At 60.3% G+C, this 57,671-nt stretch carries 40 protein-coding genes and 1 pseudogene (1 of these 41 running past the window's edge); 15 read left to right on the plus strand and 26 right to left on the minus strand.

The window, feature by feature from the left end; translation table 11 throughout:
- Positions 1 to 97 precede the first annotated feature (97 nt).
- The 4 genes from AB4O16_RS24055 to AB4O16_RS24070 all read right to left on the minus strand — a co-directional run bounded on the left by AB4O16_RS24055 (position 98) and on the right by AB4O16_RS24070 (position 4,327).
- Entirely contained in the window at positions 98 to 1,930 is a 1,833-nt protein-coding gene (locus tag AB4O16_RS24055) for an ABC transporter ATP-binding protein (protein WP_460156001.1), read from the minus strand.
- Positions 1,931 to 2,024: 94 nt separating this feature from the next.
- Positions 2,025 to 2,582, minus strand: a complete 558-nt coding sequence (locus AB4O16_RS24060) for a peptidylprolyl isomerase (RefSeq protein WP_460156002.1) — start codon at positions 2,580 to 2,582, stop codon at positions 2,025 to 2,027.
- Positions 2,583 to 2,585: 3 nt separating this feature from the next.
- Positions 2,586 to 3,389: an alpha/beta fold hydrolase gene (locus AB4O16_RS24065; protein ID WP_160386416.1), complete on the minus strand. Its 804-nt coding sequence runs from the start codon at positions 3,387 to 3,389 to the stop codon at positions 2,586 to 2,588.
- Positions 3,390 to 3,403: 14 nt separating this feature from the next.
- Complete coding sequence (locus AB4O16_RS24070) at positions 3,404 to 4,327, minus strand: LysR family transcriptional regulator (protein WP_460156003.1); 924 nt, start codon at positions 4,325 to 4,327, stop codon at positions 3,404 to 3,406.
- A 49-nt stretch (positions 4,328 to 4,376) separates the two neighbouring features.
- On the opposite strand from AB4O16_RS24070, the gene AB4O16_RS24075 reads away from it, so the two are divergent.
- From AB4O16_RS24075 to AB4O16_RS24085, 3 genes are all read left to right on the plus strand, one after another.
- Positions 4,377 to 4,691, plus strand: coding sequence for a 3-phosphoglycerate kinase (locus AB4O16_RS24075; RefSeq protein ID WP_160386412.1), 315 nt, complete (start codon positions 4,377 to 4,379; stop codon positions 4,689 to 4,691).
- A gap of 164 nt (positions 4,692 to 4,855) precedes the next feature.
- A complete protein-coding gene (locus AB4O16_RS24080; RefSeq protein WP_460156004.1) occupies positions 4,856 to 5,455 on the plus strand; it encodes an FMN-dependent NADH-azoreductase in 600 nt (199 codons plus the stop codon).
- 335 nt (positions 5,456 to 5,790) lie between these two features.
- On the plus strand, positions 5,791 to 6,657 hold the full coding sequence (locus AB4O16_RS24085) for a carboxylate/amino acid/amine transporter (RefSeq protein ID WP_460156005.1): 867 nt from the start codon (positions 5,791 to 5,793) through the stop codon (positions 6,655 to 6,657).
- Positions 6,658 to 6,673: 16 nt separating this feature from the next.
- Here AB4O16_RS24085 and AB4O16_RS24090 read toward each other — a convergent pair whose 3' ends face one another.
- The gene (locus AB4O16_RS24090; protein WP_160389644.1) at positions 6,674 to 7,972 is read right to left on the minus strand and encodes a mechanosensitive ion channel family protein; all 1,299 of its coding nucleotides are present in this window, start codon (positions 7,970 to 7,972) and stop codon (positions 6,674 to 6,676) included.
- A gap of 192 nt (positions 7,973 to 8,164) precedes the next feature.
- Here AB4O16_RS24090 and AB4O16_RS24095 point away from each other — a divergent pair, with 192 nt between their 5' ends.
- Positions 8,165 to 9,505 carry a DEAD/DEAH box helicase gene (locus AB4O16_RS24095; protein WP_150717932.1) on the plus strand — a complete coding sequence of 447 codons (1,341 nt, stop codon included), beginning with the start codon at positions 8,165 to 8,167 and terminating at the stop codon, positions 9,503 to 9,505.
- A 63-nt stretch (positions 9,506 to 9,568) separates the two neighbouring features.
- Here AB4O16_RS24095 and AB4O16_RS24100 read toward each other — a convergent pair whose 3' ends face one another.
- Positions 9,569 to 9,847, minus strand: a complete 279-nt coding sequence (locus AB4O16_RS24100; RefSeq protein ID WP_460156006.1) for a hypothetical protein — start codon at positions 9,845 to 9,847, stop codon at positions 9,569 to 9,571.
- 172 nt (positions 9,848 to 10,019) lie between these two features.
- Positions 10,020 to 10,754: a DUF899 domain-containing protein gene (locus tag AB4O16_RS24105; protein ID WP_460156007.1), complete on the minus strand. Its 735-nt coding sequence runs from the start codon at positions 10,752 to 10,754 to the stop codon at positions 10,020 to 10,022.
- 194 nt (positions 10,755 to 10,948) lie between these two features.
- Here AB4O16_RS24105 and AB4O16_RS24110 point away from each other — a divergent pair, with 194 nt between their 5' ends.
- Entirely contained in the window at positions 10,949 to 11,341 is a 393-nt protein-coding gene (locus AB4O16_RS24110; RefSeq protein WP_160389647.1) for a transcriptional regulator, read from the plus strand.
- A 63-nt stretch (positions 11,342 to 11,404) separates the two neighbouring features.
- Here AB4O16_RS24110 and AB4O16_RS24115 read toward each other — a convergent pair whose 3' ends face one another.
- The 3 genes from AB4O16_RS24115 to AB4O16_RS24125 form a co-directional block, all read right to left on the minus strand.
- The gene (locus tag AB4O16_RS24115) at positions 11,405 to 12,274 is read right to left on the minus strand and encodes a DUF6279 family lipoprotein (RefSeq protein WP_460156008.1); all 870 of its coding nucleotides are present in this window, start codon (positions 12,272 to 12,274) and stop codon (positions 11,405 to 11,407) included.
- A gap of 77 nt (positions 12,275 to 12,351) precedes the next feature.
- Positions 12,352 to 13,074 carry a TorF family putative porin gene (locus AB4O16_RS24120; RefSeq protein WP_460156009.1) on the minus strand — a complete coding sequence of 241 codons (723 nt, stop codon included), beginning with the start codon at positions 13,072 to 13,074 and terminating at the stop codon, positions 12,352 to 12,354.
- Positions 13,075 to 13,279: 205 nt separating this feature from the next.
- Entirely contained in the window at positions 13,280 to 13,468 is a 189-nt protein-coding gene (locus AB4O16_RS24125; protein ID WP_015096330.1) for a hypothetical protein, read from the minus strand.
- A gap of 350 nt (positions 13,469 to 13,818) precedes the next feature.
- On the opposite strand from AB4O16_RS24125, the gene AB4O16_RS24130 reads away from it, so the two are divergent.
- Entirely contained in the window at positions 13,819 to 14,655 is an 837-nt protein-coding gene (locus tag AB4O16_RS24130) for a CvfB family protein (RefSeq protein ID WP_160389650.1), read from the plus strand.
- Between the two features lie 197 nt (positions 14,656 to 14,852).
- Entirely contained in the window at positions 14,853 to 15,785 is a 933-nt protein-coding gene (locus AB4O16_RS24135) for a DMT family transporter (RefSeq protein WP_460156010.1), read from the plus strand.
- On the opposite strand, the gene AB4O16_RS24140 is transcribed toward AB4O16_RS24135, so the two are convergent.
- Complete coding sequence (locus AB4O16_RS24140) at positions 15,730 to 16,911, minus strand: MFS transporter (protein WP_160389652.1); 1,182 nt, start codon at positions 16,909 to 16,911, stop codon at positions 15,730 to 15,732. The genes AB4O16_RS24135 and AB4O16_RS24140 overlap by 56 nt on opposite strands.
- A 104-nt stretch (positions 16,912 to 17,015) precedes the next feature.
- Here AB4O16_RS24140 and ptrR point away from each other — a divergent pair, with 104 nt between their 5' ends.
- Entirely contained in the window at positions 17,016 to 17,912 is an 897-nt protein-coding gene (gene ptrR / locus AB4O16_RS24145) for a putrescine utilization regulator PtrR (protein ID WP_460156011.1), read from the plus strand.
- Between the two features lie 124 nt (positions 17,913 to 18,036).
- Complete coding sequence (locus tag AB4O16_RS24150) at positions 18,037 to 18,165, plus strand: PA1414 family protein (RefSeq protein ID WP_256678350.1); 129 nt, start codon at positions 18,037 to 18,039, stop codon at positions 18,163 to 18,165.
- Between the two features lie 86 nt (positions 18,166 to 18,251).
- On the opposite strand, the pseudogene AB4O16_RS24155 reads toward AB4O16_RS24150, so the two are convergent.
- The 6 genes and pseudogenes from AB4O16_RS24155 to speB all read right to left on the minus strand — a co-directional run bounded on the left by AB4O16_RS24155 (position 18,252) and on the right by speB (position 23,800).
- Positions 18,252 to 18,502, minus strand: a pseudogene (locus AB4O16_RS24155) (acyl carrier protein).
- 73 nt (positions 18,503 to 18,575) lie between these two features.
- Complete coding sequence (locus AB4O16_RS24160; protein WP_460156012.1) at positions 18,576 to 19,301, minus strand: MBL fold metallo-hydrolase; 726 nt, start codon at positions 19,299 to 19,301, stop codon at positions 18,576 to 18,578.
- Between the two features lie 85 nt (positions 19,302 to 19,386).
- Positions 19,387 to 20,766 (minus strand): sodium:solute symporter family protein, encoded by a 1,380-nt coding sequence (locus AB4O16_RS24165; RefSeq protein ID WP_160389655.1) that lies wholly within the window; start codon positions 20,764 to 20,766, stop codon positions 19,387 to 19,389.
- A gap of 84 nt (positions 20,767 to 20,850) precedes the next feature.
- A complete protein-coding gene (locus tag AB4O16_RS24170; protein ID WP_460156013.1) occupies positions 20,851 to 22,362 on the minus strand; it encodes a purine-cytosine permease family protein in 1,512 nt (503 codons plus the stop codon).
- A 55-nt stretch (positions 22,363 to 22,417) separates the two neighbouring features.
- A complete protein-coding gene (locus tag AB4O16_RS24175) occupies positions 22,418 to 22,840 on the minus strand; it encodes a YybH family protein (RefSeq protein WP_460156014.1) in 423 nt (140 codons plus the stop codon).
- Between the two features lie 9 nt (positions 22,841 to 22,849).
- Positions 22,850 to 23,800: an agmatinase gene (speB, locus tag AB4O16_RS24180; protein ID WP_047532133.1), complete on the minus strand. Its 951-nt coding sequence runs from the start codon at positions 23,798 to 23,800 to the stop codon at positions 22,850 to 22,852.
- 326 nt (positions 23,801 to 24,126) lie between these two features.
- Between speB and AB4O16_RS24185 the strand changes: the two genes are divergently transcribed.
- Together AB4O16_RS24185 and AB4O16_RS24190 are read left to right on the plus strand one after the other, a co-directional pair.
- On the plus strand, positions 24,127 to 25,020 hold the full coding sequence (locus AB4O16_RS24185; protein ID WP_460156015.1) for a LysR family transcriptional regulator: 894 nt from the start codon (positions 24,127 to 24,129) through the stop codon (positions 25,018 to 25,020).
- Between the two features lie 5 nt (positions 25,021 to 25,025).
- A complete protein-coding gene (locus tag AB4O16_RS24190) occupies positions 25,026 to 25,622 on the plus strand; it encodes a tRNA-uridine aminocarboxypropyltransferase (RefSeq protein ID WP_460156016.1) in 597 nt (198 codons plus the stop codon).
- 144 nt (positions 25,623 to 25,766) lie between these two features.
- On the opposite strand, the gene AB4O16_RS24195 is transcribed toward AB4O16_RS24190, so the two are convergent.
- From AB4O16_RS24195 to AB4O16_RS24205, 3 genes are read right to left on the minus strand one after another with little or no spacing between them, the layout of a single operon-like run.
- Positions 25,767 to 27,122, minus strand: a complete 1,356-nt coding sequence (locus AB4O16_RS24195; RefSeq protein WP_056721436.1) for an HlyD family type I secretion periplasmic adaptor subunit — start codon at positions 27,120 to 27,122, stop codon at positions 25,767 to 25,769.
- 9 nt (positions 27,123 to 27,131) lie between these two features.
- Positions 27,132 to 29,291 (minus strand): type I secretion system permease/ATPase, encoded by a 2,160-nt coding sequence (locus tag AB4O16_RS24200; RefSeq protein ID WP_460156017.1) that lies wholly within the window; start codon positions 29,289 to 29,291, stop codon positions 27,132 to 27,134.
- A gap of 16 nt (positions 29,292 to 29,307) precedes the next feature.
- Positions 29,308 to 30,666, minus strand: a complete 1,359-nt coding sequence (locus tag AB4O16_RS24205) for a TolC family outer membrane protein (protein ID WP_160389661.1) — start codon at positions 30,664 to 30,666, stop codon at positions 29,308 to 29,310.
- Between the two features lie 588 nt (positions 30,667 to 31,254).
- Here AB4O16_RS24205 and AB4O16_RS24210 point away from each other — a divergent pair.
- From AB4O16_RS24210 to AB4O16_RS24220, 3 genes are all read left to right on the plus strand, one after another.
- A complete protein-coding gene (locus AB4O16_RS24210; RefSeq protein ID WP_460156018.1) occupies positions 31,255 to 44,403 on the plus strand; it encodes a retention module-containing protein in 13,149 nt (4,382 codons plus the stop codon).
- Between the two features lie 277 nt (positions 44,404 to 44,680).
- Positions 44,681 to 46,654 carry a hypothetical protein gene (locus AB4O16_RS24215; protein WP_460156019.1) on the plus strand — a complete coding sequence of 658 codons (1,974 nt, stop codon included), beginning with the start codon at positions 44,681 to 44,683 and terminating at the stop codon, positions 46,652 to 46,654.
- Between the two features lie 223 nt (positions 46,655 to 46,877).
- Positions 46,878 to 49,160: an autotransporter outer membrane beta-barrel domain-containing protein gene (locus AB4O16_RS24220; RefSeq protein WP_460156020.1), complete on the plus strand. Its 2,283-nt coding sequence runs from the start codon at positions 46,878 to 46,880 to the stop codon at positions 49,158 to 49,160.
- On the opposite strand, the gene AB4O16_RS24225 is transcribed toward AB4O16_RS24220, so the two are convergent.
- The 6 genes from AB4O16_RS24225 to AB4O16_RS24250 all read right to left on the minus strand — a co-directional run bounded on the left by AB4O16_RS24225 (position 49,099) and on the right by AB4O16_RS24250 (position 56,251).
- Positions 49,099 to 50,721 (minus strand): hypothetical protein, encoded by a 1,623-nt coding sequence (locus AB4O16_RS24225; RefSeq protein ID WP_460156021.1) that lies wholly within the window; start codon positions 50,719 to 50,721, stop codon positions 49,099 to 49,101. The two genes, AB4O16_RS24220 and AB4O16_RS24225, sit on opposite strands and share 62 nt — an antisense overlap.
- Before the next feature lie 259 nt (positions 50,722 to 50,980).
- A complete protein-coding gene (locus AB4O16_RS24230; RefSeq protein WP_460156022.1) occupies positions 50,981 to 52,195 on the minus strand; it encodes a carboxypeptidase-like regulatory domain-containing protein in 1,215 nt (404 codons plus the stop codon).
- A 146-nt stretch (positions 52,196 to 52,341) separates the two neighbouring features.
- Complete coding sequence (gene lapD, locus AB4O16_RS24235) at positions 52,342 to 54,282, minus strand: cyclic di-GMP receptor LapD (RefSeq protein WP_160388194.1); 1,941 nt, start codon at positions 54,280 to 54,282, stop codon at positions 52,342 to 52,344.
- 22 nt (positions 54,283 to 54,304) lie between these two features.
- A complete protein-coding gene (lapG, locus tag AB4O16_RS24240) occupies positions 54,305 to 55,012 on the minus strand; it encodes a cysteine protease LapG (RefSeq protein ID WP_160388195.1) in 708 nt (235 codons plus the stop codon).
- A 245-nt stretch (positions 55,013 to 55,257) separates the two neighbouring features.
- Complete coding sequence (locus AB4O16_RS24245) at positions 55,258 to 55,653, minus strand: YbaN family protein (RefSeq protein ID WP_460156023.1); 396 nt, start codon at positions 55,651 to 55,653, stop codon at positions 55,258 to 55,260.
- Between the two features lie 10 nt (positions 55,654 to 55,663).
- Positions 55,664 to 56,251, minus strand: coding sequence for a UPF0149 family protein (locus tag AB4O16_RS24250; protein ID WP_046816855.1), 588 nt, complete (start codon positions 56,249 to 56,251; stop codon positions 55,664 to 55,666).
- Positions 56,252 to 56,524: 273 nt separating this feature from the next.
- Here AB4O16_RS24250 and recQ point away from each other — a divergent pair, with 273 nt between their 5' ends.
- On the plus strand, positions 56,525 to 57,671 hold the 5' portion of the coding sequence (recQ, locus tag AB4O16_RS24255) for a DNA helicase RecQ (protein WP_160388197.1). The gene runs 980 nt beyond the window's last position; only the first 1,147 of its 2,127 coding nucleotides appear in the window; it begins with the start codon at positions 56,525 to 56,527; its stop codon lies off the right edge, out of view.

Below are 57,671 nucleotides of genomic sequence, written 5' to 3' on the forward strand. Positions count from 1 at the left end.
GTGGACCAGACAACATTGCTATCGACTGACACTCCGTCATCGTCGGAACGCCGCCCGGAGCAAGCTCGCTCCCACAGGTTTTGTGGCCACCGCAAACTCAATCAATCCCGACAAACCCACCAGTCTGGTGTTGCCACAACCGTGCATACAAACCGCCATGGGCGAGCAGTTCTGCATGGGTGCCGGTCTCGGCGATCTTGCCGTTTTCCAGCACTACCAGCCGGTCCATCCGGGCGATGGTCGAGAGCCGGTGAGCGATGGCGATCACGGTTTTGCCCTGCATCAGGGTTTCGAGGCTTTCCTGGATCGCCGCTTCGACTTCCGAATCCAGTGCCGAGGTGGCCTCGTCCATGATCAGGATCGGCGCGTCCTTGAGCAACACTCGGGCAATGGCGATGCGCTGGCGCTGGCCACCGGAGAGTTTCACCCCGCGTTCACCGACGTGGGCATCGAAGCCCGTGCGGCCTTCAGCGTCCGACAGCGAAGGAATGAAACCGTCAGCCCGGGCCTTGTGCACCGCTTCCCAGAGCTGGGCATCGGTGGCATCGGGTTTGCCATACAGCAGGTTGTCACGGATCGAGCGGTGCAGCAGCGACGTGTCCTGGGTGATCATGCCGATGCGTTCGCGCAGGCTTTCCTGGCTGACGTCGGCGATGTTCTGGCCGTCGACCAGGATGCGTCCGCCTTCGACGTCGTACAGGCGCAGCAGCAGGTTCACCAGGGTCGACTTGCCGGCACCGGACGGGCCGATCAGGCCGATTTTTTCGCCGGCCTTGATGGTCAGGTTCAGGTCGCCGATGATCCCGCTCTGCTTGCCGTAGTGGAAGTCCACCTGTTCGAAGCGCACTTCGCCACGGGCCACCGCCAAAGGTTTGGCCTGGTCGCGGTCGGTCACGCTGACCGGTTGCGAGATGGTCTGCAGGCCGTCCTGGACCATGCCGATGTTTTCGAAGATGCCGGTCACCACCCACATGATCCAGCCGGACATGTTGACGATGCGGATCACCAGGCCGGTGGCCAGGGCAATCGCGCCGACGCTGATCAGCGACTGCGTCCACAACCACAGGGCCAGGCCGGTGGTGCAGACGATCAGCAAGCCGTTCATGCTGGTGATGACCACGTCCATGCTGGTGACCACGCGGCCGGCCAGTTGGGCTTTTTCGGTCTGTTCCTTGATCGCTTCGCGGGCGTATTGCTGTTCGAAGTTGGTGTGGGCGAACAGCTTCAGGGTGGTGATGTTGGTGTAGCCGTCGACAATCCGCCCCATGAGTTTGGAGCGCGCATCGGACGCCACCACCGAGCGGTCCTTGACCCGTGGCACGAAGTAGCAGAGGGCGCCGATGAAGGCGAAGATCCACGTCAACAGCGGGATCATCAGGCGCCAGTCGGCTTCGGCGAACAGCACCAGCGAACTGATGGCGTAGATCAACACATGCCACAACGCATCCACGGCTTGCACCGCGGAATCGCGCAGTGAGTTGCCGGTTTGCATGATGCGTTGGGCGATGCGCCCGGCGAAGTCGTTCTGGAAGAAATTCAGGCTCTGCTTGAGCACGTAGCTGTGGTTCTGCCAGCGGATCATGCTGGTCATGCTGGGGCTCAGGGTCTGGTGCACCAGCAGGTCATGCAAGCCCACGAATATCGGGCGCAGCACCAGCGCAACCACCACCATCCAGGTCAGTTCGAGGGCGTGCTCGCGGAACAGATTGACGTTCGGCGTGCCCTGGGCCAGGTCGATGATGCGGCTCAGGTAGCTGAACAACGCCACCTCGATCAATGCACCCGCCAGGCCGACGATCAGCAGAGCGGCGAAACTCGGCCACACCTGCTTGAGGTAATAAGTGTAGAAAGGGAAAACCCGGTCCGGCGGAGACGCCGTCGGTGCTTCACGGAAAACATCGATCAGTTTTTCAAAGCGGCGATAAAGCATTGGTTATTCGCCCGCGAACGGGCTCTCCTTTTAACGGTGTGAGCGTTGCCGGCAATCACCGGCAACGGCTCGGACATCCTTGTCCAGCTTGGTCTCAGTCGATGCGCTTGGCCGACTTGATGAACACCGGGTCGGCCGGAACGTCCTTCATGCCGCCACGAGTGGTAGTCGGCGAATTGACGATGATGTCGACCACGTCCATGCCCTTGACCACTTTGCCGAACACCGCGTAGCCGTCGCCCTGGTCAAGGAAGTCGTTGTCCTTGACGTTGATGAAGAACTGGCTGGTGGCCGAGTCAGGCACCGAGGTACGGGCCATGGACAAGGTGCCACGCACGTTGACCAGGCCGTTCTTGTGCTCGTTCTTGATCGGTTCTTTGGTTTCTTTTTGTTGCATCTGTTGGGTGAAACCGCCGCCTTGAACCATGAAGCCCGGGATCACACGGTGGAAAATTGTGTTGTTGTAAAAACCACTGTCCACATATTGAAGAAAGTTCTTGGTACTGATCGGGGCCTTGACCGGGTCCAGTTCGATTTCGATCTGGCCGTTGGTGGTGTCCAGCAGCACGTGCGGGGCCTTTTCCGGCGTCGCGGCCATCAGGTTGGCGGCAAACAGGACAGAGCCTGCGGCGAGGGCGATTTTTTTCAGCATGGGTCAATGATCCTGAGTGGTGGTGTCGACTGTGGTCAGAAATTCCAGCAGTGTCTGGTTGAAGTGTTCCGGCTGGTCCAGCGGCGTGGCGTGGCGTGAATCGGCGATGACCACCAGCCGCGCATCGGGCAGCAGTTTTACGTAGTTTTCCTTCAGCGCCACCGGCGTGTAGTCACGGTCGGCGCTGACAACGAGGGTTGGACAGGTGACTTTCGAAAGTCGTTCCTGAACCCCCCAGCCCACAATGGCATTGAAGCTGGCGAGATAAGCATGTTTGTCGTTTTTTGCCCAGCGCTCGGCCATTTTTTCTCGCAAGTCGGCCTGTCCGGGATTCGGGAACAATTTGCTGCCCAATGCCTTGCCGATGGTGCGCAGGCTGAGTGCGTGCATCAGGCTCCAGCGCTTGAACCACTGCCAGTAGTCATCGCGGCTGCGCAGTTTGACCTCTGGCGCACTGTTGACGATGCACAGGCTCTTGAGCAGTTGCGGCTGATCCACGCCCAACTGGAAGCCGATCATGCCGCCCATGGACAGGCCGACATAATGTGCCGGGCCGAGATCGAGGTGCTCGATCAGCGCGACCAGGTCAGCGCTGAATCCGGCAATGCTGTAGCGCTCCCGGGGTTTGTCCGAACGGCCGTGACCGCGCACGTCCGGGACGATCACCCGGTAGCGGGTGGCAAGTGCCGGGATCTGTTTTTCCCAGTCCAGGGTACTGGAGCCCAGGCCATGGACCAGCAGCAGCGGCGTGCCGTGGCCATATTCCTCATAGTGCAGGTTGCAACCTTCGTGTTCGAAATAGGCCATGCATACACTCCGTGTCAGGCTTGTTCGGGGGCGGCGAACGGTGCGTCCAGTGGTGCGGTGTCGAACGTACGCAGCAGTTCGATGAGAATCTGCGTGGCCGGCCCGAGCGGTTTGTCCTTGTTCGAATAGAGGTAAAAGCTCGGGTTGCGGCTACCGCCCTGATCCAACGGTAGCAGCTTGAGCGTACCTTCCCTGAGTTCCCGTTCGATCATGTGCCGGGGTAGCCACGCAAATCCCAGGCCGCTGCTGACGAAGGTCGCGGCGGTGGCCAGGCTGCCGACGGTCCAGCGTTGTTCGGCACCGAGCCAGCCGACGTCCCGCGGTTGCTGGCGGCCCGAGTCGCGGATCACCACCTGCATCTGGCTTTCCAGGTCCTGGAAGCTCAGCTCGCGGTTGAGGCGGTGCAGGGGGTGCTCCGGGTGGGCGACCGCGACGAACTCGACGTCGCTCAATTCCGCGCCCAGATAGCCAGGAATGCTGAACCCGGTGATGGCCAGGTCGGCCACGCCCTCGAGCAGGACTTCCTCCACGCCCGACAGCACCTCCTCACGCAGACGCACCCGGCAGCCACGGCTTTGCGGCATGAACGCGGTCAAGGCGCGCACGAGGCGGGCACTGGGGTAGGCGGCATCGACCACCAGGCGCACTTCGGCTTCCCAGCCCTGCTCCATGTGATGGGCCAGGTCTTCGAGTTGGCTGGCCTGTTTCACCAGTTGCCGGGAGCGGCGCAGCAGCACGCCGCCGGCATCGGTCAACACGGCCTTGCGTCCGTCGATGCGCAGCAACGGCACGCCGAGCTGATCCTGCATGCGTGCCACGGTGTAGCTGACCGATGATTGCGAGCGATGCAGCGCCTCGGCGGCCTGGGCGAAACCACCGTGATCGACCACGGCTTGCAGCGTTCGCCATTGATCAAGGGTCACGCGGGGCGCTTTCATGTTGAGCTCCTCTTGTCCTAAGCTGGCAGCCCTTACTGGAGGCTGCTGAATGAAAAAATTCTGTTGTGTGCTGCTGGCGCTGCTACCGCTGACCGCGTTTGCTTATCCGATCGATGTGCAGAAGAACCTCAACGGAATGAAGATCGACTTCGAAACCTTCGATACCGACAGCGACATCGGTTCGATTCGGGTGGCCAACTACGGCGACGTCGATGCGAGCTGCAAGGCGGTATTCAGCAATGGTCCGGAAGCACCCCGGACCCGCAAGATCGATGTACCGGCCGGCAAACACAAAAACGCCACGGCCAAATTCAGCCGCAACATCATCAAATTGCGCATCGAGCTGACCTGCACCCCGAAGTGAACCTCGATCCCCTGTGGGAGCAAGCCCGGCCCCACAGGGTGCATTGAGGTTATAAACGAATTTATTGATGGGTTATAGCAGTTATTTGCGCTTTTTCATCGATATGACTCTGTTTAACCTTCACTCCATCGACCTACAGCATTCTCAGATGGAGCCTACATCCCATGTCCCGCGTTCTGATCATCGAAAGCAGTGCCCGTCAGCAAGACTCGATTTCCCGTCAACTGACCCAGACCTTCATCAGCCAGTGGAAAGCGGCTCACCCGAATGACCAGATCACCGTCCGCGACCTGGCCGTCAAGCCGGTGCCGCACCTGGACAGCAACCTGCTGGGTGGCTGGATGAAATCCGCCGAGCAGCGCAGTGACATCGAGCAGACGTCCCTGGAGCGCTCCAACCAGTTGACCGATGAACTGCTCGCCGCCGATGTAGTGGTCATGGCCGCGCCTATGTACAACTTTGCGATCCCCAGCACCCTGAAAGCCTGGCTCGACCATGTGCTGCGTGCGGGCGTGACCTTCAAATACACCGAAACCGGTCCGCAAGGTTTGCTCAGCGGCAAGCGCGCCTATGTGCTGACGGCTCGTGGCGGCATCTACGCCGGCAGCACCGCCGATCACCAGGAACCGTACCTGCGTCAGGTCATGGGCTTCATCGGCATCCACGACGTGACGTTCATCCACGCCGAAGGCATGAACCTGGGCGGTGATTTCCAGGAGAAAGGCCTGAACCAGGCGAACGCCAAGCTTTCGCAAGTGGCCTGAGCCGTTAATCGCCAGATAATCGCTGGATGGTCTAGTGACCTGGCGCAACCCTTCAAGCCTGTACGCGCATCGAACCTCCCTTCGCACTTGTTGCTCCTGAGTGCCCTGGCCCGATTGAACGCTTTAGCGAGATCGGGCTTTTTTTTGCCTGCGATTCTGCAAAACAACCTGTAGGAGCCGGCTTGCCGGCGATAGCGGTGTATCAGGCAATACCATCGTTGACTGACACGCCCTCATCGCCGGCAAGCCGGCTCCTACAAGGTTTTGTATTGCTTGATCGTTCGCGGTACAAGGCAAAAACCGCTATCGTCGCCGCCATTCGAAACGAGGCGAGCATGGGCTATCTACTTTTTGTCACGCTGATCCAAGCGTTTTCCTTCAGTTTGATCGGCGAATACCTGGCCGGTCATGTCGACAGTTACTTTGCGGTGCTGGTGCGTGTGCTGCTGGCAGGGCTGGTGTTCATTCCACTGACCCGCTGGCGCTCGGTGGAGCCGGCCTTCATGCGCGGCATGCTGCTGATCGGCGCGCTACAGTTCGGCGTGACCTACGTCTGCCTGTACCTGAGCTTTCGCGTCCTGACGGTGCCGGAAGTGCTGCTGTTCACCATTCTCACGCCGCTGCACGTGACCCTGATCGAAGACGCACTGAATCGTCGCTTCAATCCCTGGGCCCTGGTCGCGGCGCTGGTGGCGGTTGCGGGGGCGGCGGTGATTCGCTTCGACCGGATCAATCCGGATTTCTTCATGGGGTTCCTGCTGCTGCAACTGGCCAACTTCACCTATGCCGCCGGGCAGGTGCTCTACAAACACCTGGTCGCCCGCCATCCGAGCGACCTGCCGCATTACCGGCGTTTCGGCTACTTCTACCTCGGCGCCCTGGCCGTGGTATTGCCGGCGTTTCTGCTGTTGGGCAAACAGGACTTCCTGCCTGAAGCACCGCTGCAATGGGGCGTATTGCTATTCCTCGGTCTGGTCTCGAGCGCTTTGGGGCTCTACTGGTGGAACAAAGGTGCGTGCCTGGTCAGCGGCGGGACCCTGGCGGCGATGAACAACCTGCATGTGCCGGTGGGGTTGCTGATCAACCTGCTGATCTGGAACCAGCATGAGGAACTGGGGCGCCTGTTGCTCGGCGGTTCGGTGATTCTGCTGGCGGTGTGGATCAGTCGGTTGGGTGCGCGCCAGTCGGTAGCTGCACGCTAAAGCTGTAGGAGCGGGGCTACATGATGTGTTTTTCGGGCTCGGGAATGTAACTTGCACCGAGCACCGCAGGCAGCAACCCCGCACGCAAATCCGTTCCGCTCGGCTGCTGATACAGGCTCAAGCCAAACTCCGGCAGCACCGCCAGCAGGTAGTCGAAAATATCCCCCTGGATCCGCTCGTAATCGGCCCACGCCGTGGTCCCGGTGAAGCAGTAGATTTCCAGCGGGATACCCTGGGCCGTGGTCTGCATCTGGCGGACCATGCAGGTCATGTTCGGCTGGATCCCCGGGTGAGTCTTCAGGTAGGCCAGCGCATAGGCGCGGAAAGTGCCGATGTTGGTCATCCGCCGACGGTTGGCCGACATGGCCGCGACGTTGCCCTGGGCTTCGTTCCAGGCCTTGAGTTCTGCCTGCTTGCGGGCCATGTAGTCGGTGAGCAAGTGCACCTGGGACAGCTTCTGTTCCTCGTCGTCGCGCAGAAAGCGAACGCCGCTGGCGTCGATGAACAGGCTGCGCTTGATTCGCCGGCCACCGGAAGCCTGCATGCCGCGCCAGTTCTTGAACGACTCGGACATCAGGCGCCAGGTCGGGATCGAGACGATGGTCTTGTCGAAGTTCTGCACCTTGACCGTGTGCAGGGTGATGTCCACCACATCGCCGTCTGCACCGACCTGGGGCATTTCGATCCAGTCGCCGACCCGCAGCATGTCGTTGCTGGTCAATTGCACGCTGGCGACGAACGACAGCAGGGTGTCCTTGTAGACCAACAGGATCACCGCGGACATGGCGCCCAGACCCGACAGCAGCAACAGCGGCGAACGGTCGATCAGCGTGGCGACGATGATGATCGCGCCAAATACGTACAAGACCATTTTCGCCAGTTGCACATAGCCCTTGATCGAGCGGGTGCGGGCGTGCTCGGTGCGGGCATAGATGTCCAGCAGTGCGTTGAGCAGGGCGCTGACCGCCAGCAGCAGGAACAGGAAGGTGAAGGACAGCGCGACGTTGCCGAGGAAGTTCAGGCTGGTTTTGCTCAGGTCCGGCACCAGATTGAGACCGAACTGGATCACTAGCGAAGGCGTGATCTGCGCCAGGCGATGGAACACCTTGTTCTGCAGGAAATCATTGACCCAGTGCAAGGCCGGCTGGCGGCCGAGCATTTTGGTCGCGTGCAATATGAGGTAGCGCGCCACCCGTCCGAGGAACAGCGCAATCGCCAACAGCAACAACAGTGACAGGCTGGAGTGTATGAGCGGGTGCTGATCGAGGGCACCCCAAAGGTCCAGGACGTTGGTCCAGAGCTGTTTGATATCCATGGTTAAAAACGATTCTTCTGTAGGACGCGAGTGGCGATTAGAGCATTTAAGACGCTTTGTATTGCGTTTGTGGAAAAAACAGGCAACAAAAAACCAACTGTTTACCGCCATTTGCATAAAGAAACTCGGCCTGAGCGCTCGAAACCGTTACCCTATGCAGCTGTTTTTTTGCATTTCTTCGAGGTAGCACCCGTGTTTTCCCAATTCGCCCTGCACGAACGCCTGCTCAAAGCCGTGGCCGAGCTGAAATTTGTCGAGCCAACGCCTGTGCAAGCCGCGGCCATCCCGCTGGCGCTCCAGGGGCGTGACCTGCGGGTGACGGCGCAAACCGGTAGCGGCAAAACCGCTGCATTCGTTTTGCCCATCCTCAACCGTCTGATCGGCCCGGCGAAAATCCGCGTCAGCATCAAGACCCTGATCCTGCTGCCGACCCGCGAACTGGCCCAGCAGACCCTGAAGGAAGTTGAACGCTTCTCGCAGTTCACTTTCATCAAGTCCGGCCTGATCACCGGCGGCGAAGATTTCAAGGTCCAGGCCGCGATGCTGCGCAAGGTGCCGGACATCCTGATCGGTACGCCGGGCCGGATGATCGAGCAACTGAACGCCGGCAACCTCGATTTGAAAGAAGTTGAAGTGCTGGTGCTCGACGAAGCCGACCGCATGCTCGACATGGGCTTTGCCGATGACGTGCAGCGTCTGGTGGACGAGTGCACCAACCGTCAGCAGACCATGCTGTTCTCCGCCACTACCGGTGGTTCGGGCCTGCGCGAGATGATCGCCAAGGTCCTGAACAACCCTGAGCACTTGCAGCTCAACGCGGTCAGCCAGCTGAACGAGACGACCCGTCAGCAAATCATCACCGCTGACCACAACCAGCACAAAGAACAGATTGTGAACTGGCTGCTGGCCAACGAGACCTACCAGAAGGCGATCGTCTTCACCAACACCCGGGCCATGGCCGACCGTATCTACGGTCGCCTCGTTGCCCAGGAATACAAGGCGTTCGTGCTGCACGGCGAGAAAGACCAGAAGGATCGCAAACTGGCGATCGACCGCTTGAAGCAGGGCGGGGTGAAAATCCTCGTGGCCACCGACGTCGCCGCTCGCGGCCTGGACGTGGACGGCCTGGACCTGGTGATCAACTTCGACATGCCGCGCAGTGGCGACGAATACGTGCACCGCATCGGTCGTACCGGTCGCGCCGGCAACGATGGCCTCGCCATCTCGCTGATCTGCCACGGCGACTGGAACCTGATGTCGAGCATCGAGCGCTACCTGAAGCAGACCTTCGAGCGCCGCACCATCAAGGAAGTCAAAGGCACCTACGGCGGACCGAAGAAGGTCAAGGCCTCGGGCAAGGCTGTCGGCGTGAAGAAGAAAAAGACCGACGCCAAGGGCGACAAGAAAAAAACCGCCGCCAAGACCCCGACCAAGCGCAAGAGCGCCAACCGGCCGAAGAGCGATTCGCTGGTCAGCAAGGACGGCATGGCCCCGCTCAAGCGCCGCAAGCCGGAAGCGCCAGCGGCTGAGTAAGTCGTTGTAAGCGACCCAGGAAAAACCCGGACAGTGTCCGGGTTTTTTTAGGCCTGGCGTTTATCAGCTTTCGGCTTTCTTCTCGGCGGTGCCTAGCTCTTTCAAGCGCTGATCGATCAACTGGCACTTGTCCGGCAAGTCTTTCGCGGCCGTACCCAGGTCCATTTTCTGCAATTCGTCGTTGATCTCTTTGGCCTTGGTCGGGTTCTGCTCGGTGAGCCTGGCCACTTCCCGGGCCAGTTGTTCACGTTTGGCGGTGGCTTCCTCGGGCGTGCAGGCCCAGGCGGGCAGGGCGCAGGCGAGGGCAGTGGCGAGAGTGAGCGTCTTCAGCAGTGATTTCATGGGCGTGGGCCTCAGATCCGGTCAAGGCGGGTTAACCGGTTGAGCGTTGGCCAATGGGGAAAGTTCAGTCTGTGATTGGTCATCACAGGTTTTGTGAACACCACAGAAACCTGTGGGAGCGTGGCTTGCTCCGGGCGGCGCTCCGACGAAGGCCGCGCCTCGATGTCTGGGGCTAACCACCATGACAGCAGCTCGACTTCTCCTGTTCCTCATATTTGTCGTGATGCCGCACCCACTCCATGATTTCCTCTTCGTTGCGGCCCTTGGGCGTCAGGTCGAGGTAGTTGTAGGCGCCGACCAGCATGTCCAGGCCGCGGGCATAGGTGGAGTAGGTGTGGAAAATTTCCCCGGCGTCATTGCGATAAAACACGCTTAGACCGGGTAGTTCTTCCTCGGCGCCGTCGGTTTTTTCGTAGTTGTACGTAGCTTTTCCGGCGGCGACGTCTTCGGCCCGGGCGGTGACGCCAAAGTCGTAGTTGAAATCGCAGCCTTCGGACGATACCCAGTCGAATTTCCAGCCCATGCGTCGTTTGAACGCCTGGAATTCGGCGAAGGGTGCGTGGGAAACCGCTACCACGGCCACGTCATGGTGGGCCAGGTGCTGGTTGGCGCCGTCGATGTGATCGCTGAGGTACGAGCAACCGGGGCAGCCCTCGTCCCAGCCCTCGGCGAACATGAAGTGGTAGATGACCAACTGGCTGCGGCCGCCGAACAGGTCCGCCAGCTTCAGTTCGCCTTTGGGCCCCTGGAAGTGGTAGTCCTTGTCGATTTTCACCCAGGGCAGGGCGCGGCGTTCGGCGCTGAGCTTGTCCCTTTCCTTGGTGAAGGCTTTCTCGCGGGCCAGGTGCTGTTTGCGGGCGGCGAGCCATTCTTCCCGCGATACGACGGGATGATTCTGAATGTTCATGATGTTTTCTCCTGCGTGGGGCGGGGAGGTGACTTACACAGCCTAGTCGTTTGGCTTGGGCGGATTTCGACAGGCCGCCGGTCGGTCGTCAGCAAAAGCCCGGCTGAACGGCTGCGCGGCGTACCGGTCACAACCTGTAAGGCCCGATCAATTGCACGGGCATCCATCCAACGGGCACCGGAGGTTGAATCAGGATGACGACTTACAACTGGGACTTGATTGAGCGCTTGCTGCATGAAGCGCAAAACAGCGCGGGCCACAGCTTCACACCGCGGCCTTACGCCGAACAGCATGCCGCGCAGAAAGCCGCGGAAGGTGAGCCGATTGAAAACCTTGATCACCTGAAATCGGTGGCGGGCGAGTACGAAAAGTTACTGCTGGAGCGGGGCTACATCGAGCCGCGGCCGGAGGATGAAGGCGGCACGGGCGCCAATTACATTTTGACGACGCGCGGTTCGCGCCTGTTGAGCCTGATCGACAGCAGCATTCCCGGCAATGATCACCCGCGGCAGGTGCTGGACGAGCAAGACGATGCGCTGGATGAGATGACCTTCGATGAGGTGGCGTCGAAGGCGCAGATCGCCTGACGTTCTCCTGCAATCCTGTGGAAACACCCCTGTAGGAGCGAGCAGGCTCGCTCCTACATGTTCCTAACCTTGTGTCGCTGCTTTCAGACACTTCAGATCACTGAAGTCCTTCCTCACACCCTCGATTTTCTTCAGCAATCGCTCGCGCTGGCTCGGCGTGCTTTGTGCCATGAGATCCACGAACAGCGAACGTGCCTGGGCCTCGGTCCTGGCAAAGGCTTGGCGATAGGCCGGCGTCCACAAACTTTCACGATTGACCAGAAGCGTCTCGATGCGTTGTAAGAATTCTGCACTCTGGCGTTGCGCAACGGCCGCGCTTAACTGCTTCTGCCAATGGACACGGTTGGCAAGCCACTGGGTATTCTGATCACCCAGGGCGTTCGACCATGCGGTTACCCGCTGCTGCTGGGCCGTGCTCAGTGGTCCGAGCCAGTCGTTCAGGCGCTTTTCCATGCGTGCGCCACGCTGGCTGACCTGCTGCTCGAGGGAGGGCTTGAGGTATTCTTCCTGGCGTTTGCGCCGGTCCTTGGCGAAGGCTTCATTCATCTCCGCGACCTGCTTGTCATCCAGCCCTTGCAGCAATTCGATGGCCGAAGGGACGATTTCCCGCGCGGTCTCGGCGATCGCCTGTTCGGCTTCCTGGGCGCGGGCCTGCAAGGCGGCATCGGTGACCTGATTGCTCTCGATCATGGTTTGCAGGCGGTCGAGCCAGTCGAGGTAGCCAGGCAGTTGGGTGGTGCAGTGCCAGCTCAGGTGTTCTTTCAGGCGTTCGTCCAGCCAGCTTTTCTGCTCGCCGTTCATGTCCAGGTAGTCGCTGAGCGTCCAGGGGATGATCACGTCGAGATTGCGGTAGGCCAGGCCCATGCGGCTGCACGCGCCGAGGGCGAGGGAAATGCTCAGGACAACGGCGATATGTTTGAACCAGCGGGACATGGGCGAATCCTTGCGAAAGCCAGTCTTCGGGGTCTGATTCTCATGTGAACCCGGGAGGAGCCCGGCAGTTCAGCCGATCAATAGAACGCGTGTTCAGCCTTGAGCGTCACCAGCCCGTCACACTGGCTGTTGTGCCCGGCATAGGCCGAGCAACCGCTGCCGCTGAGGCTGGAGTCACTGTAGATCAGGTTGAGGTCGATGCCCATGAACGGGCGGGACAACTTCAGCGACCAATCGGTAAAACTGCCTACATACCCACCATCCACCGCCACGGGTGTATTGAATTGGTGGGTGGTGTATTTCAGGCTGATGCCGACACCGAACGGTTGATTGCCGCTCAAGTCAGCGAACAATGTGTTGTTCTGTTTGTCCGGGTCATTGCTGAAGGCGATGCCGAAACGGTTGCCGAGCAAGGTCAGGCCGCCGAACAGTTCCTGACTGTCGGGGGTTGTGACTTCAGGGTAGCTGTAGCGGATCAGGCCCACTTCGTAGCCGAGGGTTTGATCGAAGGGTTGTTTAAAACCCATGTAGGAGTCGATCTCGAGGTCTTTCCCCGGGCTGATGCCCATGCTGGGCGACCATTGGCCCACGTAGAAACCGCTGTCGTGGCTCAGGTCCAGGCCACCGTGGAACGAGCCCACGGCCGAAGGCTTGACCAGGCCCTGGGCCATGCTGCGGCTGGGAGTGGTGCCGAGCTTGAGGTCGAAGCCGCCCAGCTCACGCTGAAAGATTTGTGCCTGTGCGCCGGAGCATGCCAGCAGACCGCCGAGCAATGCCGATAAACAGGAAGATTTGAACATGCGTCACTCCATGAACAGCGAGGGCAGGCTGGGGAGCCCGCTGAAACGCTTGATCCAGACGTGTGCAAGGATACCGGCGAATGATCGGCAGCGAAGGCCGTTCGTCGATTTACAGGGCTGGATGGTGTAGCGCAGGGGGTGAAGAGGGTTCCAGTCCAAGCGCTTCGAAGCTCAAAGCGCTTTGGGACCAGGTGACGCGAGGGGGTTACTTTTTGCCCAGGGTGATCTGCTTGGACGGGCCGAACGTCTGGCCGCTGACGCCTTTGGCAATTTGCTGGATTTCACCGCCGGACTTGAGGAACGCAGCGATCTGGCTGTTGATCGACTCGCTGGTTTCGACGGCTGGAGCTGGCTTTGCTTTGCTGGTGGATGCTTTTACGCGCATGGCGGCCATTAACCTGTAGAAAATTAACTTGGCCAAGCATCGTACAGGAATTACCTGATAATTGCTTGGCAAATATCCCCTCGGCATATTCGTCGAGTCGGGATAATCAAGCCGCGGCCAATATTCGAAATATGAGTCTAAGCCGCTGTTTTAACTAAAAACATTGCCTGGAAAAATACCGCGGCACGCTTGCCCCGGCATGGCGTAAATGCCCGGATCGGTCTGACGAGCGGCCAGGTGCGCGATGAAAACCCCGGAAAATTAAGGGCTCCGGAGGATTTTCTCGCGCCACCGGGCCGGGTGCCGAACGCCGCGCTTAAAACCGGGTAGAATGCCGCCACGCAATGAGGGTATTGGACATGGCTTTAGTCGGGCGTTACAACAGTTTACAAGTGGTTAAACACACTAACTTCGGTTTATATCTGGACGGTGGTGCGGATGGCGAAATCCTTTTGCCCAATCGTTATATTCCAAAAGATATTCCTAGCGAAGATGAAGACTGGCTCAACGTTTTTGTTTATCTGGACAGCGATGACAAACTCATCGCAACTACTGAAAAGCCGAAAGTTCAAGTCGGTGAATTCGCCAGTTTGAAAGTTGTTGAAGTCAACAGCATCGGCGTATTCCTGGACTGGGGGTTGCCCAAGGACCTGTTGCTGCCGTTCTCCGAAGAGAAACGTCAGATGACAGCGGGCGAGTATGTGGTGGTGCACGTCTACCTCGACAAGCACACCCGTCGCATCACCGCGACAGCGCGCCTGGACCGCTACCTGGACAAGACTCCGGCCAACTACAGCGCCGGCCAGGAAGTGGACTTGCTGGTGGCCGAAGCCACGGACATGGGCTTCAAGGCCATCATCAACAACAAGCATTGGGGCCTGATCCACAAGAACGAAATCTTCAAGTTCATGCGCGCCGGCAAAGAAGAAAAGGGCTTCATCAAGGAAGTTCGTGCCGACGGCAAGATCAGCCTGAGCCTGCAACCGGTCGGTCAGGAAGCGGCCACCAGCCTGAACTCGAAGATCCTCGCCAAGTTGCGTGAAAACAACGGCAGCCTGGCGGTCAGCGACAAGAGCGATCCGGCGTTGATCAGCAGCCTGTTTGGCGTCAGCAAGGGCAACTTCAAGAAGGCCATCGGTACGTTGTACAAGAATGGCCAGATTGTCATTCATGCCGATCGCATCGAACTCAGTTGATGCGCTGACAAGACAGAGGGCCAGGATGGCGCAAGCAGAGAAGTAGAGGTCTCTGGCAGGCGGCATTTTCTGGCTTTCTGGTTGATAATCGACAACATGATTTTTCGCCCCGGTGATTTCTTTTCAACGAGAAGGCCGGGGTTTTGCTTTTTTTACTGCCGAGTCTTTGCCATGGATTGTGTCTTCGAGGTGTTCCGGTGAGCGCCACCCGGCGTAGTACCGACGGGTTTGCCCTGCAGGTGATGGTCGGGCTGTGCCTGGTCTGGGGCGTTCAGCAGGTGATGATCAAGTGGGCGGCGGCCGATATCGCGCCCGTGATGCAGGCGGTCGGACGTTCGGGGATGTCGGCGTTGCTGGTCGGGCTGCTGATCTGCTGGAAGGGCGGCTGGAACCAGGTGGGTACCACCTGGCGCGGCGGTCTGCTGGCGGGTGCCTTGTTCGGCCTGGAGTTCTTCTTCATTTCCGAAGGCCTGCAACTGACCACGGCGGCGCACATGTCGGTGTTCCTCTACACCGCGCCGATCTTCACTGCGTTGGGGGTGCACTGGTTGCTGCCCAGTGAGCGTTTGCGGCCCCTGCAATGGCTGGGCATTGTCCTGGCCTTTATCGGGATTGCCATTGCGTTTGCCGGCGGGGTGTCCTGGGACAACCTTGATTACCGCATGTTGATGGGCGATGCCCTGGGCGTGCTGGCGGGTGCCGCCTGGGGCGCGACCACTGTGGTGGTACGCGCCTCTCGCCTGTCGGAAGCGCCGGTGACCCTGACGCTGTTCTATCAGTTGATTGTCGGTTTCTTCGGCTTGTTGTTGATCGCGCTGCTCAGCGGCCAGATCACCCATGTCAGCCTGACCCATGTGGCGGTCGCCAGTGTGCTGTTTCAGGGCGTGGTCGTGTCGTTCTTCAGTTACCTGATCTGGTTCTGGTTGCTGCGCCGTTACCTGGCAGCGAACCTCGCGGTGTTTTCGTTCATGACGCCGTTGTTCGGCGTCACGTTCGGCGTGGTGCTGCTGGGCGAGGAACTGAGCCTGAACTTCGTCATCGGTGCCGTGCTGGTATTGGCGGGCATCACCTTTGTCAGCGCTGAGCAGTGGCTGCGCCGTCGTTTGCGCAAAGCCCTCGGGCAGCACTGACCGGCGCCAGCAACAGACCGCCGGCGACCAGCAAGCCGCAGCCGGCGACCACCAGGGCCGGCTGCAAGCCGCCACTGAAATGACTGCTCAGCGCCGCCAGCAATGGACCGCTCAGCTGGCCCACGGCAAAGCAGGCTGTCAGCAGGCCGGCATTGCGCTGGGTGGCGTGGGGTGCCAGTTCCCGGGAACGTTGCATCACCAGTTGCATGCAGGCCAGGAACGGCGTGCCGCACAGGATCACTCCCAACGCCAGGCCCGGGCCGTTGCCCAGCAGGCAGGCGAACACACCCGCGGCTTGCAGCCATAGCGTCGCCGTCAGCCAGTGACCCGTGGCGCCGGGTTTTTGCCGACGCAGACTCACCAACACCACGCCGATTGCCGCCGCCAGGCCAAAGCACGGCCAGAACAGGTCGGCCTGCCACTGGCCATGGAACTGCGCGTTGGCCATTTGCGACAGAAAGGTCGCCGGAATGATGTAGCCCAATCCGTACAGGGCATAGATCCAGCCCAGACGCGCGATGCCTTGATTGCCCGACGCACCGGCGCTGGGCGCCGCAGTCGCGGTGACACTCGGTTGCGGCAGGAACGGCAGGATCACCAGCAGCATCGCCAGCCCTGCGGCGGCGTATATCAGCCACAAGGTGGCGGACGTCTGGCCCAGCAGATTCGAGCCCAGGGCCAGTAAACCGGTCAGAAAAATCCCCAGGCCCGGCCCGGCGAAGACCAGGGCGCCGAGCCGGGGACGACCGGCCGCCGCCGCGAGCGGCTGGCTCAGCGCGGTGATCATCACCAGCACCCAGGCGCTGGCCACGCCCGTGCCGAAGCGCAGCAACAAGTGCGACCAGAAACCATTGGCCCAGAATGACGCCAGGGTCAGCAGCACGCAGAGCCACAGGCCGCCCAGCAAGCGCCGGCGCACCTGCGCGGGCCGCCGGGAAAACATGGCGTCCACCGCACCGATGAAGTACCCGAGGTAGTTGGCGGCGGCAATCAGCCCGGCGGCGGTCAGGTCGATCTGACCTTCGCTGAGCAGGTGTGGCAGTTGCGGGGTCAGGGCAAAACGGCCGATGCCCATGGCCATCATCAGGGCAACGAAACTGGCGGATAAGCGGATCAGGGGAGACATGGTCTGGATTCCGTCTGGAGGATCAATGACCGTCAGGCTAGGACTGATTGACTTTCTTTTAAAATGAATAATAGTGAGTAACTTGTTCTTTTTTGGAGAATGTCGTGGAGTTCAGCCAATTGCGCATCTTCCAGGCGGTGGCAGAGGAGGGGTCCATCACCCGCGCCGCCGAACGGTTGCATCGGGTACCGTCGAACCTGTCGACCCGGCTCAAGCAACTGGAAGAGCAACTGGGTGTCGAACTGTTCCTGCGCGAACGTCAGCGCTTGCAGTTGTCGCCTGCAGGAAAAGTCCTGCTGGACTACACCGCCAAGCTGTTTGCCTTGCGCGACGAAGCCAGCGCGGCAGTGCAGGGTGGGCAACCGGCGGGCGATTTCGTGCTCGGCACCATGTACAGCACGGCGGCGATTCACCTGCCGGGGCTGTTGGCGCGCTATCACCGCATGTATCCGGCCGTGAACCTGCAAGTGCAATCCGCGCCTAGCGGTGAATTGCTCGAAGGCCTGCTCACGGGGCGTCTTGATGCGGCGTTGGTGGATGGCCCCATGGAACTGGCCGGGCTCGACGGTGTGCCCCTGTGCGACGAGCGCCTGGTGCTGATCAGCGAGGCCGATCACCCGCCCGTGCGCAGCGCGCTGGATGTGCAGGGGCGCGCGGTGTTTACCTTTCGCCAGGGCTGTTCCTACCGCATGCGCCTGGAAGCCTGGTTCGCTCATGACCATGCCGCCATGGGTCGGGCGATGGAAATCGAGTCTTATCCCGGGATGCTGGCCTGTGTGATTGCCGGTTCCGGTGTGGCGCTGATGTCGGAGTCGATGCTCGCCAGTTTGCCGGGCCGGGAGAGTGTGGCGGTGCATCCGCTGGCCGAGCCGTTCGCCAGCGCTACCACCTGGCTGATGTGGCGCAAGGGCATGGTCGGGGCCAACCTGAATGCCTGGATCGAGCAGCAACGGGTGGTTTTTCCGGAGGCAGGCGCAGGAAGCTGCCTGAACACAGCCTGATTGTGATGGATTCAGTAACAGATCATTGCTTCTTTGCGCGAGCATTGCGCAAGAGTTCGGACTATTATCAGTGCGAAGGGGCTACAGAATTTTGGCCGCTCGGCACTACCCTGAAGGGGGCACCATGAAAGAGAAAATTCAAAGCTGGCTGCATGACCTGGGCGTTGCTCTCGGTTTGATCGAGCCGCCTCTGCAACCCGTGCCAATTCGTACCGATGACGAACAGCGTCGACGTCAGCAGCGACGCCGGTAATGGCAAATAACATCTGACAGGTGAACGGTTTTTCGTGGCGAGGGAGCAAACTCCCTTGCCGCTTTGTGTACGTTTGATTCGCGGCCTCAATACCGCCCGATCTCCAACAAAAACCGGCTCAAATCATTCGCCGTCCTGGCGGTCTGAGCATCCGATCTTCCTCGGCGGTGAACGCCGTCACACCCAGCTCATCTTCCAGATGGAAGATCAGTTCTTCGATATCTTCCCTATCCAACCCCAACTGCGCCAGGCTGGCGTTGTCGTCGAAGTCATCCCGGCCTTCCAGCAGGCGGCTGATAAAGTGATGCACGGTGGCACGAATGGCAGCTTTTTTCATGAGCGTTTCTGGAGAAACCGGTCGTTTTTGTTCTCCTTGCCGTTGCAGATCCTGGAATTGAGTACAGCAGGCTTTAGCCGTGTGAGCGCTGCCATTCGTCAATCATGCTGCGCAAGTGCGCCCCGGAAAAGCTGCCGAAATGGCCGCCATGCACCGTGCGGATGGGCAGCGCATGCACGCGTTGCAGGCTGCGGGCGTAGTCATCGAGGTTGGAATGGTAAGCATCTTCGATCAGCGGGCCATCGTAGATGATATCGCCGCTGAACAAGGTCTCGGTGGCGGCTTCATACAGGCAGATGCCACCCGGCGAGTGTCCCGGTGTGTGCAACACCTGCAACACGCGATTGCCCAGGTCCAGCACATCGCCATCCTCGACAAACCCCGTGGCCGGTGCGGCCTTGACCCGATACTCGGCGTAGCACAGCGGACAATCCGGGTGCGCCTCGAACATGTCGTCGCCGACACAGGCCTTGCTCAGGTCATTGTCGCCGTCCGGTGCGGCAAGAATATCCGCCTCGGCCGGGTGCACCAGCCGTTCAGCGAATTCGTGATGACCGGCGATGTGATCGAAATGGCAGTGGCTGGCCACGGCTACCAGCGGCCGTTCGGTGATCCACGGCAGTTGCTCGCGCAGGCTGACCAGCCCGGACCCGCTGTCCAGCAGCAGATCTTTTTCGCGGCCTTGGATGTGCCAGAGGTTGCAGCGGTAAAAGGGCCGAATGTACGGCTCATGAATCAGGCGGATGCCGTCACTGAGCTGTTTGACTTCAAACCATTGGTCACGGCCGACAATCTTCATATCCACTTTCCTTCAGACGAAAAAAAACGGGTGTGGCAACCGACGCCACACCCGTCGAAGAAAGCATCAAGTCGTTATGTTCAGCTTAGGCGGCGCTGGCCACCGCTGCCGGGCGGCGGGACATCAGGCTCACCACCACGAAACTCACCAGGCTTACACCGAGGCTGAAGTAGATCGGCGAATTGGCATCCATTCCGTCCTTGAACATGAATACCAGGGCGGTAATAAAGCCCAGTGCCATGGCGGCGATTGCACCGGCCGTGGTGGCGCGTTTCCAGAAAATCGCACCCATCAGCGGGATCAGCATGCCGCCTACCAGCAGGTTATAGGCCAGGGTCAGCGCGCTGATGACGTCATTCACCACCAAGGCGATGCCCAGCACGACAATGCCGGTTAGCAGGGTGAACAAGCGGTTGATAGCAATGTTCGACTCTTTGCCACCGCGCAGCTTTGGCAGCAGGTCTTCGGTAAGGGTGGTGGAAGCAGCCAGCAGACCGGCGCTGGCGGTGGACATCATGGCCGCCAGGGCCGCAGCGATCACCAGGCCACGGATGCCGTCCGGCAGCGAGACTTTGACGATGGCAGCGAAGGCGTTGTTGACATTGTCCAGGTCCGGGATCAGCACGTGTGCAGCCATACCGATCAGTGCGCAAACCAGCCCGTAGATGATGCAGTAGATACCGGCCGTAGTACCGGCGTACTTCGCCACTTTTTCGCTCTTGGCGGTGAACACCCGTTGCCAGATGTCCTGACCGATCAGGATGCCGAAGAAGTAGATCATGAAGTAGGTGATGATGGTGTCCCAGCCAATGCTGGTGAAGTTGAAGCTGGCGGCCGGCAGTTGCGCGACCAGTTGATCCCAGCCACCCACACGGTACAGGCAGATCGGCAGCAGCAGGAACATCAGGCCGACGGTCTGGATACCGAACTGAACGATGTCGGTCAGGGTCAGCGACCACATACCGCCGATGGTCGAATAGATGACGACGATACCGCCGCCCACCAGTACCGAGATCCAGAACGGCAGGTCAAACAGAACTTGCAACACGGTGCCAATGGCCAGGATGGAAACCACGCCGATCATCAGGGCATAGGCCAGCATGATGGTCGCGCTGGCGGTACGGGCCATCGGGTTGTAGCGTTTTTCCAGCACCTGGGTGACGGTGAACACTTTCAGTTTCAGCAACGGTTTGGCCAGGAACAGGTTCAGCGCGATGATCCCGCAACCCAGTGCGGCGCAAAGCCAGAAACCGGAGATGCCGTGCACGTAGCCCAGACGAACGGTGCCCACTGTCGACGCGCCCCCCAGAACGGTGGCAGCCATGGTGCCCATGTACAGGGTCGGGCCGAGGTTACGACCGGCAACCAGGTAGTCCTCGTGGGTCTTGGCCTTGCGCATGCCGTAATAGCCGAGAAGCAGCATCGCGGCGGCGTAGATGAGTACGACGATTAAATCCAAAGCCATTGTGGCGTGTCTCCGATTGTCTTTTTTATGTGAGGCTGAAAATCAATCCCTGTGGGAGCAAGCACCCACAGGTAATGCGTTTAATCAGGCGACTTGACGCATCGCCGGTTTAACGAGCGGGTCCGTGCTCTTGCTGCGTGAATCGTTCGGGCCGAATACTGCGCTCGCTTCCGGGAACATCTTGAGCAACATCAGGTACACCGCCGAAGCCAGGCCCAGGGTTACCGGCAGGCTGATGTCGATCCCACCGGCCATTTCGCCCAGTGGACCGACAAACTGACCCGGCAGGTTGACGAAGCACAGGCCGACGGCCGCGCTCGGGATCCAGGCACCCATGCCGCGCCAGTTCCAGCCGTGGGTGAACCAGTAGCGGCCACCTTTCTCGCCACGGGTGAACACTTGCAGGTCATCCGGGCAGTAGAAGCCGCGACGCACCAGCAGGCCGATGATCATGATCACCATCCACGGCGTGGTGCAGGTGATGATCAGTACGGCGAAGGTCGACACGCTCTGCACCAGGTTGGCCGCGAAGCGACCGATGAAGATGAAGGCAATCGACATCACGCCGATCAGCAGCGTGGCCCTGACCCGTGACAGAACGCGTGGGAACACGCTGGACATGTCCAGGCCGGTGCCATAGAGCGAGGTGGTGCCGGTGGACATGCCACCGATCACGGCGATCAGGCACACCGGCAGGAAGAACCAGCTCGGCGATACGGCCAGCAGGCCGCCGACATAGTTGTTGGCGGCGATGTAGTCCGGAGCCTTGACCGCGACGATGGTGGCGGTGACGAGGCCGAACAGGAACGGAATCAGAGTGGCCAGTTGCGCGGCAATCACCGCCACCATGATGCGGCCCTTGGGCGTATCACGCGGGATGTAGCGCGACCAGTCACCGAGGAACGCACCGAAGGAGATCGGGTTGCTCATGGCGACCAGTGCCGCACCGATGAACGCCGCCCAGAAACCGGCCTGGCCCATGGCTACGGTGCCGGCATACTGGCTGTCGAACGCCGGTGCGAAAGCAAAGACGCCCAGCAGGAACAACAGGCTCGCCGCCCATACCGCGATGCGGTTGACCCACAGCATGAAGCGGAAACCGTAGATGCAGACCGTCAGTACCAGCAGGGCGAACAGACCGTAGGCCAGGCCCAGGGTCAGATCGGTTTCCGGCAGGTCGATCAGGCGCTTGGCACCGCCCACCAGCGCATCGCCCGAACTCCAGACGGAGAGCGAGAAGAACGCGATTGCGGTCAACAGCGACAGGAAAGAACCGACGATACGCCCGTGGACGCCGAAGTGCGCGCCGGACGATACCGCGTTGTTGGTGCCGTTGATGGGGCCGAACAGGCCCATCGGCGCCAGGATCAGCGAGCCGAGTACCACGCCCAGCACAATCGCCCAGACGCCAGCCTGGAATGACAGGCCGAACAGTACCGGGAAGCTGCCGAGCACGGCGGTGGCAAAGGTGTTGGCGCCGCCGAAGATCAAGCGAAACAGATCGCTGGGCTTGGCGTCACGCTCGTTGTCCGGGATCTGTTCGACCCCGTTTGTTTCGATGCTGCTAAGGCTTTTTTCGTTGTTTTTGTTATTCATGATCTGCTCCGATCATAAAGGCGCGCTCATCGTGCGTGAGCGTCACCTGTGTTGGCTAAGGGGTTGGCAGCCCTTCCGGCATCGCGGACAAATGTTCGTGGCAGGCCAGCCATAGGCCTTGTTGTTCTTGGCCAGACGCTTGTTTCTTGAAAACAATCGTCTCGCGCTCCTGGCTAAAGTGCTGCTCCCCTTGCATGCGCAGCTCGGTGGCTACGTCATGGATGAAAATCGCCACGTCACCCTGCAGGCTGACGAAAGCGTTGCTCGAGGTGCACGAAAGCACCTCGAAGCCATCCTCGGCGCGCCAGCTGTCCCACATCGCCTGATAGGCTTCGCGCGACAGCAGGGGCTGTTCGAGGGTGTAGAAGACGAAGCTGGCATCGGCGCTGAACGCGCCGAAGTAGGCTTCGCGATCGTTACGGGCAAAAGCGGACACCAGGTCGGCGGCGGCTTTCAGAACCTGATCGCGTTCATTCATGACCAATCCTCAGCGGTGGACTACGCCAGGCAGTACGCAGAGCATTTCGTACAGCAGGTTGGCGGCCAGCAGCGAGGTGTTACCGGTGGTGTCGTAAGCGGGCGAGACTTCTACCAGATCGCAACCGACGAGGTCGAGGCCTTGGCAGCCACGAACGATCTCGATCGCCTGGATGGTTGTCAGGCCGCCGATTTCCGGGGTGCCGGTACCCGGTGCCCAGGCCGGATCGATGCCGTCGATGTCGAAGCTCAGGTAGACAGGACCGCCGCCGACTTTCTCGCGGACTTCAGCCATCAACGGCGCCAGCGATTTGTGCCAGCACTCTTCGGCCTGAACCACACGGAAGCCCTGGTTGCGGCTCCAGTTGAAGTCATCGGCGGTGTAGCCCTGGGCACGCAGACCGATCTGCACGACGCGGTCCGGGTCCAGAAGGCCTTCTTCAACGGCGCGACGGAAAGTGGTGCCGTGGGCGATTTTCTCGCCGAACATGTGATCGTTCACATCGGCGTGGGCGTCGATGTGCACCAGGCCGACCTTGCCGTGCTTCTTGTGGATGGCACGCAGGATCGGCAGGGTGATGGTGTGGTCGCCGCCCAGGGTCAGGGGGATCACATCGTGTTCGAGGATGTTGTCGTAGGATTCTTCGATGATCCGCACGGCATCCAGCAGGTTGAAGGTGTTGATCGCGATGTCGCCGATGTCGGCAACCGACAGCGAGTCGAACGGCGCAGCACCGGTGGCCATGTTGTACGGGCGGATCATGACCGACTCGGCGCGGATTTCGCGAGGCCCGAAGCGGGTGCCGGGGCGCAGCGAGGTACCGATGTCCAGCGGCACGCCTACGAAGGCAGCGTCCAGGCCGGCAGCGGTATTCAAGTGGGGGAGTCGCATCATGGTGGCGATGCCGCCGAAGCGCGGCATTTCGTTGCCGCCCAGTGGTTGGTGAAGAATCTTGTCCACGGGTAGGGCCTCATCGTCGTTGTTTTATTTATTGGGTTGCACCGTTCACGGAAGGGACGGGCACCGTTGTGGGCCGATTCTGCGAAATGTAGTGGCCGGGAAGAATCGCTACGGGCAAATACTTAGTTCAGATTTTTCTAAACTAATGGCGGAGGCCGGGATAGACTTCTCGGCTTGAGCGATGCGTTGGTCGAACTTACCCTTCGCCAGCAAGCCGGCTCCTACAGGTCGGTGTCGTCCGTAGGAGCCGGCTTGCTGGCGATCGATTGCGCAGCAATCGCCCTACAGACAAAGCGGACTCAACTGACACTTTGTACGGAGCCCCCATGGCCAACGCTTTACCCGACCTGAAACTATTGCGCATCTTCGTCAGCGTGGTGCGCCATCAGGGTTTCGCCAACGCCCAGCAAGAGCTCAATCTCTCGACGTCGGCCGTCAGTACCTACATGAGCCAGCTCGAAGCGGCCCTCGGCCTGGTGCTCTGCCATCGCGGCCGCGGCGGTTTCAGCCTGACCAGCAAGGGCGAGCTGTTCCATCAGGAAACCCTGCGTCTGTTGGGCGAACTCGAAGGCTTCGAGCAGTACGCCGCAGCCCTCAAGGGCGAGTTGCGCGGTACCTTGAACCTCGGGGTGATCGACTCCACGGTCAGCGACAAGGCCCTGCCGTTTGCCGAAGCCATCGGCGCCTACAGCCAGGAACACCCGGCCGTGCACTTGCACCTGTCGGTGATGAGCCCTTACGAATTGCAGCTCGGCGTGCAGGACAACCGTCTCGACCTGGCCATCGGCGCGTTTTCCACGCGCATGAGCGGCCTGGTGTACATGCCGCTGTACCGTGAACAACACTGGTTGTATTGCAGCACGCGGCATCCGCTGTTCAATGAGCGGCGCATTCCCGAGCAGGTCATCACCCAGCAGCGCATGGTCGGTCGTGGTTACTGGAGCCAGGCCGAACTGGCGCGACACGGCTTCAAGCACAGCGCCGCGACGGTGGAAAGCATGGAGGCCCAGTTGATTCTGGTGCTGTCCGGCGCCTACATCGGCTACCTGCCGGAGCACTACGCCCAGGCCTGGGCCGACAAGGGTGATTTGCGGGTGTTGCTGCCGGCGACCTTTGGTTATCAGGCGCCGTTCTCGATGATCGTGCGTCGGGGGCGTAGCCGCGAACCGCTGATCCAGACTTTCCGTGATCTGCTCAAAGCACAACTGAATCAGGCGTAAAGACGATGTCCAGAATTCAATGTCCGCGTTGTCTGCGCCCGCAAACTCATTGCCTGTGCCCGTTGATCCCGAGCTTGGACAGCCGCACCCGGGTGTTGCTGTTGCAGCATTCGAGCGAAGTGAACCATGCGCTGAATACGGCGCGGTTGGCGGCGTTGGGCCTGAACAACGCCGAGTTGATCGTGGGGGAAGTGTTCGAGGATTTGCCGACGCTGTTGAGCCGGCCGGGGTATCAGGCGCGCCTGTTGTTCCCCGGCGAGGAGGCGCAGCCGATGCAGGCGTGTGCCACGACAGACGAACCGTTGCTGCTGGTCGTCCCGGACGGCACCTGGCGCAAGGCGCGCAAGATGCTGCACCTCAATCCGCTGCTGGCGGCGTTGCCGAGGGTGACGCTGGCTGAAGGCGGCGTGTCTCGCTATCGGCTGCGCAAGGCGCCGGGGCCGGGGGCGTTGTCGACGGTGGAAGCGATTGTGCAGGCGCTTGAGACCCTTGAGGCACCGACTTCGTTTGCGCCGTTGCTGAAGCCGTTCGAGGCGTTGATCGAGGGGCAGATTGCGGCGATGGGGGAGGAGGTTTATCAGCGTAATCATTCTGAAAAATGATCGGTGGTCTTGCTGGCCTCATCGCGAGCAAGCTCGCTCCCACAGTGTCCGTTGTGTACACAAAGCCTGCGAACGCCACTGAACCTGTGGGAGCGGGCTTGCCCGCGATGGGGCCGGTTCAATCACCGCAACTTCTGAAAAAGACTACCTTTCCCGCATCGCCTCGGTCCGCGCTTTCAACACCGGTTTGAGCAAGTAATCCAGCACGGTTTTCTCCCCGGTAATGATGTCCACCGTCGCCACCATCCCCGGGATGATCAGCAGCGGTTTAACGTCCCCGCCCAAATGGTTTTTATCGGTACGCACTTGAATCAGATAGAAACTGTTGCCCTTGTCGTCGGTGATGGTGTCGGCACCAATCAGTTCAAGCTTGGCGCTCAGGCCGCCGTAAATGGTGTAGTCGTAGGCGCTGAACTTGACCATAGCCTTCTGTCCCGGATGCAGGAACGCAACGTCCTGCGGGCGCACCTTGGCCTCGATCAGCAGGTTGTCTTCCAGCGGCACGATTTCCACCATGTCACTGCCGGGCTGGACGACGCCGCCAATGGTGTTGACCTTCAACACCTTGATGATGCCGTGAACGGGGGAGACCACGGTGGTGCGGGTCACGCGGTCGTCGATGGCGATGCTCGATGCCGTTATTTTCGACAGGTCGGTGCGTTTCTCATTCAGCTCTTTGGCGGCTTCCGAACGGAAGGTCTGTTCCGACTCGTCGATCTTGCTCTTGATCTCGTTGATCGCCGATTCGGCCCGGGGAATCGCCAGGGTGGTGGCGTTCAATGAGCCGCGAATTTCCACCGCGCTGCGTTTGAGCCGGAGGATTTCCACCGGTGATACCGCACCGGTGCCCACCAGTGGCGTGGACATGTTCATTTCTTGCTGCAGCAACGCCAGGCTTGAACTGAATTGCCCCTGTTTCGAGCGAAACTCCGCCAGTTCCTGGGTCTTTTGCCGAAGTTGTTCGGACAGGGTGCGTTGTTCGCTGGCCAGTCGACGTTGACGCTGTTCGTACAGCGAGCGCTCGTCTTCAGCCACTTGCGGTGCCTTGGCGATCACTTCTTCTGACAGCTTGAACGGTCGGCCCTCGGCTTCGGCCGAAAGCCGTTCGACTTGCGCGGTCAAGGCGTAGCGATCGGCTTCGCTTTCGCCCTTGTTCGACAGGTAGCGCGTATCATCGAGGCGCAGCAGGGTGTCGCCCTTGTTCACCATTTGTCCTTCGCGGACGAAAATTTCAGTGACGATGCCGCCCTCCAGGTTCTGGATCACCTGGACCTTGCTCGACGGAATCGCCTTGCCTTCGCCCATCGTCACTTCCTGCAACACGGCGAATTTGGCCCAGACCAGCGCGCTGACCAGCAGCGCGGCGGCCAGCCACACGGTGATTCGCGACCAACGCGGCGAGTCCTGCAACGAGGCGCCGGCGGTTTCCGGCATGAACTCGGTTTCGGCACTTTTGTTGAAGCTGTCGAAGTAGCCGCGGGATCCTTGATCGGCAGACATGGGCTACTCCTAGACGGCCGCAGAGCCGACACGGCCCTTGCGCAGTGCATCGATGACCGCTTCTTTCGGACCGTCGGCGACGATCCGTCCGTTGTCCAGCACCACCAACCGGTCCACCAGGCTCAGCATCGAGGTGCGGTGGGTCACCAGCAGGATGGTTTTGCCCTGGACCCAGCCGTGAAGTTTTTGCCGCAGGACGTCTTCGCTGCTGTTGTCCATGGCGCTGGTGGGCTCGTCGAGCAGCATGATGGGCGGGTCGAGCAACATCGCCCGGGCCAGCAATACTGCCTGGCGCTGGCCGCCAGACAACAGTTGCCCGCGCTCGCCCACGGGCCGGTCGAAACCTTGCGGATGTTGCCGGGCCAGTTCGGTCACGCCGGTCATTTCCGCCACTTCGAGCATGCGTGAATCGCTGATATAGCGCGCGCCGAGGGTCAGGTTGTCGCGCAGGCTGCCGGCCAGAAGCGGCAAGTCGTGGGCGACGTAACCGATCTGATGGCGCAGGTCGGCGACGTCCAGTTGCCGCAGGTCCAGGCCATCGAGAAGCAACTGGCCTTCATCCGGTTCGTAGAACCCCATCACCAGTCGCGCCAGGGTGCTTTTGCCCGAGCCGCTGCGGCCGATGATGCCGACGCGCTCCCCGGGTTTCACACTGAAGCTGACATTGCCCAGGGCGGGAGCGCTCTGGCCGTTGTAGTGGAAGGTCACGCCGACAACATCCAGCGCACCTTGCAGTTGGGTGCGCTCCAGCGGCCGTTGCCTGGCGTCGCGCTCCTGGGGCAGGCCCATCAGCGCGTCGGTGCTTTTCATGGTCAGTTGCGCTTGCTGGTAACGGGTGATCAGGCCGGCGATCTGCCCCAATGGCGCCAGCACCCGGCTGCCGAGCATGTAGCTGGCCACCAGGGCACCGACGCTCAGGTTGCCGGCGATGATGCTGTAGACCCCGGCGACGATGGTCGCCATGCCGGACAGCTGCTGGATGAACAGGGTGCCGTTGGTGGCCAGGGCCGAGAGGTTGCGTGCATGGCTGTCGAGGCGGGTGAGGGCGCCGTGGGTGCTTTCCCATTTGTGCTGGCGCTCGCTTTCGGCGCTGCAGGCCTTGAGGGTCTCCAGGCCGCTGAGGGTTTCGATCAGCAACGCCTGGCGTTCGGCGCCGAGAGTGAGGCTTTTTTGTACGGTGTCACGCAGGCGTACCTGGATCACCATGGCGAAGATGATGGTGATCGGAAACGCCAGGATCGGGATCACCACCAGCCAGCCACCGAGCAGGCCGATCACCAGCAGCATCAGCAGGCAGAAGGGCAGGTCGATCAGGCTGGTGAGGGTCACGGCGGTGAGAAATTCCCGCAGGCCCTGGAAGTCATGAATGCTCTGGGCAAACCCGCCGATGGTCGCCGGCCGCGCTTTCATCGACATGCCGGTGATGCGCTCGAACAGGGTGGCGGACAGGATCACGTCGGTTTTCTTGCCCGCGGTATCCAGCAAGTGCGCGCGCACGACCCGCAGCACCAGTTCGAAAGCGGTGCCGATCAGCAAGCCGATCGCCAGCACCCACAAGGTCGAAGTGGCCTGGTTCGGCACTACGCGGTCGTAGGTCTGCATCACGAACAGCGGCACCATCAGGCCCAGCAGGTTGATCAGGAAACTCGCCAGGATCGCGTCGCTGTACAGCCATTTCGACAGCTTCAGCGTGTCGCGGAACCAGGCCTGGACCCGCGGCACCAGCGGCGAGCGCAAGTCTTCGAGTTCGTGGCGTGGCCGGGCAAACAGCGCCTGGCCACTGTAGTGTTCGGCCAGCTCCTCGGGGCTGAGCCATTGTTCGCCGCCGTCGGCTTCGCTGGGCAGGATCAGCACCTTGCCGTCCTCGCCATAACGACGCAGGACGGCCGTGCGACCGTTGTTCAACAACAGGAGCACGGGCAGGTTGAGCGCGGATATGTCCTTGAGATCACGGCGCAGCAAGCGCGCCTGCAAACCCGCCCGGGCCGCTGCACGGGGCAGCAGGTCCAGGCTCAGGCGTTGGTGTGCCATGGGGAGCCCGGCACTCAGGCTGGCGCGACTGACCGTCGCGCCGTGGAGTTTGCAGAGGATCAACAGACCGTCCAGAAGCGGGTCATCGAAGCTCAGGCGCGGATCGACACCGGTGTTGCCGGGTTCCATGCTGGTCATTGAACGCTCCCGTGCACTACTTCAATTCAGGCAGACGCGCTTCGTTTTTCACTTCTGTCTGGGCGATGGCATCGGCGGGCAGTACGACCCGTTGCTTGCTCAGCAACTGGCCCATGTTCGCCAGTACACGGTACATCGAAAACTCTTCGGTGTAGCGCACCTCGGTGTAGCGACGGTTGGCGTTGTAGAGTTCGTTTTCACTGTCGAGCAGGTCGAGCAGGGTCCGCTGGCCGAGGCCGAACTGATCCTGATAGGCCACGCGTACTCGCTTGCTGGTGTCGGCGTATTCACGGGCGGTCGGGGTTTGTTTCTTGGCATTGACCATGGCGTTCCAGGCCAGATGGATGTTTTCGTTCAACTGGCGCAGGGCGTTGTTACGGATGTCCATGGCCTGGTTGATCTTGTGTGCGTCGGAGGCCAGGCGCGCCTTGTCGCTGCCACCGCGGAACAGGTTGTAGTTCATCACCACGCCGACCCGCCATTCGTTGTCGTGGCCTTCGTCACCCTGCACGTTGTTGTTCGCACCCACGGCGGCCTCGGCGTCGAGGCGTGGGTAGAACGGCGACTTGGCGACTTCGTACTGGCTTTCGGCCGATTGCACGTCGGCCTGGGCGGATTTCAGGTAAGGGTTGTTTTCCACCATGCTCTGCTGGGCTTCGGGCAGGGAGGAAGGGACTTCGCCGCGAATCGACGGCGGGGTTTCGAGCTCATCGGGCAGGCGCCCGACAACGGCGTAGAAGTTCGACTCGGCATCCGCCAGATCGACTTCGGCGGTGTCGAGGTTGTTTTCCGCCAGTGCCCGGCGAGCCGTGGACTGATCGGCATCGGCGTTGCTGCCAACACCGCGCTCGGTGCGCAGGCCGATCTGGTCGTTGACCCGCAAGTGCGCTTGCAGGTTGTTCTTGGCCAGTGTCACCAGTTCGCGGCGCTTGAGCACTTCGAGATAAACCTCGGTGGTGCGCAGGGCCAGGTCCTGGGCGGTGCCCTGGGCGTAATAGGCTCGCGAGTTGACCACGCCTTTGGTGCGATCGACTTCATTGGCGGTGTTGAACCCGTCAAACAGCATTTGCCGCAGGCGCAATTCCGACTGGGTGTAGTTGAGGGTTTCGGTGTGGTGATTGCCGAGCGCCCGGGTATTGGTGTTGTCGCTGTAGCCGCGGCCATAGGCAGCGTTCAGATCGACCGATGGATAAAAGCCCCCTTTGGCGACCTTCACGTCTTCATCAGCCGACAGACGGCTGTCCACCCGCGATGCCAGTTCCGGGTGCGTCGCGATGGTGCTCTGGATCGCTTCGGTCAGCGTCATGGCCTGAGCCTGGGACGAGCAGGCCATGGCCAAAAGAACCGCGCTGGCGAGGGGGGTTAATAGGCGCATGTACATCTCCCTGATTCCTGATGGTGCTTATCAGTCGCCAATTATTTGACGACATTTATAGGTAAAGTTGTTTCATGTCTTTAACAAAAGAGCTAAGAACATTCTGGAGCGTAGCTAAGAAATTTTTTTCATAACGCTTATGCCGAAAAAAACTTATGCGCTCTGCGAAATCCAGCACATTGTTCAATTCGAAAGCCCTTGTTTTACGAGCTCTAGGGCGCTCACCGGGGCTTGAGGAAAAGTTCCAATCCACTTATCGACATAGAGCGGAGAAGTGCTGGAGGGGAGGGACGCGAACGATCTGGTGGTGACGGTTTTTTGTCACCTGGGTGATTCAGGATCGTTACGCATCGCTCACAGGCAAGGTTGTTGCGAACAGGGATCCGATGCCGTTGATTGCAGAGGGTTTTTCCCGAAATCGTAAACAGCGCCGTGAGCGAATGGCTGGGCGAGATCGTTGCCGGGGCCACGGCTTACTCAAGTAAACCGATACCCGCAATACGATTCGCCAGACAACCCGCTTGAGCCATGAGCACGTTCTTCGCACAAACAAGGTGCCGACAGCGGTTGGCAGCGGAGGAAGTGCATATGGCTACGCTCATCGGAATCGTCAGTAAGGTCATTGGTCAGGTGTTCGCGGTTGCGAGCGACGGCACCCGGCGTGCGTTGGTCGAGGGGGACAAGCTGTTCGCCGGCGACCAACTGAGCACCGGCGCCGAAGGCGCGGTGGCGGTGCATCTGCAAAATGGCCAGGAGCTGACCCTCGGGCGCGGCAGCAGCATGCAGATGACCCCGCAGTTGCTCGCCAATCATATTCCCCATGTGGACTCGTCGGAGGCGGTGACGCCGAGCCAGGCCCAACTGACGGATGTTCAACAACTGCAAAAAGCCATTGCGGCGGGCGACGACCCGACCCAGACCGCTGAAGCCACCGCGGCCGGGCCGGCCACCACAACCACCGGTGCACCGGGCGGCGTGCAGGGCAGTGGCCATAGTTTCGTCATGCTCGAAGAAGTGGGTGGGCGAGTCGACCCCACCATCGGCTTCCCGACTGCCGGTTTCAACGGCATTCCCGAACTTCCCGAAGAACGCCTGAACGCTGATCCGAACAACAACGTCGTAGCGGCCGATGCCCCTGTGGTGCCGCCAGTGACGCCGGAGGTGCCGGAGGTTCCGAACAATCCGGTGACCCTCGACGGCCTGTCGGTGGCCAATGGCGAACTGACCGTCAATGAGGCCAACCTGGCCGACGGTTCGGCGAGGAACCCGGGCGCGCTGACCCAAAGCGGCAGCTTCACCGTCAATGCCCCCGACGGGCTGAGCAGCCTCAGCATCGGCGGGATCAACGTGATCAGCGGCGGCGTGGCGGCAGGTTTTCCGCAGTCGATCACCACCCTGCTGGGCAGCACCTTGACCGTCACCGGCTACAACCCGGCGACCGGTGTCGTGAGCTACAGCTACACCCTCAACGGCGCCGAAACCCATGCGAGTGGTGAGGGCGCCAACGCTGTCGGCGAGCACTTCACCGTGGTGGCCGGCGATAGCAATGGCGACAGCGCCACCGGTTCGCTGGATATCAACATCACCGACGACGTGCCCCAGGCGATCGACGACGGCAATGGTGTTGCTTCGGAGACTCTGCTGACCCTCAACGGCAACGTGCTGACCAACGACGTGCAAGGCGCCGACCGGGTGCCGGTCGGTGAAAACAGCGGGCCGATCACCCCCGGCACCTTCATCGGCACCTACGGCACCCTGGTGCTCAATGCCAACGGTACTTACACCTACACCCTGAACACCAGCGATGCCGATTTCAAGGCGTTGCACGGTGGTGGCGACGGCACCGAAACCTTCACCTACACGCTGACGGACGCCGATGGCGACAGCAGCACGGCGAACCTGGTGCTGCAGATCCACAACAACGATGACCCGGACACGATTGGCGGTTTGAATCTTGGGGGGCCCGAGCTGACCGTCTTCGAGAAGAACCTCGGCGACGGCAGCGCACCGGATGCCACTGCGCTGACCCAGAACGGCACGTTCACCTTCACTGCACTGGACGGCATAACCACCCTGACTGTGGGCGGTATTGCCGTGGTCTCCGGTGGCGTGGCGGCGGGTTTCCCGCAATCGATTACTACGCCACTGGGCAACACCCTGACCATTACCAGCTTCGATCTTGCCACCGGCGTGGTGAACTACAGCTACACGCTGAACGACAACGAAGCGCACGCGACGGCCAACGGCGCGAACGCCTTGCCTGAGCAGTTTGATGTCACCTTGGTCGATGACAACGGCACCACCGCGACGGGTTCACTGGACGTGAACATCGTCGACGACCTGCCACAGGGCGTGAACGACAGCAACGCTTCGACGGCTTCGGAAACCCTGTTGACCCTCAACGGCAATGTGCTGACCAACGACGTGCAGGGCGCTGACCGATTGACGGTTGGCGAAAATGCGGGGCCGATTACCCCAGGTACTTTCACCGGCACTTACGGCACCCTGGTGCTGAATGCCAACGGCACGTACACCTACACGCTGAACACCAGTGATGCGGATTTCAAAGCCCTGCACGGTGGCGGCGACGGCACTGAGACCTTCACCTACACCATCACCGATTCGGACGGCGACAGCAGTACCGCGAACCTGGTGCTGCAAATCCACAACAACGATGATCCGGTGACGATTGGCGGTTTGAATGTTGAAGGCGGTGAGTTGACCGTCTTCGAGAAGAATCTCGGCGACGGCAGTGCACCGGATGCCACTGCGCTGACCCAGAACGGCACCTTCACCGTCACTGCTCTCGATGGCGTCACCAGTCTGACCGTGGGCGGTATCGCCGTGGTCACCGCTGGCGTGGCCGCCGGCTTCCCGCAATCGATTACTACGCCACTGGGCAGCACGCTGACCATTACCGGCTTCAACGCGGCGACCGGTATCGTGAGCTACAGCTACACCTTGGTGGATAACGAAGCGCACGCGACCGCCAACGGCGCGAACACTTTGCCTGAGCAGTTCGCCGTCACTCTGGTCGACGACAACGGCACCACGGCGACAGGTTCACTGGACGTGAATATCGTCGACGACCTGCCGCAAGGCGTGAACGACAGCAACGCTTCGACCGCTTCGGAAACATTGCTGACGCTCAACGGCAATGTGCTGACCAATGACGTGCAGGGCGCTGACCGAGTGACGGTTGGCGAAAACGCCGGGCCGATCACTCCCGGCACTTTCACTGGCACCTACGGTACTTTGGTACTCAATGCCAACGGTACGTACACCTACACGCTCAATACCAGTGATGCCGATTTCAAAGCCCTGCACGGCGGTGGCGACGGCACTGAGACCTTCACCTACACCATCACCGATTCGGACGGCGACAGCAGTACTGCGAACCTGGTGCTGCAAATCCACAACAACGATGATCCGGTGACGATTGGCGGATTGAACGTTGAGGGTGGCGAGTTGACCGTCTTCGAGAAAAACCTCGGCGACGGCAGTGCGCCGGATGCCACTGCGCTCACTCAAAATGGCACGTTTACTGTCAGCGCACTGGACGGCGTGACGAGCCTGACTGTGGGCGGAATCGCCGTAGTCACCGCTGGCGTAGCCGCCGGCTTCCCGCAATCGATCACCACACCGCTGGGCAGCACGCTGACCATCACTGGCTTCAACGCCGCGACCGGCGTGGTGAGCTACAGCTACACCCTCAACGACAACGAAGCGCACGCGACTGCGAACGGCGCGAACACCTTGCCTGAGCAGTTCGCCGTCACTGTGGTCGACGACAACGGCACCACGGCGACTGGTTCACTGGACGTGAATATCGTCGACGACCTGCCGCAAGGCGTGAACGACAGCAACGCTTCGACGGCTTCGGAAACCCTGTTGACCCTCAACGGCAACGTGCTGACCAATGACGTGCAGGGCGCTGACCGGGTGACGGTTGGCGAAAATGCCGGGCCGGTCACTCCCGGCACTTTCACCGGCACTTACGGCACCCTGGTGCTGAATGCCAACGGTACGTACACCTACACGCTCAATACCAGTGATGCCGATTTCAAAGCCCTGCACGGCGGTGGCGACGGCACCGAAACCTTCACCTACACCATCACCGACTCGGACGGCGACAGCAGTACTGCGAACCTGGTGCTGCAAATCCACAACAACGATGATCCGGTGACGATCGGCGGATTGAACGTTGAGGGTGGCGAGTTGACCGTCTTCGAGAAAAACCTCGGCGACGGCTCCAACCCCGACACACCGGCGCTGACCCAGAGCGGCACCTTCACCGTCACCGCATTGGACGGCGTCACCACTCTGACCGTCGGCGGCATTGCCGTGGTCACTGCGGGCGTGGCCGCCGGCTTCCCGCAATCGATCACCACCCCGCTGGGCAGCACGCTGACCATTACCGGCTTCAACGCCGCCACTGGCGTGGTGAGCTACAGCTACACCCTCAACGACAACGAAGCGCACGCGACGGCCAACGGTGCCAACACCCTGCCTGAGCAGTTCGCCGTGACCGTGGTCGATGACAACGGCACCACCGCCACGGGCAGCCTCGACGTGAACATCGTCGACGACCTGCCGCAAGGCGTGAACGACAGCAACGCTTCGACGGCTTCGGAAACCTTGCTGACGCTCAACGGCAACGTGTTGACCAACGACGTGCAGGGCGCCGACCGGGTGACGGTTGGCGAAAATGCGGGGCCAATCACCCCGGGTACTTTCACCGGCACTTACGGCACCCTGGTGCTGAATGCCAACGGCACTTACACCTACACCCTCAACACCAGCGATGCGGATTTCAAAGCCCTGCACGGCGGTGGTGACGGCACCGAAACCTTCACCTACACCATCACCGATTCGGACGGTGACAGCAGCACGGCGAACCTGGTGCTGCAAATCCACAACAACGATGATCCGGTGACGATTGGCGGATTGAACGTTGAGGGTGGCGAGTTGACCGTCTTCGAGAAAAACCTCGGCGACGGCTCCAACCCCGACACACCGGCGCTGACCCAGAGCGGCACCTTCACCGTCACCGCACTGGACGGCGTCTCGACCCTGACCGTGGGCGGCATCTCCGTGGTCACCGGAGGCGTGGCCGCCGGCTTCCCGCAATCGATTACTACGCCACTGGGCAGCACGCTGACCATTACCGGTTTCAACGCCGCCACTGGCGTGGTGAGCTACAGCTACACCCTCAACGACAACGAAGCGCACGCGACGGCCAACGGTGCCAACACTCTGCCTGAGCAGTTCGCCGTCACGGTGGTCGATGACAACGGCACCACGGCGACTGGTTCACTGGACGTGAATATCGTCGACGACCTGCCGCAAGGCGTGAACGACAGCAACACTTCGACGGCTTCGGAAACATTGCTGACGCTCAACGGCAATGTGCTGACCAACGACGTGCAGGGCGCTGACCGAGTGACGGTTGGCGAAAACGCCGGGCCGATCACTCCCGGCACTTTCACTGGCACCTACGGTACTTTGGTACTCAATGCCAACGGTACGTACACCTACACGCTCAATACCAGTGATGCCGATTTCAAAGCCCTGCACGGCGGTGGCGACGGCACCGAAACCTTCACCTACACCATCACCGACTCGGACGGCGACAGCAGTACTGCGAACCTGGTGCTGCAAATCCACAACAACGATGATCCGGTGACGATTGGCGGATTGAACGTTGAGGGTGGCGAGTTGACCGTCTTCGAGAAAAACCTCGGCGACGGCAGTGCACCGGATGCCACGGTGCTGACCCAGAACGGCAGCTTTACCGTCACCGCGCTGGATGGCGTGACGAGCCTGACTGTGGGCGGAATCGCCGTAGTCACCGCTGGCGTAGCCGCCGGCTTCCCGCAATCGATTACTACGCCGCTGGGCAGCACGCTGACCATTACCGGTTTCAACGCCGCCACTGGCGTGGTGAGCTACAGCTACACCCTCAACGACAACGAAGCGCACGCGACGGCCAACGGTGCCAACACTCTGCCTGAGCAGTTCGCCGTCACGGTGGTCGATGACAACGGCACCACGGCGACTGGTTCACTGGACGTGAATATCGTCGACGACCTGCCGCAAGGCGTGAACGACAGCAACACTTCGACGGCTTCGGAAACATTGCTGACGCTCAACGGCAATGTGCTGACCAACGACGTGCAGGGCGCTGACCGAGTGACGGTTGGCGAAAATGCCGGCCCCATTACGCCCGGCACCTTCACCGGCACCTACGGCACACTGGTGCTCAACGCCAACGGCACCTACACCTACACGCTGAGCACCAGCGATGCCGATTTCAAAGCCCTGCACGGCGGCGGCAACGGCAGCGAAACCTTCACCTACACCATCACCGACTCGGACGGTGACAGCAGCACCGCCAACCTGGTCCTGCAGATCCACAACAACGATGACCCAGTGACCCTCCAAGGCCTCAACGTGTACGGCGGTGAACTGACCGTCTACGAAAAAAACCTCGGCGACGGCTCCAACCCCAACCCATCGGCGCTGACCCAGAGCGGCACCTTCACCGTCACTGCCCTCGATGGCGTGACGACCCTGACCGTGGGCGGCATCGCCGTGGTCACCGGAGGCGTGGCGGCCGGCTTCCCGCAATCGATTACTACGCCACTGGGCAGCACGCTGACCATTACCGGTTTCAACGCCGCGACCGGCGTGGTGAGCTACAGCTACACGCTGAACGACAACGAAACCCACGCAAATGCCAACGGCGCCAACACCCTGCCCGAGCAGTTCACCGTGACCGCCGTCGATGACAACGGCACCACCGCCACGGGCAACCTCGACGTGAACATCGTCGACGACCTGCCAAAAGGCGTGAACGACAGCAATGGCACGGCCTCGGAAACCCAGCTGACGCTCAACGGCAATGTGCTCACCAACGACGTGCAAGGCGCCGACCGGGTAACGGTTGGCGAAAATGCCGGACCGATCACCCCCGGCACCTTCACCGGCACCTACGGCACCCTGGTACTCAACGCCAACGGCACCTACACCTACACGCTGAGCACCAGCGATGCCGATTTCAAAGCCCTGCACGGCGGTGGCAACGGCAGCGAAACCTTCACCTACACCATCACCGACTCGGACGGCGACAGCAGCACCGCCAACCTGGTCCTGCAGATCCACAACAACGACGATCCAGTGACCCTCCAGGGCCTCAACGTGTATGGCGGTGAACTGACGGTCTACGAGAAAAACCTCGGCGACGGCTCCAACCCCAACCCATCGGCCCTGACCCAGAGCGGCACCTTCACCGTCACTGCCCTCGATGGCGTAACCACCCTGACCGTCGGCGGCATCGCCGTGGTCACCGGAGGCGTGGCGGCCGGCTTCCCGCAATCGATCACTACACCGCTGGGCAGCACCCTGACCATTACTGGTTTCAATGCCGCGACCGGCGTGGTGAGCTACAGCTACACGCTGAACGACAACGAAACCCACGCAAATGCCAACGGTGCCAACACTCTGCCTGAGCAGTTCGCCGTCACGGTGGTCGATGACAACGGCACCACGGCGACTGGTTCACTGGACGTGAATATCGTCGACGACCTGCCGCAAGGCGTGAACGACAGCAACACTTCGACGGCTTCGGAAACATTGCTGACGCTCAACGGCAATGTGCTGACCAACGACGTGCAGGGCGCTGACCGAGTGACGGTTGGCGAAAACGCCGGGCCGATCACTCCCGGCACTTTCACTGGCACCTACGGTACTTTGGTACTCAATGCCAACGGCACCTACACCTACACGCTGAGCACCAGCGATGCCGATTTCAAGGCCCTGCACGGCGGCGGCAACGGCAGCGAAACCTTCACCTACACCATCACCGATTCGGACGGTGACAGCAGCACCGCCAACCTGGTCCTGCAGATCCACAACAACGATGACCCAGTGACCCTCCAGGGCCTCAACGTGTATGGCGGTGAACTGACCGTCTACGAGAAAAACCTCAGCGACGGCAGCGCACCGAGTACTTCGGCCCTGACCCAGAGCGGCACCTTCACCGTCACTGCCCTCGATGGCGTGACGACCCTGACCGTGGGCGGCATCTCCGTGGTCACCGGAGGCGTGGCGGCCGGCTTCCCGCAATCGATTACTACGCCACTGGGCAGCACGCTGACCATCACCGGTTTCAATGCCGCGACCGGCGTGGTGAGCTACAGCTACACGCTGAACGACAACGAAACCCACGCGAATGCCAACGGCGCCAACACCCTGCCCGAGCAGTTCACCGTGACCGCCGTCGATGACAACGGCACCACCGCCACGGGCAACCTCGACGTGAACATCGTCGACGACCTGCCAAAAGGCGTGAACGACAGCAATGGCACGGCCTCGGAAACCCAGCTAACCCTGAATGGCAACGTGCTGACCAACGACGTGCAGGGCGCTGACCGAGTGACGGTTGGCGAAAATGCCGGACCGATCACCCCCGGCACCTTCACCGGCACCTACGGCACCCTGGTGCTGAATGCCAACGGCACCTACACCTACACGCTGAGCACCAGCGATGCCGATTTCAAGGCCCTGCACGGCGGCGGCAACGGCAGCGAAACCTTCACCTACACCATCACTGACTCGGACGGCGACAGCAGCACCGCCAACCTGGTCCTGCAGATCCACAACAACGACGATCCAGTGACCCTCCAGGGCCTCAACGTGTATGGCGGTGAACTGACGGTCTACGAGAAAAACCTCGGCGACGGCACCCACCCCGACACACCGGCCCTGTCTCAGAGCGGGACTTTCACGGTGACCGCCCTCGATGGCCTGCAAACCCTGACCGTGGGCACCCTCACTGTCATCAGCGGTGGCGTTGTCGCCGGCTTCCCGCAAACCGCCACCACCCCGCTGGGCAGCACCCTGACCATCACCGGCTTCAACGCGGCGACCGGCGTGATCAGCTACACCTACACCCTCAACGACAACGAAGCCCATCCAGCGGCGGAGGGCGCCAACAGCCTTACCGAGAACTTCAACGTCGTCGCTACCGACACCGATGGCGACGTCGCGAACGGGCAGATCAACGTCAACATCATCGACGACCTGCCGACCGCCAATCCCGATACGGACTCGGTGCAGGAGGGCGGCACCGTCAGCGGCAATGTGCTGGACAACGACATCGCCGGGGCCGATGGCCCGGCGGCCACTGGCGCCGTAGTCGGCGTACGCGCCGGCAGCGACACATCAACCCCGGCCCTCGATGGGCTGAACACGCCCATCAACGGCACCTACGGTTACCTGACCCTCGATGCCAACGGCAACGCCGTATATCACAGCACGCCTAACGCGGTGAGCGGCCCCGGCGCGGTGGATGTGTTCACCTACACCGTGCGCGATTCCGATGGTGACGAAAGCACCACGACCATCACCATCGACGTCTACAACAGTTGCCTCAAAGCGGTCAGCGACAACGACGTAACCGTCTACGAAAAAGCCCTCGACCTGGGCAAGGACGGCCAGGACCTGGTCGCCGGTACGGTCATCGGCAGCGATCCGACCAACACCGGCGAAACCGCGTCCGGCACGCTGGTGGGCTCGGTCACCCACGCCGTCGGTGCGATCACCTACGCCCTGGTCGGCACCCATGTCGGGGAGTTCGGGCAGATTCAGCTCAACGCCAACGGCACCTATACCTACACCCTGACGACCCCGCCGAGCACCACGCCGCACGCCAACGACGGCCCGAACGTGATGCACGAGACCTTCACCTATCAGGCCACCGACTCGCTGGGCAACATCGTCACCAGCACCATCGTGGTGGACATTGTCGATGATGTGCCGAAGGCGATGAACGACAGCAACGCCAGCACGGCCTCGGAGACTACGCTGAGCCTCAGCGGCAATGTGTTCAACAACGACGTGATCGGCGCCGATAAAGTCGCCCTCGGCCTGAATGCAGGCCCGGTCACCCCCGGCACTTTCACCGGTACCTATGGCACCCTGGTGCTCAACGCCAATGGCACCTACACCTACACGCTGAGCACCAGCGATGCCGACTTCAAGGCGTTGCACGGCGGCGGCAACGGCACCGAAACCTTCACCTACACCATCACCGACTCGGACGGCGACATCAGCACCGCCAACCTGGTGCTCAACGTCCACAACAACGATGACCTGGTCACCCTCAACGGCCTCGACGTGTATGGCGGCGAGCTGACGGTCTACGAAAAAAATCTCGGCGACGGCACCACCCCCAACATATCGGCCCTGACCCAGAGCGGGACCTTCACGGTGACCGCCCTCGATGGCCTGCAAACCCTGACCGTGGGCACCCTCACGGTCATCAGCGGTGGCGTGGTCGCCGGCTTCCCGCAAACCGCCACCACACCGCTGGGCAGCACCCTGACCATCACCGGCTTCAACCCGGTCACCGGCGTGCTCAGCTACAGCTACACCCTCAACGATAACGAAGCCCATGCGACTGCGAGCGGCGCCAACAGCCTCACCGAGAACTTCAACGTCGTCGCTACCGACACCGATGGCGACATCGCGAACGGCCAGATCAACGTCAACATCGTCGATGACCTGCCGGGCGCCAAACCTGACTCGTCGTCGGTGACGGAGGGCGGCACGGTCAACATCAGTGTGCTGGGCAATGACATCAGCGGCGCCGATGGTCCGGCGACGGTGGTCGGCGTGCGCGCCGGCAGCAATACCTCGACGTCGGCCGTCGGCGGGCTGGGCAACCAGATCACTGGCGCCTACGGCTACCTGACCCTCGATGCCAACGGCAACGCGGTGTATCACGCCAATCCGAATTCGGTGGGCCCTGCCGGGGCTACGGATACGTTCACCTACACCGTGCGCGACACCGATGGCGATGAAAGCACCACCACCATCACCGTCAACGTGGCCAACAGCATCATCAAGGCCAACCCCGACAGCGACGTGACGGTCTACGAAAAAGCCCTCGACCTGAGCAAGGACGGCCAGGACCTGGCTGCCGGTACGGTCACCGGCAGCGACCCGGGCAACAGCGGCGAAACCTCGTCCGGCACCCTGGTCGGTTCTGTTTCGGGGGCCAGCGGCGCGCTCACCTATACCCTGGTCGGCAGCGCCACCGGCACCTACGGGCAGATCCTGCTCAACGCCGACGGCAGCTACACCTACACCCTGACCTCGGCGCCGAAAACCTCGCCGAACGCCAACGACGGGCCGAACAGCCTGAGTGAAAGCTTCACCTACAAGGCCACCGATGCGTCGGGCAACAGCAGCACCAGCACCATCGTGGTCAACATTGTCGATGACGTGCCCAAGGCGGTGGCAGCGGATCGCTCGGTGGCGGCGGTGGAGATCGACTCCAACCTGCTGATCGTGCTCGACGTCTCCGGCAGTATGGTCGACCCTTCCGGCGTACCTGGCCTGTCGCGGCTGGAGCTGGCCAAGCAGGCCATCAGTGCCTTGCTGGATAAATACGACGACCTCGGCGACGTGAAAGTGCAACTCGTCACCTTCAGCAGCAGCGCCACCGACAGGACCTCGGTGTGGGTCGATGTCGCGACCGCCAAGACCCTGCTCACCGGCCTCACCGCGGACGGCGGGACCAACTACGACGCCGCCGTGGCCACCATGAAAACGGCGTTCAACACCTCGGGCAAACTCACGGGGGCACAAAACGTCGGCTACTTCTTCTCCGACGGCAAACCCACCAGTGGCCAGGAAATCGGCACCTCCGACGAAACCTCGCTGAAAGCCTTCCTCGATGCCAACAACATCAAGAACTACGCGATCGGCCTGGGCAGCGGCGTGAGCAACGCCAACCTCAATCCGCTGGCCTATGACGGCAGCAGCCACACCGACACCAACGCAGTGGTGGTGACCGACCTCAACCAGCTCAACTCGGTGCTGTCCGGCACCGTGATCGGCGCACCGGTGACCGGTTCGCTGCTGGGCGAAGGCGGCACCTTCGGCGCCGACGGCGGCTTCATCAAGACCATCACGGTGGATGGCACCACCTATACCTACGATCCGGCCGGCAACGGTTCGCTGAACTTCAGCGGCGCTGCCAACCACGGCACCTTCAACACCGCGAACAACACGTTAAGCATTGCCACCAACAACAGCGGGACCTTGCTGGTCAACCTGGATAGCGGTGAATACACCTACATTTCGCAGAAAACCACGGCGGTGGTGATCACCGAAAACATCGGCTTCACCGTCAGCGACAACGATGGCGACCTTTCCAGCTCCACCCTGACGATCAAAGTCATACCGAACGCACCGCCAGTGGCTACCGATGACCATGTCATCACCAACGTGCTCGAGGGCACCGTGGTGGTGCCGGGCGAGCTGTTGCTGGCCAACGACACCGATCCCAACGGCGATCCACTCTCGGCGAATCCGACGTCCTTCAACACCGGCTGGGTAGCGAGGGGGGCGGAGTTCACCGGGCTCACCCAGGTTCCCAACTTCACTGGCAGCAGCGCGCAAGCCCTGACCCTTGCCCGCAGCGCTTTCGTCGCCAACGCGGCGGCCATGACCGCCGTCCTGGTGGTCAGTGGTGCGCTGGGCTCGGTCGGCAACAGCAACTATGACGACCGTATTACCGTCAACCTCAAGGATGGCGAAACCCTCCACCTGAACCACGACCTGGCGGCCGGGCGCATCGCCATGGAGTACTCGATCAACGGCGGCGCGTTCACCCCCATCGCGGACGGTGGGATGATCACCGCAACATCGGATGCAACCTATCAAATCCACATCAGCAACATCCCCAATAGCTCAAGTGGCGGCAACGGTTCTGAAACCTATAAATTGACCATGACCGTCAACTACTCCGAGGCCCATGACATTGCCCCGGACTACCACGGCACCTACACCGCCAACGACAACCATGGCGGCAGCGACTCGGCCAACGTGACCATCAGCTATCAGGATGGCCATACCCTCACCGGCACCGGCGGGGATGATGTCCTGGTGGCGGGCGCGGGCAGCAACGTCATCAATGCCGGTGGCGGCAACGATGTGCTCACCGCTGGTTCCGGCAACAACGAGCTGCACGGCGACGCCGGCAACGACTTGCTCTTCAGCGGCCCGGGCAATGACACCCTCGACGGCGGCACGGGCATCGACACGGCCAGCTACGCCCACGCCACCGCCGGGGTAACGGTCAACCTGAGCCTGCTCGGTGGTCAAAACACCCTGGGCGCGGGCACGGACATCCTGACCGGCATCGAAAACCTCACTGGTTCGAACTTCAACGACACCCTGACCGGCGACAACACTGGCAACGTCATCACCGGCGGCCTGGGCAATGACGTCCTCAACGGTGGAGGCGGCGATGACTTGTTGATCGGTGGCCTGGGCAACAACACCCTCAGTGGCGGGGCGGGGGCCGATACCTTCCAGTGGCTCAAGGGCAACAGTGGTCATGACGTGATCACCGACTTCACGCCCGGCACCGACAAGCTCGATCTGTCGCAACTGCTGCAAGGGGAAAACGGCACCACGGCGTCGCTGGATGACTACCTGCACTTCACCGTCACCGGCAGCGGCCCATCGACGGTGACCAGCATCGACGTCAGCGCCATGGCCGGCGCCGCGCCGAACCAGACCATCGACCTGGCCGGCGTCGACCTGGCCAGTCATTACGGTGTGACGCCGGGGGCGGGCGGGGTGATCGCTGGCGGGCATGACACGGCCACCATCATCAACGGCATGCTCAACGATCACTCGTTGAAGGTGGATACCGTGTGACCTGAAAGCCTGAACGAAAAACCCGCCATTCCTGCGCAAGGGATGGCGGGTTTTTTGTTGTCTGCGTCAAAGGTATCTGTCCGACCGACGGTAACGAAAACTGTAATTTCTGACAGTGGTCAGCCCCCCGTGTCTGCCGTTAAATCAAGACATTCGGGTGAGTGAAGTGATCGTCCAGGTACCCGTTAATGCACGGCAACTAATCAGTGCCGGAGTTCCCCGTCTGACATTGGACGACCAAGTATGAGCAACCTGCTCAACACCAAGGAGTAGTGAAATGTCTAAAAGCGAAGATTTTGCCATCAACGGGAGAAACAGGGCGCAATACCGGGCGTATCGCGCCAGCCTGCGTCTTGTGGATCTGGGAGCCCCTGTGCCTGATTCGACTAATCCACTATTGCCGCCCTTAACCGCGACAGGTTCACAATATCTTCCGTATTCTTATAGAAGCCAGCCGCTCAAGTTCATGATTCCGACATTCGACGATCATGATTCTACTGTGCCGACATTCGTGACAATCCGAATGACGGTAGATGGAACCAAGGACGATGTTAGTTATCAATATGATGAAGAGACACCTCTCACCCCACCGCCACCTATTCCTATGACCTTGCATTTGGCAAGCAGGAATAGCCCAGGACTACGCAAAATCAGTTATACCTTGGATTTTGGCGGAAATGAAGCAACTGTAAACGAACTGGAGTATATGGTGGACTTTGTGCCGCCAGCGCTTGATACGTTGATCGCTGTGCCTCAGTCCGTGAAGGATTATGGTATAGGGCCGGAGGATTTTCAGAGCGGTGCAACTCTTGCTTTGACCTATCCGGATTACTCGAACAAGAGGCTGGGCGATACGATCAAGTGTTATATCGGTCCCGATAGCACCGTCAAGAGAGAAGTGGGTGTCATTACATTTGATGAAAGTAATTTTAGCAATCCAATAGTATTTAATTTAGCGGCTTCTCACGTCGCTGGTTACAATGGAAAGTGCATTGTTTTCTGTGAGGCAGTCAGTTATCCGGGTGTCCCGGCCACACCTTCAGGCAATACCGAGGTGTGGGTATCCCAAAAGCTCAGGCCGGTGGTCGCAGAGGAATTGGACGTTCCGCAGGCACCCACCTTGACCAGTACGCTTCTGGTAGAGCACTTCATTGATGGCGTCGGTGCCGGTCTTAAACTTGTATTTCCAAATTTCGACAATGCGGTGGATGAAATCGAGTACTCCATCGATGGCGCGGTGCAACCTCCAAAACGTTTAACCGCTATTCCGTTTCTGAATACGCTGAACAACCAGGCGCTCCTCAATTCGGGGCATGGCAGGCGACAAGTAAAGCTCGGCTACAGAATCAAGCGCGGTAACTTTTACTTTCCTGTGGCACCTGTTGAAAAACAGGTTTGGCTTGATGTGAGGAAACCCGCTGCACCCTTTGATCCTGCCAATCCTGCTCCGCCGGATGTCACCTTGTTGCAGCCATGGATCCAGGGACCCTACAGTACTGAAAAAAATAAACTGACGGTGGCGGACAAACAAGACGGTGGCGTCGTCAAAGGTTATTTGCCTTTCCATACTCGTTTTAAAAAAGGCGACACGGTACGCTTTTATATTAATGGACGTGAAGCGCCGCCGCCGGGTGGCGTTTGGGTCTTCCCTAGCGATGACAGCGAAGATCCGGCAAAGCCGATAGAGTTCGAGTTCAAGTGGGATTGGCTTGGCACCATTCCAGATGATGTCGATGCAAATCTTAATTGCATTGTGGAACATGATCTCAATGACAACCTGGCAATTTCCCCGGTGGAGTATGCGGAAATCAAGATGCAGCCGATCGTTCTGATTGATGCCGGGTTCAAATATATGGATCCACGAAACGGCTTTATTTGCAGTTCATTGAGAAGGCTTCTTCCCAGTGGTGACGTTGTCGGTGTCGTTACAATCCCTGCGGATACGCGCTTGGCAGACAATGAAGTTGTACTGACTTACGGTGGCTATCCCACGGATGCTGCTGATGAAACGAGTATTATTCCAGGGACCAAGGTTGAGGTAAAACACACTCCCACCAAGGCGGAAGCCGCTACCGGCTTTGATATGTATGTTCCCTATATCCATCTGCAAACCACGCATAACGCGTATGGCCGAACGGACTATGCGCTCAACATTGCCGGTGAGGATGTTTTCACCAAGGGTGCTGTGGTCCGGGTCAACATGAGTCGAGGTTCGGACACCTGCGATCTGGTTCCGGTCATTCCTGTTTGACCTGAGCATCGGCATGGGAATCCTTGCCTGCCAGGCCCATGGACGTATCCGGTACCGAGGTGCCGGATACCCCCCCTTTGTTGCGTTTAAATTTTGTGTTGGATTTTTCATACACCTTAAAGGATTAATCCTACATTTTTTTGTAGGAGGCATCTGTAAAGTCCGCAGCCCTCAACGTTTTCCGTTCTCTTCGGAAGACGAGAAGACGAAACAGGACCCAGCTATGAGCATTGATAATCGAACTGCATTTAAACCATTGTCCACAAAAGGTTTCGGAGTGCTGGCACTATTGCCAGCATTTTTTTTGGTGAACACTTCGGCGATGGCGGCAATCATTGTTGGCGCAGGGGAGAATGTAACGGTCGGTCCGACGGATCCGCTTAGCGACTACGTGGTGGAAAAGGGAGGGGCACTCAACCTGGTGGGAGCCACGACCCAAAGCCTGTCCATTCGGACCGGCTCGACCCTGAACATCGATGGCGCCGTCATCAACAGCAACAAGGGCGACCATGGGATTTCAGTGAATAGCAGCCAGGCCACCATTCGCTCGGCCGTTGTAACCGCCGACGGTCGAGCGCTGTGGGTCAATCGGCCACCCTCGTCCACTCAAGGTTCGACAGTCACCGCCAGCGATAGTCAGTTTCGGGGCGGAGAGAGCGGCGCGTTGGTCACGGGCCTGAGTACATTGACGCTGCTCAATAGCGAGTTGCGAGGCGTGAATGCCGGCAGCGTCGGCCTCGACAGTCGCGGCGGCGATGTGCGCGCGCTGGCGGGTACGCTGATCAGCGGCGACAGCGCGGGTGTGCGGATGACCAATGACTCCTCACGCGTCGGCCGCAATTCACTGGTGCTGGACAACTCCACCGTAGAGGGTCGCAACGGCCCGGCAATCCTGGTGGAGGGGGGCGTTCAGGGGGCGACGATTGATGTGCGCAACAATGCCGTCTTGCGCGCGGCGGATGGCAACCTGTTGACAGTGCAAGGCGCCTCCACGGCGGCAATGAACATCGTCGGCAGTGCGCTGGAGGGCAACGTAAAGGTCCTGGGCAACAGCAGCGTCGACCTCTCCTTCGACGGGGCTTCGATGGTGGGTGACATCGTGCGCGAGGACGGCTCGTCTGCCCAGGTCGATTTGAACAACGTATCATCCTTCACCGGGCGCCTGAACAACAGCAACCTGAGTATCAACAGTCAATCGAGCCTGACGATGGTTGGCGATGACAGCATCGACAATTTATCAATGAATGACGGCACGCTTAATTTCGGCGCGGCTGGCGAGCAACGTGACTATCGTCAACTCGAGGTCGGCAACCTGCAAGGCAGCGGCATCATTGCCATGCAGGGGAATTTCGCCACCGGCGAAAGTGACTTGCTCAAGGCGGCAAGCGCGACGGGCAGCTTTGAGCTGGCCGTCAACGCGTCGGGGACAGATGCCGCTTCTCCGCAATCATTGACCCTGGTTCAGGTCGGCAGCAATCAGGCGACCTTTGCGTTGCTGGGAGGCAGGGTCGATCTGGGTACCTGGGAATACGATCTGGCCGAAAGGGCCAACGCATCGGGCGGAACCGACTTCTATCTGAACCCGACCACACGGCTCAGCTCGAGTGCCCAATCGGTGGTGGCGCTGTTTCAAACGGCCCTGACCGTGTCGTATGGCGAGACCAAGTCGCTGGAAAACCGCATGAGTGAATTGCAGGCGGACGATCGACTTCACGGTGTCTGGGTACGGCCATATGGCAACAAGTACAACGTCGATGATGGTTCCGGTGTGGGTTACCGTCAGCAGCAGCAAGGGTTTTCCATGGGGGCCGACACCCGATTGGGGGACAGCCGTTGGCGGCTCGGCCTGCTGGCCGGTTACAGTCAATCCGATCTGGATCTGCATGGCGGCACATCCGCCACGGTCGACAGCTACTACGTGGGTCCCTATTTTGGCTGGCTGAATCCGGATAATGGTTATTACGTCGATGGTGCGCTCAAGTTCAACCATTTCCGTAATGACTCCAAAGTCACCATGAGCGATGGCACGCGCGCAAAAGGCGATTACAGCAATTCAGGGGTGAGCGCGCTGGTAGAGGCTGGCCGCCATATCAACCTGGGGAACGACTGGTTTGCCAAGCCGTCAGCCCAGGTGTCGGCGGCGAGGATCGAAGGCGCAGACTACCGGCTCGACAACGGTATGGAAGCTGACGGCGATCACATCGATTCACTGCGGACCAAGCTCGGAGTCAGCGCCGGTCGAAGCATCAAGCTGGAGCGCGACGTCCGTGTGCGACCGTACGCCAGTGTGGCCGTGATCCACGAGTTTGCCAGCAACGACGACAATGTGCGGGTCAACGGAAACAGCCTCAACAACGATCTGTCCGGCTCGGGTCTCGAGTTCGGCATGGGAGTTACCGTTTCCTTGTCCGAGTCGATGCGGCTTGACGCCGGTGTCGATTATTTCAAGGGTAACGATGTTGAGCAGCCGGTTGCGGCCCGCCTCGGCTGGAGTTACCAGTGGTAAAGACTGAAGTGAAAAAAAACCGCATCAAGCGGTTTTTTTTCGTTTTGCCAGCCTCGATGTTTACCAGCCCTAACCGGGAGGGCGCCCCAATAACGCTAATGGTCCATGTATTGGACTCGGCATCAGGGTTATCTGCATCGACGGCGCTGACGACATAGGTGGTGCCGACTTCCAGCGAGCTGACAAGTCTCACCCATTGGCCATTGTCGTTGGAGTCCTCCGGCTTCGAATCGATGACCCCATTGATCTTGACCCTGACCGATGCCAGCGGCCTGGTTTCACCCCGGACATAGACGTGCGTGGAGAGGGTGCTGCCACCGTCGTCAATCACTGTGCCGGCAGAGTCGTGAACCCTGGTGTTTTTCGGTGCCTGGTTGCCTTTCACGGTAAACGGATACGGGGCAGACTCGCCGCCATCGGCATACTTTGCCTTGGCGACAAGGGAATAGGATTTCTCCGCCAATGGCCCGATGGGGAGCTTGTAGTGTCCGCTTGTCACTGTTGCCATACCTAAAGATTCGGTGCCGTTGTAAATCTCGATGGACTGGTTCTCTTCACCCCCGCCTTCAACATCCAGTTCTGTTTCGAAGGTGTCGCCATCCTTGTCTACGACCTTGCCCTTTTTATCGGTGACGGTATCGAGGGTAGCGGCTTGCGCCGTTCTGACGGTAAAGGTCCGCGGGCCGTCGACATCATCATTATATGAAGCCTCGACGCCGAGGCTGTAATCGCCATCCGGTAACGCTGTAAAGGTGTGGCTCCATTCACCCTTGTCATCGGCTTTCAGCGGGACGGGTGTCGGACGTCCTCCAATCAGTGAAAGATTTCCCTCGGCGAGTGCGCCGCCTTTGACGGTCAGCTTTCTTCGGATGGTAGTTGCACCCTCTGCAACGGGATTGCCTTCGTCGTCGGTCACCTCGTCGATGGACAGAGGGGTCGCTGCTTTCACGGTAAAGGTGAAAACGCTGGACTCTTTACCCGCGGAAGACTTGAGTTTGATGGCGTATGTCTTTGCTTCCAGGTCGACGAGTTTGATGCTGAGTTTTCCGCAACCGTTGGTCAAACCGGACTCCAGTTCAGTTTCCCCATCGAATGCCAGGGTGTCTTCGCTGGGCACCGCATCGGCGTGGATGGTGACCGAACTTTCATAGGTCGTGCCATTGTCTGGAATCAGGCCTGTCGCCCCGCGCACTTCTCTGATGATTGGGGTTTCGGTCGCTACAGTGAATTTTTTGGGGGGCAGGGAGACAGGTTCAGAGCCGTACTTGCCTACTGCGAATATCGAGAAGCAATCAAGTTTCGTCACCGTGATCAGCGGCGTCTCCCAATTGCCGCTGCCGTCACTGTTCGCTTCGCCCAGTTTATCCGAGCCATTCACTATCCAGATGATCTTATTGGGCTCCGCACCGTTTCCGATCACCTTGAAAGATGTTTTGAAGGTGGTTTGGCCCACGATGGAAATGCCGTCGGGGTCGAGGACTTGCCTGATCGTCAGCAGATCGAGGTCTTCAATTGCTGGGTCGGAAGAGAGTGATGAATGGCCTGTCGGTAAGCTGGTCATGGCGGTGACTCCGGTTATGAGAGTAAACGGAGTTATTAGGGAGGCAAACTTGAACGCTGACTACTGTCATAAATAACAGGCTTGCAGCGGCTTCCGATAGACGGCTTATGCTCATGGGGGGCATTGCAGTTTTTGAAATGGCTGGATATTCGGTGCCGGGCTGGAATGGCTTATGTCATCATTATCTGATGTGCATTGATTTAAATGAAAAAAAACCGCATTGAGCGGTTTTTTTCTGTTGCCTGCATTCGGTTTTAAATTAACGCTCAGTGGAATTCTTGGTTGGCGCAACGGTAATGGTCCATGTATTGGACTCTGCGTTATCGCCGTACTGGGCTACCGCGCTCATCGCATACCGGGTTCCAGGGATCAGTCCGGTGACGAGCTTGACCCAATCGCCCTTATCATTTGCAGGTTCTGCCTTTTCCACAATGACACCATTGATCTTGAGCTTGATTGCCTCCAACGGTGCGGCAACACCCCTGACATAAACATATTTTTGCGTGGTGCTGCCGTTATCCTCGATCGGGCCATTTGTATCGTAGATACGGGTGCTGTGCGGCTTGATGGTCGAATCGACGGTGAAGGTCCGCGGTGCGGTCGTTTCCACGGGGGTATAGTTGGTCCGAGCGGTCAGGCTGTAGAGCGCCGCGGGCAAATCACTGAATGTATGCTCCCAGAATCCGGAATCACCCGCTGTCACGGTCACTGACGCCGGTTGTCCGCCAAGCAGGGTCAGCTCACCATTGTTGCGTGCCTTGCCTTTGATGGTCAGGGTCGTTTGGGCGGTGGTGTCGCCCTCTTCTACGCTGTTCCCGTCATCGTCCAGTACATCATCAAGACTCAGCGGCATGTCCCCGGCCACTGTAAACCTGAACACAGTGGACTCTTTATTGTTCGGTGCCTTGATCTTGATGTTGTATTGCCCCGTTTTCAGTTCATCCAGGCGCAGTTGGAACAGCCCGTCAGCATTAACCAATGCTTTCTTGCCCGTTGTCGTGTCGCCATTGAAGGCCTCGACTTCAACGTTGGGCGGGGCATTGCCGGTGATTTCTGCCCAGTCGCCGTCGTAGGTGCCGCCCTCTTCGATAGCACCGTCCTTGCCAGCGACGGAATTGATAATGGGTGTTTCGGTCGCCAGGACAAAGATTTTACGTCGGGAGCTATTTTGCGGCGGGAATTTTTCCTGGGCGAAAATCGTGTAGCGCCTGAAGTCTGACAGCGTGAAATTTTTTTCCCAAATGCCCGAAGCATTGCTGGTCATCTCAGTGAGCCTGATCTCGCCATCGCGCAGCCTCAGGTCGGTATTTATCTCGGACGTGCCTTTGAAGGTCAGGGTTTTATCGTACGTGATGCCGTTATCATCAATGAGATTATTGCTGGAATCGCGGACTTCATCGAGAGTTACAGGTGTGGATACTTCAAGGGGGACGTCAGGGAAGTGCTCCGAGGTGCTCGGTGTTTTACCGGTCATGTTGATAACTCCATTTGCTGTTGAGGGAAACGAAGTTATTTAAGGCCCGAAGTACTTCAGGTGGCTACTGTCATAACTAACAGGTATTTGTTGATTTTCGAAAGATGCGGCGTGTTATTCGAACAAAGTGACTAGCGCCAAATACTTCACATCGGCTGCGGCGGTCCGATCAAACGCCCCATTACGCCAAATATCCCCAGTGCCCTGATCGTTTCCAACTCCCCTTGGGTTTCTACTTGCTCCGCAATCAACGGCAAATCGATGCTGTTGGTCGTCCGGTAAACCGCCTCGATAAACAGACGCTTGTCAGTCTGTTCGTCGATGTTGCGAATGTACGCCCCATCGATCTTCAAGTACGCCAGGCCCAATTGGGTGAGGTTGCCGATCTGACTGAAACGCCCGCCAAAATGTTGCAGGCCGACTCGATAACCCGTGGCCAGCAGGCTGTGGCTCAAACGCTGCAGTTCTTCGGGGGACGGCAGTTGGCGTTCGTCTATTTCCAGGGTCAGCAGCGGCGCCAGTTCCGGCAGGGAGTCGAGCAGGTCGAGGATTGCTCGCCATTGCACCGGGTCGCGCAGGGTGCTGCCGGACAGGCTCAGTGCCAAGGGGCGGCGGTTGATCACCAGGTCGTCCAGCGTGGCTTCGAGCATCGCCAGGTCGAAACGCGCAGACCAGCCGAGACGTTCGATCCATGGCAGGAAATGCCCGGCGGCAATCGCCTCGCCCTGTGGGTCGAGCAGGCGTGCGAGCACTTTGTGATGCAGCACCTGACGGGTGTCGGCGCATTGCACGACGGGCTGGAAGTACAGCTGCATTTTTCCCTCGGTCAAAGCGTCGTCGATCCAGGTACGCCAGTCGTGCTGGGAGTGATTGGGCGCCGTGTCGCGGTGGCTTAGATGAATCCAGGGTCGCCCCGGATGCTGGCGTGATTCAGTCAGGGCCTGATCGAGGCGCAGGAGTACGGTGCTGACCGGCTCGCCGGGGCGGTAGGCGACAACCCCCAGATGGGCGACCGGCATGCAATCGCTGGCGCCGGTCAGGCGCAGGTTTTCCAGGCTGATGCTGATATCGGCGGCCAGGCGCGCGGCACTTTCTGCGTCCAGGCCCGGGGTCAACAGGCTGAATTCGCCGCCCCGGTTGCGCGCCGCCAGCCAGGTGCGCCGCTCGGGCAATTGAGTCAGGCGCCTGAGCAATACGCCGACGGCGCAGATCAGCGCGTCAGTGCGTTGGCCGCCCAGGCGCTGGTTGAGCCCGTTCAGGTCGTTGATCCGCAACATCAACAAATGGCCATCGCGGCTCTGTTCGCACGCGCGCAAATAGTCGGCCAGTTGCTCATCGAGCAGGCGTCGGTTGGCCAGGCCGGTGAGGCTGTCCAGATAGGATTCGGCCCGCAGCTTTTCGCTGCGCGCGGCCTCTTCGGCGAACAGCGCCTTGAGCTTCTCGACCATCTGGTTCATCGCCAGCACCACCCGCTTCAGTTCCGGTGTCCGTGGCAGTTTCGCCAGGCTGAGAAACTCGCGTTTACTGATGGCCTCGGCTTGTCGAACCATGCTGTCGAGCGGGCGAAATTGCCGGCGCAGCATCCATCCTCCAATCACCGCACTGAACAGTCCGCACCATAGCAACCAGATCAGGCTACCCAGGGTGCTGTCCCAGAGCTTGGCCAGGGCGAATTGCGGATTGCTCAGCACTTCGACCCGAGCCAGTTGCTCCCAGCCGCGCATGATCAAGGCGTCGCCACCTTCCGGGCGCAGGTTGACCAGCTTGACGAACCAGCCAGGCACACCGTCGATTTCCGTTGGTGTACTGCGTTCCACCAGCGTCTGCTGATCCTTGAGCCTGATGACGCGGATGCTGCTGAAATAGCCGCTGTCGAAAATCGAACTGACCATCAGCTCCATCATCGCCGGGTCGTCGACCTGTGCGGTCAGTGACAGCCCCAGCGCGGTGGCCGCGTCCTGGGCGTGGGCGCGCAGTTGACTGAGCGTTTGCTCGCGGGAGCTTTCCAGGCTGGCGAAAAAACTGCCGCTGAACGCCACCAGCAGGAACAGGCAGATGGCCAGGAACAACTGTTTACGCAGTGTCATACATCGCTCCTTGCCATGGCGGTTAGCCGTCGCCGATGTCGAACCCTTCGGCCTGCATTTTTTTCAACACGTCCTGCCAGCGCGACAGCTTCTTCGAGTCACTGCTGCGCTGGCCGCCGTTCTTGCCCGGCAGGTACAGGCCTTCAGCGTTGAATGCGTACACCGGCAGCAGGTCTTTGCGCTGCGAGGCGGGGCGGATTTCGCCGATCAGGTTGTCCAGCACCAGTGGATCGGCCGTGGGGGCGCTGTAGAACGTCAGCACCATGTGCGCCTGGTTCTGGCTGAGGGCCTTGACGTAGGTGATGCGCAGCTTTTCGCTGGGGATGCCGAGCCGGCGCAGGCTGAAATACTTCGCCAGCGCATAGTCCTCGCAGTCGGCGGCGCCCTTGATCAGGGCTTCGACGGGCGTGGCCCAGTAGTCGGTCTGTTGCCAGATGCGTGTATCGTCCTGGAAATTCAGCTGCTGATTGAAGAAGCGGTTCACCGTGTTGAGCTGCTCACGTTCGGGCGCGCCACGTGCACTTTGCAGCATTTGACTCCACGCCTCGATCCGGCTTCGAGCCGGTCCCGGCAGGCCGTAGCGTTTTTCCACGGTTTGCAGGATCTGCGCAAAGTCCCAGTCGGCACGGACCACATTGAAGGCGGTCAGCAGCAAACCGGCCAGCAGCACCCAACCGCCGAGCCGAAGTCGGAGCGCTGGCCATCCTGGACTACGCAGACTGCGGGCCATGTCTGGCTGCTCGAGTGTAGGTGGGTGGAGTTTAGGTGGAGTTTTTGCCGGGGTAGGGCAGGTCGTCGGAGGAAGAGAGTTCGATGGACGGCTTTTTGTGGCGAGGGGGCTTGCCCCCGTTGGGTTGCGAAGCAACCCCAAGTCCGGCATTGCGCGTGTTCCTGATTGATCGCGCTAACTCGATTGACGACTGCTACGCAGCCGAACGGGGGCAAGCCCCCTCGCCACAATGGTCCCGGGAGACTTCAGGATTTGCGCAGGGTTTTCTGGCGCAGGATGTAGAGGGTCACCAGTACTGCACTGGTCAGCATGAAGCCCCGAGCCCAGGGCAGCGGCACCAGATAGCATGAGAACAGGATGCTCGCCCACATCAGGCCGATGGCGTAGACCTTGCCCTTGAGCGGGATACCGTTGCCGTCGAGGTAATCGCGGATCCATGGACCAAGCCGTGGATGCTCCACCAGCCATTGATAGAAACGCGGCGAGCTACGGGCGAAGCAGGCAGCCGCCAACAGCAGGAAAGGCGTGGTGGGCAATACCGGCAGGAAAATCCCGATCACCCCCAGCGCCACGCTCAGCCAGCCGATGGCCAGCAGCACGTAGCGCAACATCAGGGGACGGTTGCCTATGGGGTTGTCCATAGGCCCGATCTTAGTGGTGACGTGGCTTGAGAATCGCCGGTTTTTCGTCTGGCGCGTTGCACAGCAGGTACAGCGCGGTCAGGGCTTCCGGGATCTGCACGATCATGTCGTCCATCAGGTTGGCATCGGCGGCAATGTCGGAGAACTCCGGTTGCTCGTCGAACAGGCCCGAACCGACCATGATCGGCAGGAGCATTTCGCTGACTTCGTCTTCGGCGGTTTCAAACCAGGCTTCTTCGCGCAGGAACACGCCTTCCATGAAACCGATGCACCAGCCGCGCAGTTCGGAGTCGTCCGGGTCGTCGCCCAGGTCGAGGTCGCACGGCAACTCGAACTCCTCGTCGGAGGCCAGTTGGCGGGCGATGTGGGCCTTGAGGCCGATCAGCGTGGCTTCGATCTCTTCGCGCTGGGCTTCGCCACTGTAATGCGGCTCTTCGGCGAACAGTGCGTCGATCCACTCACGGTCAGGAACGGTTTCGGAACAGATCGACAGCGCGGTGAGGTAGCCGTGGGCGGCCACGTAGTCCAGCGCCTCGTCATGCAGTTCATCAGCGTCGAGGAAGACTTGCAGGCGGGTTAGTTGCTCAGCGAAGGACATTAAAGGACTACCTTGGGGAATGTTCGATGCGGGAATTCTAGGCCTTCTTGAGCGCTTGGGCCAGCCGCACGGCATATTTGCGCATTGATGTGTCTTATCAGCGGTGCCCTTTGCCGGACGGGGCTCGGGTATACTCGCGCGTTTTGTGATGCCCTGCTGGCGTCACGGCTGAAATGTGAAGCGTCATGCAATGCGCACTTACGATTTGTCGGTGCAGCGTCGCGGGTTCTGAACCAGCCTTGCAGGGATGTTTCGGTGATTTTTGGAGTTTTTATGCTCGAACAGGCTCAACGCGTCCTCAAGGACATCTTCGGCTACGACAGTTTCCGTGGCCGCCAGGGTGCAATCATTGAGCGCGTGGCCAGCGGCGGCGATGCCCTGGTCCTGATGCCTACCGGCGGCGGCAAATCCCTGTGCTTCCAGGTCCCGGCGTTGCTGCGCGAAGGCCTGGCGGTGGTGGTCTCGCCGCTGATCGCACTGATGGACGATCAGGTCGCCACCCTCGAAGAGCTGGGCGTGGCCGCCGCCGCCTTGAACTCCACCCTCAGTGCCGAGCAGCAGCGCGACCTCGCCGTGCGCATCCGCCGCGGTGAAGTGAAGATGCTCTACCTGGCGCCGGAACGTCTGGTCCAGCCGCGCATGCTGTCCTTCCTGCAGGGGCTGAACATTTCCCTGTTCGCCATCGACGAAGCCCACTGCGTGTCGCAATGGGGCCACGATTTCCGCCCGGAATACCTGCAACTGGGCCAGTTGGCGGAAATGTTCCCCGACGTGCCGCGCATCGCGCTGACCGCCACGGCCGACAAGCGAACCCGGGAAGAAATCGTCACCCGCCTGCACCTGCAAGACGCCGAACGCTTCCTGTCGAGCTTCGACCGGCCGAACATCTTTTATCGCATCGTGCCCAAGGAACAGCCGCGCAAGCAGTTGCTGGCGTTCCTTGCCGAGCGCCGCAGCGATGCCGGCATCGTCTATTGCCTGTCGCGCAAGAAAGTCGAGGAGGTCGCCGCGTTCCTCAGCGAGCAGGGCTTCCCGGCGCTGCCGTACCACGCCGGCCTGCCCAACGATCTGCGTGCCTTCAATCAGAAGCGCTTCCTCAACGAGGAAGGCCTGATCATGGTCGCGACGGTGGCGTTCGGCATGGGCATCGACAAGCCCAATGTGCGATTTGTCGCGCACCTCGATCTGCCGAAATCCCTTGAGGCCTACTACCAGGAGACCGGTCGCGGCGGCCGTGACGGCTTGCCGGCGGATGCCTGGATGGCCTACGGCCTGCAAGACGTGGTGATGCTCAAGCAGATGTTGCAGAACTCCGAAGGCGACGAGCGACACAAGCGCCTGGAGCAACACAAGCTCGACGCCATGCTCTCGCTCTGCGAAGAAACCCGCTGCCGTCGGCAAACGCTGCTGGCCTACTTCG

The sequence above is a fragment of the Pseudomonas sp. S2_H10 genome, from assembly GCF_054668285.1.

Excerpts from the sequence above, each read along its gene's own strand:
- AB4O16_RS24055 (WP_460156001.1), bottom strand. The coding sequence starts at position 1,930 with ATGCTTTATCGCCGCTTTGAAAAACTGATCGATGTTTTCCGTGAAGCA.
- AB4O16_RS24060 (WP_460156002.1), bottom strand. The coding sequence starts at position 2,582 with ATGCTGAAAAAAATCGCCCTCGCCGCAGGCTCTGTCCTGTTTGCCGCC.
- AB4O16_RS24065 (WP_160386416.1), bottom strand. The coding sequence starts at position 3,389 with ATGGCCTATTTCGAACACGAAGGTTGCAACCTGCACTATGAGGAATAT.
- AB4O16_RS24070 (WP_460156003.1), bottom strand. The coding sequence starts at position 4,327 with ATGAAAGCGCCCCGCGTGACCCTTGATCAATGGCGAACGCTGCAAGCC.
- AB4O16_RS24075 (WP_160386412.1), top strand. The coding sequence starts at position 4,377 with ATGAAAAAATTCTGTTGTGTGCTGCTGGCGCTGCTACCGCTGACCGCG.
- AB4O16_RS24080 (WP_460156004.1), top strand. The coding sequence starts at position 4,856 with ATGTCCCGCGTTCTGATCATCGAAAGCAGTGCCCGTCAGCAAGACTCG.
- AB4O16_RS24085 (WP_460156005.1), top strand. The coding sequence starts at position 5,791 with ATGGGCTATCTACTTTTTGTCACGCTGATCCAAGCGTTTTCCTTCAGT.
- AB4O16_RS24090 (WP_160389644.1), bottom strand. The coding sequence starts at position 7,972 with ATGGATATCAAACAGCTCTGGACCAACGTCCTGGACCTTTGGGGTGCC.
- AB4O16_RS24100 (WP_460156006.1), bottom strand. The coding sequence starts at position 9,847 with ATGAAATCACTGCTGAAGACGCTCACTCTCGCCACTGCCCTCGCCTGC.
- AB4O16_RS24105 (WP_460156007.1), bottom strand. The coding sequence starts at position 10,754 with ATGAACATTCAGAATCATCCCGTCGTATCGCGGGAAGAATGGCTCGCC.
- AB4O16_RS24110 (WP_160389647.1), top strand. The coding sequence starts at position 10,949 with ATGACGACTTACAACTGGGACTTGATTGAGCGCTTGCTGCATGAAGCG.
- AB4O16_RS24115 (WP_460156008.1), bottom strand. The coding sequence starts at position 12,274 with ATGTCCCGCTGGTTCAAACATATCGCCGTTGTCCTGAGCATTTCCCTC.
- AB4O16_RS24120 (WP_460156009.1), bottom strand. The coding sequence starts at position 13,074 with ATGTTCAAATCTTCCTGTTTATCGGCATTGCTCGGCGGTCTGCTGGCA.
- AB4O16_RS24125 (WP_015096330.1), bottom strand. The coding sequence starts at position 13,468 with ATGGCCGCCATGCGCGTAAAAGCATCCACCAGCAAAGCAAAGCCAGCT.
- AB4O16_RS24130 (WP_160389650.1), top strand. The coding sequence starts at position 13,819 with ATGGCTTTAGTCGGGCGTTACAACAGTTTACAAGTGGTTAAACACACT.
- AB4O16_RS24140 (WP_160389652.1), bottom strand. The coding sequence starts at position 16,911 with ATGTCTCCCCTGATCCGCTTATCCGCCAGTTTCGTTGCCCTGATGATG.
- AB4O16_RS24150 (WP_256678350.1), top strand. The coding sequence starts at position 18,037 with ATGAAAGAGAAAATTCAAAGCTGGCTGCATGACCTGGGCGTTGCTCTC.
- AB4O16_RS24160 (WP_460156012.1), bottom strand. The coding sequence starts at position 19,301 with ATGAAGATTGTCGGCCGTGACCAATGGTTTGAAGTCAAACAGCTCAGT.
- AB4O16_RS24165 (WP_160389655.1), bottom strand. The coding sequence starts at position 20,766 with ATGGCTTTGGATTTAATCGTCGTACTCATCTACGCCGCCGCGATGCTG.
- AB4O16_RS24170 (WP_460156013.1), bottom strand. The coding sequence starts at position 22,362 with ATGAATAACAAAAACAACGAAAAAAGCCTTAGCAGCATCGAAACAAAC.
- AB4O16_RS24175 (WP_460156014.1), bottom strand. The coding sequence starts at position 22,840 with ATGAATGAACGCGATCAGGTTCTGAAAGCCGCCGCCGACCTGGTGTCC.
- AB4O16_RS24185 (WP_460156015.1), top strand. The coding sequence starts at position 24,127 with ATGGCCAACGCTTTACCCGACCTGAAACTATTGCGCATCTTCGTCAGC.
- AB4O16_RS24190 (WP_460156016.1), top strand. The coding sequence starts at position 25,026 with ATGTCCAGAATTCAATGTCCGCGTTGTCTGCGCCCGCAAACTCATTGC.
- AB4O16_RS24195 (WP_056721436.1), bottom strand. The coding sequence starts at position 27,122 with ATGTCTGCCGATCAAGGATCCCGCGGCTACTTCGACAGCTTCAACAAA.
- AB4O16_RS24200 (WP_460156017.1), bottom strand. The coding sequence starts at position 29,291 with ATGACCAGCATGGAACCCGGCAACACCGGTGTCGATCCGCGCCTGAGC.
- AB4O16_RS24205 (WP_160389661.1), bottom strand. The coding sequence starts at position 30,666 with ATGCGCCTATTAACCCCCCTCGCCAGCGCGGTTCTTTTGGCCATGGCC.
- AB4O16_RS24210 (WP_460156018.1), top strand. The coding sequence starts at position 31,255 with ATGGCTACGCTCATCGGAATCGTCAGTAAGGTCATTGGTCAGGTGTTC.
- AB4O16_RS24215 (WP_460156019.1), top strand. The coding sequence starts at position 44,681 with ATGTCTAAAAGCGAAGATTTTGCCATCAACGGGAGAAACAGGGCGCAA.
- AB4O16_RS24220 (WP_460156020.1), top strand. The coding sequence starts at position 46,878 with ATGAGCATTGATAATCGAACTGCATTTAAACCATTGTCCACAAAAGGT.
- AB4O16_RS24225 (WP_460156021.1), bottom strand. The coding sequence starts at position 50,721 with ATGACCAGCTTACCGACAGGCCATTCATCACTCTCTTCCGACCCAGCA.
- AB4O16_RS24230 (WP_460156022.1), bottom strand. The coding sequence starts at position 52,195 with ATGACCGGTAAAACACCGAGCACCTCGGAGCACTTCCCTGACGTCCCC.
- lapD (WP_160388194.1), bottom strand. The coding sequence starts at position 54,282 with ATGACACTGCGTAAACAGTTGTTCCTGGCCATCTGCCTGTTCCTGCTG.
- lapG (WP_160388195.1), bottom strand. The coding sequence starts at position 55,012 with ATGGCCCGCAGTCTGCGTAGTCCAGGATGGCCAGCGCTCCGACTTCGG.
- AB4O16_RS24245 (WP_460156023.1), bottom strand. The coding sequence starts at position 55,653 with ATGGACAACCCCATAGGCAACCGTCCCCTGATGTTGCGCTACGTGCTG.
- AB4O16_RS24250 (WP_046816855.1), bottom strand. The coding sequence starts at position 56,251 with ATGTCCTTCGCTGAGCAACTAACCCGCCTGCAAGTCTTCCTCGACGCT.